The organism is Bacillus sp. AFS059628 (assembly GCF_002571225.1).
In the GTDB taxonomy this organism is placed as follows: domain Bacteria; phylum Bacillota; class Bacilli; order Bacillales; family Bacillaceae_G; genus Bacillus_A.
In genome coordinates, this window is record NZ_NVEC01000073.1 from 1 (window position 1) to 57,671 (window position 57,671).

Sequence of the window (57,671 nt, forward strand, 5' to 3'; positions counted from 1 at the left end):
CCCATTAAAGCGGGATAAATGAAAAAAATTATTATCATATATTTCTCACATTCTTTTCCTTTGAAATATTTCAGTAGTTAGGTAATTAAATTCCATTAACCTCTATAAATAACTAGTCCAAAAAAAATCTATATGCATATCATGTTATAGTAAAGAATCCAGGAAATCCTAAAAGGAGGCATTTTCATGTTTGAAGATAAATCTAAAATAAACTACCCATATGAATTTACTGAAACTACAACAATCCCCCTAAAAAACCCCATCAATAAAAATTTCAAAAACGGCTCTGGTACACATACTTTCCCAATTAAAAAACACTATAAAGAACAGGTGTTATATACGGAAAAAATTAATAATAATAAAAACAAATAACCTGATAGGCCTTATAACAATTAATCAAATAAGTATCTAATATTAGACCTTGCACAGTTATGGGTAATAAATAAATCTTTCTTATACAACTCATGTACTTTTAAAAAGTGCTGATATACAGCGCTTTTTTATACATAAATAATAGAAGAACAAAAAAGGCATGGATAGTTTCCATACCTTTTTTGTTCTTTACTATTTATAAATGGCATACGTCCATTTTTATTTCACCTAGTAGCAATTTAATGGCACTTCTAAAAAAATTAAAACTAGTTTAATTAAAAATAAGTTTCTTAGCCAATGCTCCTACTAGCATATTTTTACTCGTTGGAGTCATTGAAAAAAGGAGTAACTTTATGATAAATCACAAAGTTAAAGAAGCACCCAAGAATTATATATGTCATTTGCTCTATTATATATATTCAGAAATTCACCAAACATTGTTTCAAAGCTACTTAGTTTTCATAAAATATTTTTTGTTTTCGTTGGAACGGATAAGCTTTAATCTCATCTGTATCTAAATTTTCATGAAATAAATGAATAGCTATAATTTGTCTACAATCGTAGGTATGATAATAATATGTTCCGGACTCCATACACATTACGCTTGTATATATAGTATTATCTAATGCCCCTTCTTCTGTTATTACTCCGCCTTTAGGAACCTCACAATTTGATAAAATATGAAAAAGGGCCGTTACTCCCTCTTCTTCGCTATCTATACCTTGAATGTTTTGTTTGCCATATGCTGCTCGTACAAACCTTGATGGCGGGGTGAAATCTCCTGGAAGTCCCATTGAGCCCGATCCCTGACCAAAAGCACTTAATGATAAGTTACTCCACTCTGTTGGCGCGAATGGCTGCGATTTAAGGCCTATATATTGTCTTAAATTTTGTAAATGCCAATTAAACTCCGGACTATTCGTCATCACTCCTAGTGGGTTGTCATACATTTTTAATCCTTCATTTGTCGGCTCCAGTACAATGCAATCTCCCCATTTATCCGCTAAAATCCAATGTAGTGGTGGCGTAAGTCCTAAATCCGGTAATGGTATATCCAAAAAGGTAAGGCTATCTACAGATTCCTTTAACTCTTTGACAGAGTTGAATTGTGTCAGACTCCAAGTCACAAAATCAAATGGAGCCAAATTCGTTTTATTGTCATCTACGCTTTGACTATAAGTAGCGAATCCTGGAAAATAGAGTGTCGCACATGTCAAACCCGCTTCATTTACTCCGTCCGCCATAATGATCCTTCCTTGATGATTAATACCCATTCCGACCGTAGCATGTTTCGTATTAATGATTTCACCAGTTATATTATTCCACTGGTAATGTCGAGGAATGATTATTACTTCTTGATTCAAATCTAACGTGAAGTCCATCGTTCTTGCAAAAAGATGCTGACCGTTTTTTGTCTGTAATGTCAAACTCGTACACATAAAGAACACCCCGTTTTATGGTTTTATCTACACTTTACATAATTCTGATAAGTCTGTAAATTAAAACCTCTTTCTATGGATTCATATGATTTTTCTACACTTAGTATAAATAAAGAATTTATTAACAAAATGAAAAACTTTTAGACTAAATGCAAACAAAAAAGAAGCGATGTATTTCATCGCTTCTTTTTTGTTAACCCATTTCCAAAATGACAGTATCCCTACATAACCCTCTTAAACATCTTCTCCAGCTCATAAGTAGAATGATGCACAAGAATCGGTCTTCCGTGCGGGCATGTGTATGGGTTTGTTGTTGTACGTAGTTCTTCCAGTAAAGCAAATATTTGATCGTTCGTTAAATATTGATTCGCTTTAATGGACGCTTTACAGCTCATCATGATGGCTGCTTCTTCACGCAGTTTTTTAATATCCACTTTTTTTAGTTTGACGACTTGTTCCATCATTTCGTCGATAATTTCTGTTTCTTGACCTTTCGGGAACCACGTTGGATGGGAGCGGACGATAAAGGATTGATGGCCGAATTGCTCCAAAAATAGTCCAACTTTTTTTAGTTCTTCTAGCTGCTCTTCGACACGTAAAAATTCAGTAAGAGATAAGTCAATACGGTACGGTACAAGTAGCTCTTGTACTTCTTGCGCTACTCTTCCTACTTTATCACGGAAGTATTCATAATTAATACGTTCCTGCGCAGCATGTTGGTCAATCATATATAAGCCTTTATCATTTTGAGCGAAAATATATGTTCCATGCATTTGTCCAATTGGATAAAGTGGTGGTAAGTCATTACCGTTCATTTCGATCTCTTCTATTTCCTGAACGTCTTCTTCCAATTCCTCTAATTCAAAGTCTTCATCGTTACTGTTCCACGATTTCTCTTCTCGAATCGATTCTTCTATTATCGGTTTACTAGATGGTTGCCAACTTTGTTCTTCTCTTACGAGCGACTGTGGTGGTTGCCACTCTTGCTTCGGCGGTTGCCACAGTTGTGCTGGCTGTTTCACAGCCAGTGGTTCTTCTCGCTTTTCATCCATGCCTGTCGGTAAAATGATTTCCGGCATAGATGGCTCTTTCGGCTTCGCATGCTCAAACAGGAACTGTTCTTGCACACTTTCATCTTTTTCTTTTTTCTTCGTTGTTACACCTGCATCTGGGATGAGCTGTATTTTTTTAAATGCTGCTTGCAATGTTTCTTCGATAAGCTTTAGCAATTCTTGTTCTTTACTAAAACGAACTTCTAATTTTGCAGGATGTACGTTAACATCAACAAGCATTGGATCCATTTCAATCGATAAGAAGCCGATTGGATATCGTCCTACTGGCAATAATGTATGGTATCCTTGCTGAATAGCTTTCATTAATACGAAATTTCGAACGTAACGACCATTTACAATCGTTGACATATAATTTCGAGATGCTCTCGTTACTTCTGGTAATGTTACATAACCTTTAATTGTGAAATCTAAAGATTCAGCTTCAATTGGAACAAGCTTCTTCGCAACTTGAATGCTGTAAATCGATGCAAGTACTTGTCTTACATCACCATTTCCTGATGTGTGAAGCAATTTCTTTTCATTATGAAACAGTTTTAACGATACTTCTGGGTGTGACATTGCAATACGATATACGATATCTGTAATATTCCCAAGCTCTGTATGAATAGTTTTCATATATTTAAGACGCGCTGGTGTATTAAAGAATAGGTTTTGTACTGTAATATCCGTTCCTTTTCGGCTCGCTGTTTTTTCCTGCTTTATAATATCTCCACCTTTAATAATAAGGTGTGTACCAGGTGCATCACCTGTGCTAGTGATTAATTCTAACTCACTAACTGAGGCAATACTCGGCAATGCCTCACCGCGGAAACCGAGTGTTCTTATGCGAAACAGATCGTTTTCATCTTTAATTTTGCTCGTCGCATGTCGTTCAAAAGCGACGATACAATCTTCTTCTGCAATACCATCCCCATTATCAATGATGCGAATTTTCGATAAACCAGCTTCTTCTAAGTGGATTTCAATAGATGTACTATTCGCATCGATAGAATTTTCCACAAGTTCTTTTACGACTGAGGCAGGGCGCTCTACTACTTCCCCTGCCGCAATTAAGTTAGAGAGTTGGTCATCGAGTTTGCGAATTTTCCCCATCTACTTACTCATCCTTTCTTTAACTTTTTCTGTAAGCGATACAATTCATTCATCGCTTCTAAAGGTGTCATATCAAGTAAATCAATTTTTTTAATTTGCGTCAGTACTGCCGTTTCTTTTGCATCTAAAACTGGCTTGTCTTGTTTTTTCGAAGACTGTTCTCCACCAAAGAATGATAGTTGTGATTCTTCTTCAGTCTCTACTTTCGTCTCTTCGATTTCTACTGGTTCTTCTTTTACAACTACAGGCTCTGGAATAACTTCTTGCGCCTGCACTTTTACTTCTACACGCTTTGGAATAATAATTTCTTCCTGTCCTTCTAGCTGTGCTAACACTTCTTTCGCACGAGCGATCAAGCTATCTGGAAGCTCCGCAAGTTGCGCAACGTGAATTCCGTAACTTTTATCTGCTGCACCGTCTTGAATTTTATGAAGGAATACTACTTTTCCGTTCTCTTCAATAGCTGAAACATGTACATTCTTCAGTTGATCTAAACTTTCTTCTAGCACCGTCAATTCATGATAATGCGTAGAGAATAACGTTTTCGCACCAATTTGATCGTGAATATGTTCAATGATGGCTTGTGCAAGTGCCATACCATCATACGTAGATGTACCGCGTCCAATTTCATCGAATAAAATTAAACTTCTTTCTGATGCGTTTGCAATGGCATTTTTCGCTTCTAACATTTCGACCATAAATGTACTTTGACCTGAAATTAAATCATCCGCTGCACCAATTCTCGTAAAGATTTGATCAAATACAGGTAATACTGCTTCTGTTGCTGGTACGAAACAACCAATTTGCGACATAACAGTTACAAGTGCTAATTGTCTCATATACGTACTTTTACCAGACATGTTCGGTCCTGTAATTAAAAAGACATCCATATTCTCTGGCATAATGCAATCATTCGGTACATACAATTTCCCGTTCAATACTTTTTCTACGACAGGATGACGACCATCTTTAATAAAGATTTCGCGCTTTGTTGTTAGTACAGGTTTTACAAACTGTTCTTCTTCACTAACTGTCGCAAAACTTTGCAGTACGTCTAATTCACTAATTACTTTCGCTAAATGCTGTAATTTCGGAATAAATACTTTTACTTCTTCACGAAGTGCTGTAAATAAATCATATTCTAGTTGTACAATTTTTTCTTCTGCTTCTAAGATTAATGTTTCTTTTTCTTTTAGTTCATCTGTAATGAAACGCTCCGCATTAGCAAGCGTTTGTTTACGCTCATAGCGGCCTTCTGGTAATGCTGTGAGGTTCGCTTTCGTTACTTCAATGTAGTAACCGAAAATACGGTTGTATCCGATTTTTAACGATTTAATTCCTGTAATATCACGCTCTCGTTTTTCAAGCTCAGCAATCCACGTTTTTCCGTTTTTACTAACGTAACGATATTGATCAAGCTTGTCATTATAACCGTCTTTAATAATATCTCCATCTTTAATAGAAAGCGGTGGGTTTTCTTGAATACTTCTTCCTAGTAATTCTGTTAAGCTCTCACATGGATCTGCGCCTTGAATTAATCTCGCTGCATACGCGTTATCTAACAAACTAATTGCTTCTAAAATAGCTGGCACTTGAAGTAACGAGCGTCTTAACTGTAATAAGTCACGTGCATTGACATTACCAAATGCAACTTTCCCTGCTAAACGTTCTAAATCATATACTTCTTTTAATTTTTCTTTTAAATCTTCGCGTAAGAAGTAATCATTTACAAACGTTTCAACCATTTCCAAACGCTCTTCAATTCGCTCTTTCTGTATAAGCGGACGTTCCATCCACTGTTTTAACATACGACCACCCATAGCTGTTTTCGTCTTATCTAGTAGCCATAATAATGATCCTGTTTTTTCTTTCGTTCGAAGTGTTTCTGTCAGCTCTAAATTTCGCTTTGAATGCACATCAATTTTCATAAATTGATTCGTATAGTAAATTTCCACTGGTTGCAAATGATCTAATGAACGTTTTTGCGTTCTTATTACATAGTTAAATAAGCGTCCAACTGCTTTAATTAACTTTGCTTGTGAAACATTTTTCACAAGGTGTTCTAATCCTTCAGGGATTGCTGTTGCATCTTCATATGAAATCGTCATTTTTAACGTTTCAGTTAACTTGTTTAGTTCATCTTTAGAAAAGGAAGAATCTACAACAATTTCTTTCGAACCAGTTGCATACACTTCTAATAAAATATCTTCTACTGAACCAGTCAATAACGTTACTGTATTTTGTCCAGTCGTTAAATCATTACAAGCTAATGCATATGATCCATCTTCAAAATGTGTTAACGCGGCTAAGAAGTTATTTTCTTTCTCATCAATCGTACGCCCTTCCATCATCGTTCCTGGCGTAATTAATTGTACGACTTCACGGCGCACTACACCTTTAGCTGTTTTTGGGTCTTCTACTTGCTCACAAACCGCTACTTTATATCCTTTTTCAACAAGCTGTTCAATATAGTTTTTAGCCGCATGATACGGTACACCGCACATCGGTATACGTTCACTACTACCACCGTCTCGGCTCGTTAATGTAATTTCAAGTTCGTGGGCTGCTTTAACCGCATCCTCAAAGAACATTTCATAAAAATCACCTAAGCGGAAAAATAAAAAGGCATCTTGATAGTCTGCCTTAACTTTTAAATATTGCTGTATCATAGGCGTATATTGCGTCATACTTATCCTCCATAATTCTTACATAATAATCTATATTCATATATGTCACACTTCACGGACATCCATATCTCCTATTTCAGGAGTCTTTCTTCATTATAGCACATTTCATTAGGAATCATGTTCATTCAAGTACCACTTATGTAAAGTAAAAAGCTAGGAAGAACTTCTCCCTAGCTTTCTATTACTCTTCTTCTGCATCAACGATAAAGTTCGGATCTAATTCTTCAAACTCATCATCGTCAATTTGGAAGGCATCGTCTGACTCTACGCAACCTTCAGGATTTACACTTACACAAATTTTCGTTTCGCCAACTACTTCTGTTACGAATTCACGTTCTACAGTTACAACAATTTTATTACCATTTGGTGATACAAGAGCTTCTAAACAATTTGGTGGCTGAATGACACGAGCAATAATTTCTAAATCATCACCAGAAAAGTTTTTATCACGATACCCAATGCTCACTTCATCCGTGTAGTTTACACGCTCTGTTACAACTTCTGTCTTTGTATTACCATCAAATGAATACCAAGTGTTCACATCATAGAAACCTTCAATTTCCACATGTTTTCCACTCTTTCTTGCTTCGTACGAGTGGTTAATTACCCAGCACCCTAAAATACTCGTTGGCTCATTATTCGATTCACATGTATGCGTTGACTTTGTATACTTACGTCCTTTTCCAACCACTGCTTTTGTAATAATCTCTCTAAATTCGGACATTCGTAACCCTCCTCAATCACTATTCACTTAATCATATGCGTGACAATAGCGGAATGTGTCATTCTTTTTTTGAGAAGAATTTACGTTTAATCCACTAAAAAAAGAGATGTCAATTCGACATCTCTTTAACAACCACAATTTCCTTTTTTACTTTCTACCGCTGCGCCCGTTTCACCCTTCAATACATCGCCATTCGTTGAAATTAATATTTCATCTGTTACGTTGTTAGAAATCGTACTTGCAACTAGCTGTAGTAAATCATTTACATATGTTTGTGAAGATTTAAATTCTTGTACAACTGGGATACTATCTAACTTATCTTGCAATGCATCAATTTCAGCTTCTACTTTTTTCAAAGCTTCCCATTTCCCGTAATGCTGCAAGTTTACTGCTTGTTTTTGCAATGCTTTAATTTCATCAATTGCGCGCTTTACATTTTCATTTTTATGAATTTGCGCCTCTGCTTTCTTAAAGAAATCAACTTCTTCTGTTTCAGAGATCATTTTTGCTAATTCTTTCGCTTGCTCAACAATTTCATCTTTCGTATATGCTTTCATCTATTATTCCACCTCAATCGGCTCTTCAACTAATTCTCCGTTAAGAGACCAAGTTTTTGCGTCCGTTACTTTTACTTTCACAAGCTGACCAATTAAAGATTTTGGAGCAACGAAGTTTACAAGTTTATTCGTACGAGTATAACCTGCAAGTACTTCCGCGTTATTTTTACTTTCCCCATCAACTAACACTTCTACAATTTGACCTTTGTAAAGATTGTTCTTTTCAATTGCCAATTTATTTACTAATGCATTTAAGCGTTGCAGACGTTCTTTCTTCACTTCCATTGGTACATTGTCTTTCATTTTTGCAGCTGGTGTACCTTCACGCGGAGAATAAATAAAGGTAAAGGCAGTATCAAATCCTACTTCACGATATAACGACATCGTTTCTTCAAATTGCTCGTCTGTTTCATTTGGGAAACCGACGATAATATCAGTTGTTAATACCACGTTTGGAATTGCTTCTTTAATTTTTCTTACAAGCTCTAAATAATGCTCACGCGAATATTTACGCGCCATAATTTTTAACATCTCTGTGCTTCCAGATTGAACCGGTAAGTGAATGTGTTCTACTAAACTCCCACCTTTTCCAAGTACTTCAATTAAGTGGTCATCGAAATCGCGTGGATGGCTCGTTGTAAAACGGATACGGGCGATATCAACTTTACGGAGTTCGTCCATTAAATCGCCAAGACCGTATTCTATATCTTCAAAGTCTTTACCGTATGCATTTACGTTCTGCCCAAGTAACGTAATTTCTTTATAACCATTCGCAGCTAAATGACGAATCTCTTGGATAATATCTTCTGGACGTCTGCTTCGCTCTTTTCCGCGTGTATACGGTACGATACAATATGTACAGAACTTATCACAGCCATACATAATATTTACCCAAGCTTTAATATCGCCACGGCGTACTTTCGGAAGATTTTCAATTACGTCTCCCTCTTTTGACCAAACTTCAACTACCGTCTCCTTCGAGAACATTGCATCTTTTAGAATGTACGGTAATCTATGAATATTATGTGTTCCAAACACCATATCTACATGCTGATTTTTTTGCATAATTTTATTTACAACAGACTCTTCTTGAGACATACAACCACATACACCAATTAAAAGGTCCGGATTTCTTCGTTTTAGTGATTTTAAATGACCTAGTTCACCGAACACTTTATTTTCAGCATTTTCACGAATGGCACAAGTATTCAATAATACTACATCTGCATCTTCAGTTGAAAAAGTTGGTTCATATCCAAGTGCAGTGAAAATACCAGCCATCACTTCTGTATCATGCTCATTCATTTGACAACCATATGTACGAATATAAAACTTTCTTCCTGTACCAAAATTGCGAAACTCTTCAGGTAAGCCAAAATCCCGTTCAATTTTAACTTCTTCTTTCCCTCGTTTTTTCGCGTCCTTTAAGGAAGGTGGTTGGTATACACTTTCAAAGTATTTACTATAATCTTTCTCTTCTTTTTTCGCAGAGGAATTTGCTTGTTGACTTGCTAATCGTTGTTGCTCGTTCATCGGTAATCTCCTTTCACCCTTAACTATACACACTCTATAGTCCATTTTAATGCGCTTAGACCCACCTCAAAAATGGTTAGATAGCTTGAGAGATAACTTGTCCTTTGAAACTTTGAGTAACCAATCTAATCATCTATAAGAATGAAGTCTTCCCCACACAAATAGACATTCCCTTTTCGTATTTCTTTTTGTCCTACTAAAAAGCATATTGCTTTATCCCTATAAACATTACCATAGTATGAAGCGTTTCGCCAATTTTAACAAAAAATTTGCGCTGTCTTATCTTACATTTTATTAGCAATGAACTTGCCATTCTCATACAACGATTTATATATTATTTTACCATTCTGAATTTTCCAAGTAAATATAACTACCTTATATTTACTCATAAAAAAAAGGTTGCCACATGGCAACCTTCTCTTCTTACATTACATAAATTCAGCAACAAGTTCATCAAACATTTTCTGATCCATATTTAAATCAGATTGAACTAAAGGCTTCTCACTATAGCCTTTTACAAGTTCTTGGTATGAAGGTTGCGCTGTATTTTGATAAATTAAACCTGTTACTAATCCGTTATTTTCCATTAACGTTTGCATAGCCATCATGCGATTAGACGGATCATATCCCTCTACTGTACTTAGTTTTGTTAAATTCTCTTTAAACCAATCGTAAGTATTTACTTTATTGTAAGTAACACATGGGCTAAATACGTTAATTAATGAAAATCCTTTATGGTTAATACCAGCTTCAATAATTTGTGTTAATTCTTTTAAATCACTTGAAAAGCTTTGCGCCACAAATGTTGCACCAGCTGTTAAAGCCATTTCCATAACATTTAGTGACGGTTCAATTGAACCTTGTGGTGTACTTTTCGTTTTAAATCCAGCTTCGCTACGTGGTGAAGTTTGCCCTTTTGTTAATCCGTAAATTTGGTTATCCATTACGATGTACGTAATGTCGATGTTACGACGAATAGAATGGATTGTATGTCCCATACCGATCGCAAATCCATCACCGTCACCGCCTGATGCGATAACTGTTAAATCACGGTTTGCCATTTTTACACCTTGTGCAATTGGAAGGGCACGACCATGAATACTATGCACACCATATGAATTAATATAACCTGAAATACGACCTGAACAGCCGATACCAGAAATAACAGCAAGTTCATCTGGATTTAAGCCAACGTTAGCTGCCGCACGTTGAATTGCAGCTTGCACCGAGAAGTCTCCGCAACCTGGGCACCAGTTTGGTTTTACACTGTTACGAAAGTCCTTAAATGTTGCCATTTAATACAACCCCTTTTTTGCATTCGTTGTAAATCTCTTTCGGCAAGAATGGGTTCCCATCATATTTTAAAAGACTAGAAATTTTCTCGCCGTTACCAAGATTCATTTTCATAATGTTAGCAAGTTGACCTGTTGCATTGTTTTCTACCACTACAACACGCTTCGCATTTTTCACAAGTGGATCGATTTCAGCTGTTGGGAACGGGTGAATTAAACGCACATGAGCATGGTTTACTTTCATACCCTCTTGTTCTAAGCGCTCCATTGCTTCTTCGATCGCACCACGTGTTGAGTTAAATCCAACAAGCAATACGTCTGCTTCTTCCTGCTTAACATTTTTATAAACAGGGGTATTAAACTTCAAGTTCTCCATTTTACGGAAACGTTTGTCCATTTGATCTTTACGGTTTATTGCTGATTCAGATGGTTTACCAGTTTCATCATGTTCTACACCTGTAACATGGTGAACACCATTTTTCATACCAGGTAAAACACGTGGTGAAACGCCATCTTCTGTTACTTCATAACGCTTGAAGTATGCTTTATTTTCACGTTCTGGTAATTCCGCTTCTAAATCAAGTTTACCACGACGAATTTCCACTTTATCTAACTTAAGTGGTTCTACCGTTTGTTTCCCTAAAGAAAGCTGTAAATCTGTTAGGAAAATAACAGGTACTTGATATTCTTCAGATAAGTTAAACGCTTCTACAATATCATAGAAAGCTTCTTCTACTGTACTTGGCGCCATTACGATTTTCGGAATTTCACCGTGCGTACCGTAAATCATCGCCATTAAATCAGACTGCTCTTGTTTCGTAGGTAACCCTGTACTTGGACCACCGCGTTGTGTATCAACAATAACTAACGGCGTTTCTGTAATACCCGCTAAACCGATCGCTTCCATCATTAAAGATAGACCTGGACCAGCAGATGCAGTTAATGTACGAACACCAGCATAGTTTGCACCGATTGCCATTGTACAAGCTGCGATTTCATCCTCAGTTTGGATTACTGTTCCGCCGACTTTTGGCAATTTTTTAATTAAGTATTCCATAATTTCAGATGCAGGTGTAATTGGATATGCAGACATAAAGCGAGCACCACCAGCTACTGCACCAAATGCAATTGCATCGTTCCCAATCATAAACATGCGCTTCTGACCATCAGCTTTTTCAAGCTGCATCATGTTTACTTTCTCACCTAGTAACTCTTTCATATATTGAGAGCCGCGCTTAATTGCGTCCATATTCTTTTGAACAACTTGCTCTCCTTTACGACCAAAGATCTCTTCAACAACATCTAAATAAGCTGTTTCCTCTAATCCTAATACCGCACTTGAGGCTCCAACAGCAACCATGTTTTTCATTAATGATGTACCTAATTCTGAAGCAATATCTGTAAACGGTATCACATATAGATTTACATCTGTATTGTCAGGTATTGTCGGATTAAATTTCGCATCTGCAACTACAATCCCGCCCGGACGTAGTTCGTGGAAGTTAAAATCAATTGTTTCTTGATCAAAAGCAATTAAAATATCTAAATCATCTGAGATCGCGCGTACTTCTGTTGTACTTACACGAATTTTATTATTTGTATGGCCGCCTTTAATACGTGATGAGAAGTGGCGGTAACCGTATAGATAATAACCTAATCGGTTTAATGCAATACAGAAGATCTCTCCTGTACTTTCAATTCCTTCACCTTGTTGGCCTCCAACTTTCCATGAAAGTTGACTAATCATCTCCTACACCCCTTTTGGCTGCATTCATTGTAGTGTATTTTTTTACAGTAATAGTTTAGCATTTTTTATGCAAATAAACTACAATGGACGCAAATTATGCCTCTTCTGATTTCCCTGAATCTTTAGTATAAAGCTATTTTGTTTTTCATTCTAGTATTAGGTCTTAAAAAAAGCAATAATATCAAATGAATTAATTCTAATTTTTCTGGATTTTTAAAACAAAAATCTTAAAAGCCGATATGTTCAACAAAATTATCATATAAAAATCGCTCTACAGTAGATGCAGCATAGTGTTTACAAAGCTCATTCATTACATTTTCATAATCTCGATACGCTGATACATTTACAACTGTTTCTACTATCCCATCAAAATCCGAACCAAACCCTATATTGTTCTCTCCACCTAATGAACAAATATATTCGATATGTCTTACTATATCTGCTACATTCGCTTGTTTTTCATTTGTTAGAAACTGCGGTACAAAAGTGACACCGATCATGCCATTTCGCTTTATAAGAGCTTTAAGTTGTTCATCGTTTAAATTACGTGGGTGCTTACAAAGTTTCATACAATTTGAGTGGGAAGCAATAGGATTTTTTGCAATTTCTATAACATCCCAAAAACTTCTTTCATTCAAATGAGACACATCAGTCCATACATGTAACGCATTCAGTTCTTGTACAACATGTTTACCAGAAGTCGTTAAACCTGCCCCACGTGTCTCTAGCGCACCATCAGCTAATAGATTGGCATAATTCCATGTTAGTCCAAAAGAACGTACTCCTAGGCGATACAACAACCGTAATTTCATTGCATCTTTTCCAATTGCTTCGCATCCTTCTAGGGTTAATATCGCTCCAATTTCGTTCTGTTTTAACATGTTAATATCATCTTTTGTCTGAATAAACTTCACACCTGGTAGGGATAAAATTTCATTATAAAAAATATCTACCATTTGCAATGCTACTTCAAATCGGTTTTCATATGCCACTGTTTCTGGCACATATATAGCAAAACATTGTATACTTCCTTTTCTGTTCTTTAACTGTTCAAATGTAATATGTAATTGCGAATCATGTTTAAAATCCTTTTTCCCTTGTGCACTCCATAACTGAAGAAGCACATCACAATGAGCATCAAAAATTTTCATTTTCATTCCTCCATTATAAAAACAACCTGTTTGCATACTGCAAACAGGTTGTTTAAACTTAACGAGGTTCTACAATTAATTTTATTGCTGTACGTTCTTCCCCATCAATCATGATATCCGTAAACGCTGGGATACAAATCAGGTCCAAACCACTAGGCGCTACAAATCCTCTTGCAATTGCTACTGCCTTTACCGCTTGGTTCAATGCACCTGCACCAATGGCTTGAATTTCTGCTGTTCCGCGTTCGCGAATAACACCTGCAAGTGCACCAGCTACAGAATTAGGGACCGACGTTGCTTTAACTTTTAATATTTCCATTCCGCGTTTCCTCCTCGTTTCTATAAAAAGTATTAGCAATTATTTCACTTTAACTTATATTCACGAGGAATGACACGTATTCCTGCTAAATTTCTGTAATTTTTCTAAAAAATTAAAAAATAATAACTTATCTAAATTTTAACAGAGATTACTCAAAAAATGGTTGGTCATCATTAATTAAGATACGCTCAATTTTCTTAGCTTTTCCTGTATTAGGATCCACATCAATTAGCACTGCGCTTAATTGTGTTCTACCATTTGTCACTTCAAATCGCACTGGTAAGTTTGTTAAAAACTTCTTCAATACTGCTTCTCGGTCCATGCCTAAAATTCCATCGTACGGTCCTGTCATACCAACATCTGTAATATATGCCGTCCCGCTTGGTAAAATACGATTATCTGCTGTAGGAACATGCGTATGTGTACCTACTACCGCTGTAGCACGACCATCTACATACCAACCTAACGCTTGTTTTTCACTTGTAGTTTCCGCATGGAAATCAACAAAGATAATATTCGTACGTTTTTTCGCAATGTTAATTAATTCATCCACTTTACGGAATGGACAATCAATTGGAGGAAGGAATGTACGTCCTTGTAAGTTAATAACTGCAACTTCTGTTCCATTACAGTTCACAAAAATAAGCCCTTTTCCTGGAGTTCCTTCTGGGAAGTTAGCTGGTCTTGCAAGATATTTTGCATCATCGATGAATTCAAATACTTCACGGTTATCCCAAGCGTGGTTTCCAAGTGTAACTGCTTGCGCCCCACACTCTAAAAAGTTTCGATATATTTTTTCTGTAATTCCACGGCCACCTGCTGCGTTTTCTCCATTAATGATTGTTACTGTAGGTGTATATTTTTTCTTTAATGCCGGTACGTATTGTTGAATCATACCTCTACCAGGAGATCCTACTACATCCCCAACAAATAATATTCTCATATGTCTTACCCTTTCTATGTACTGCATTTTTTATTGCTATAGCATTAAGTAAATTCCTTATAATATGTTTATTATAAGTTTGTTTCACTTTTATGCTATATAACTAACTGTCTTTATTTTATCCAATTCCAACACAAAAAAATAAAGTGGTGTTTCACCACTTTATTTTGCATATTCCACTGCACGTGTTTCACGAATAACCGTTACTTTAATATGTCCTGGGTAATCCAGTTCATTTTCAATACGTTTTCGGATATCACGAGCTAAACGATGAGCTTCTAAATCATCGATTGTATCTGGTTTTACCAAAATACGAACTTCACGTCCTGCTTGAATTGCAAATGATTTTTCAACGCCTTCATAAGACTCTGAAATCTCTTCTAACTTTTCAAGACGACGAATATAGTTTTCAAGTGTTTCACTACGAGCTCCCGGTCTTGCAGCTGATAATGCATCTGCTGCTGCAACTAAAACTGCAATGATAGAAGTTGGCTCTGTGTCTCCGTGGTGAGATGCAATACTGTTTATAACTACAGGATGCTCTTTATATTTCGTTGCGAGTTCAACACCAATTTCAACGTGGCTACCTTCTACTTCATGGTCAATCGCTTTACCGATATCATGTAATAGACCAGCACGTCTTGCTAGTTTTTCATCCTCACCAAGCTCTGCTGCCATAAGTCCAGTTAAATATGCCACTTCCATAGAGTGTTTTAAGACGTTTTGCCCATAACTTGTACGGTATTTCAAACGACCTAAAATCTTAATTAAATCTGGATGTAATCCGTGAACACCCACTTCAAACGTTGTTTGCTCTCCGACTTCGCGAATATACTCGTCCACTTCACGTCTTGATTTTTCGACCATCTCTTCAATACGCGCTGGGTGAATACGTCCGTCCTGTACTAGTTTATCAAGAGCGATACGAGCTGTTTCACGACGAATTGGGTCGAATCCAGATAGGATAACCGCTTCTGGTGTATCATCGATAATTAGGTCAATACCTGTTAACGTTTCTAACGTACGAATATTTCGACCTTCACGTCCGATAATACGTCCCTTCATTTCGTCATTTGGAAGATTTACAACCGAAACGGTTGTTTCAGCAACATGATCAGCTGCACATCTCTGCATTGCAAGAGATAAAATCTCTTTTGCTTTCTTATCTGCTTCTTCTTTCGCACGAACTTCACTTTCTTTTACCATTACGGCAATTTCATGAGAAACTTCACTTTCTACTTTACCAAGAATAATTGCTTTCGCTTGTTCGCGTGTCAGATTGGAAATGCGCTCTAATTCTGTTTGTTGCTTTTGAACTAACTCTCCCACTTTGCTTTCCAACTCTTCAATCTGTTGTTGTCTCGCTACAAGAGAATCCTCTTTCTTTTCTAACTGTAGCTCGCGTTTATCGAGCGTTTCGTCTTTACGATCAAGGTTCTCTTCTTTTTGCATTAAACGATTTTCTTGTTTTTGTAATTCGCTTCTACGGTCACGAATTTCTAATTCAGCTTCTGTACGAAGTGTATGAATTTCATCCTTTGCTTCTAAAAGCGCTTCTTTCTTAAGTGCTTCAGCCTCACGATTCGCTTCGTCTAGAATACGTTTCGCTTCATTGGCTGCACCATTAATCTTCGCTTCAGCAATAGACTTTCGAACAAAAAAGCCAACAACTGCACCGACTGTTGCAAGCAAAATGGAGATGAGTATCCAAACTGTACTACTCATGATTTCACCTCCCCTTGCTATGAATGAAAAAAGACTGTCGGCATGTACATTGAATACCAACATACAGCAAAGACCGTCGTCCCGCTTTTTTAAGGGACTTTCTTCATTTCACAATTAAAATGTCATATTATTATTTCGGCAAGATTTAAGTCTTACTCCGAATATTACTTCTCTTCTTGAGAAGAGTGTTTCGTATATAAGAAAAAATATACATTCTCATTGTATCTATCGCAATTTTCATTGTCAAGCGTTGTCTACTTTTACTTTCTTTACCTTCAGCCCTAATTCATATATGAATTTAAAAAGCAGACAGCATATTATCCTGGAAAACCTTAGTAAATTCCAGTTTATTCATGTAAAACGTGCATATATCCCTCTTTATACATAATCTTTTAGGTGGATTAAATATTTTACCTCCAACGATATACAACGCTTTCATAATGATACAAAAATAAAAGACACGAAGCCGTGTCTTTTATTTTTAATCAAGAAGATTTGGATCTTCCATACCTTCAGCACCAGAATCTTCGCTAATTCCGTGATGCTCACGAATAAAGAAGGCAATTTCTTCTCTTAAATCCGTATTTTCTTTTAAGAACTGCTTTGAATTTTCACGACCTTGTCCTAAGCGTTCTTCATTATAAGAGTACCAAGCACCACTCTTTTGAACGATATCAAGTTCAGAAGCCATATCTAAGATTTCGCCTTCTCTTGAAATACCTTCTCCGTACATAATATCAACTTCAGCAACACGGAATGGTGGTGCCACTTTATTTTTAACTACTTTTACTTTTGTTTTATTACCAACGATGTCGTTACCTTGCTTTAATTGCTCCGCACGACGTACTTCAAGACGAACAGTTGAATAGAATTTCAACGCACGACCACCTGGAGTTGTTTCTGGCACTATCTATAGATTTTCCATCTCTATAGTCCGGACTATCTCTTCATCTCTTTACAGAGAGCCTTGCACTTCCAGCAGTAGCCTATCATCTGCCGTACCCTACTCAGTTAACTAAAAGTCCTTTTCGGTAGTCTCTACACCTTCCCCATATAAATATGGAGCTTGGCACGGTATTACCCTAAATAATGGTGGGCTTCACCGTTAGCAACTATATGAATAGTTACACCCTTAGGCAATAAGGTTCACAAGGTTTTTTAACATGCTATCACTAGCAAGGGAAACCCATGGTAAACTCCTTAATCTTTACGATTAAGCAACTTGTAGTTGATTTCCGAACATAACCCCAACTTTTTCACGAATTTGGTTAATAAAGATTGCGATTGTTTTTGATTTATTGATTGCACCTGAAAGTTTACGAAGTGCTTGAGACATTAAACGAGCTTGTAGACCTACGTGTGAGTCACCCATGTCTCCTTCGATCTCAGCTTTCGGTACAAGAGCTGCTACAGAGTCAATTACGATAATATCAACCGCACCACTTCGTACAAGTGCTTCTGCGATTTCTAAACCTTGCTCCCCTGTATCAGGTTGTGATAGTAGTAATTCATCGATGTTAACACCTAATTTTTGTGCATATACAGGATCCATTGCATGCTCTGCATCAATGAACGCTGCTTGTCCACCTTGACGTTGTACTTCTGCAATTGCATGTAATGAAACTGTTGTTTTACCTGAACTTTCAGGTCCGTAAATTTCGATAATACGGCCGCGTGGGTATCCGCCTACCCCTAGTGCCACATCAAGTGCTAAAGAACCACTAGAAACTGTAGAAACTCTACGCTCCGCTTGTTCTCCTAATTTCATAATTGAACCTTTACCGAATTGCTTCTCTATTTGTTTTAACGCCATATCTAACGCTGCTTGACGATCACTCATTCAAAATTCCTCCTTAACTGAATTGCTAATCTTATTATACCTATTTTCAATTCAATTTGCCAACAAAAATCGAACATTTATTCGATTTTTTTATTTTCCATTAAATAAAACTGCATTTAACCATAAAAAAAGCTAAAAGAGACTTATATCTCTTCTAGCTTTTTATACAAATGATAAAACCCATATTTTACTGAGCGTTCTCTAATTTGTTGACGACTTCCGCTTAAATTAAGAGGAAAGACTACAGTTGGTTCATCTTTAATTGCCAATCCAACAAATACTGTTCCTGGCTCTTTATGTTCTGAAGCACCTGGTCCTGCTACCCCAGTGAAACTAATTCCGATATCCGCTTTTAATAATTCTTTAACATTTTCAGCAAGATAACGAGCACACTCTTTACTAACAGCACCGTCAGTAGACAACACTTCCTCAGGTACATGTAAAACATGTTGCTTCACATCATTATGATAACAAATGACACCGCCTTTAAATATTGAAGACACACCAGCACTTTCTGTTACTTGATTACCGAAGAGACCACCTGTTAAACTTTCTGCACATGCTAAAGTTAATTCTTTTTTCTTCAATAACTCTATCGCCTTATCATGCAGAAACTCTTGGTCATATCCGTAGAAAAATTCTCCTACTCTTTCTAAAATCAAATCTTCTGTATGCTGAATGAGCTTCGCCGCTTCATCAGCCTTTTGATGCTTGGCAGTTAAACGTAATGTCACTTCTCCATCATTTGCAAGAGGGGCGATTGTCGGATTCGTTTGTCCATCAATTAAATCTTGAACTTTCACTTCTAATTGAGATTCCCCAATCCCGAAGAAGCGCAGCACACGAGAATAAATGTTTTCTCCTGTTGTAAAGTTACGTAAAAAAGGCTCTACATAACTTACATACATCGGCTTCATTTCTTTCGGTGGCCCTGGTAATAAAATATAAACTTTTCCGTTCTTATTTAACCCCATACCAGGTGCCATACCATGATCATTCGCAAATACAGTCGCTCCATCCAAAACGAGCGCCTGCTTTTTATTATTCTCCGTGAACTCGCGACCTGTACGCTTAAAGTAATCGCTTATTGATGCTAATGCCTGTTCATCATACACTAGCTCTCCACCCAAACTAGAAGATATCGTTTCTTTCGTCAAATCATCTTTTGTCGGGCCTAATCCACCTGTAAAAATAAGCATGTCCGCACGTTTTTCCGCAACTTCAATCGCCTGCTGTAATCGTGTGTTATTATCCCCAACTACAGTATGGCAGTATACATTAATGCCGATTGAAGCTAACTTTTCAGATAAAAACTGGGCATTTGTATTTGCAATTTGTCCAAGTAATAATTCCGTTCCAACCGCAATAATCTCCGCATTCATCCCAATTCCCCCATAAACTTCTATTTTGAGTTTACAAAAGCAGCTCTATTTTTCCAGAAATAATCCCATCCTGAAATAACAGTAAAAATTAATGCAATCCATATAAAGATGTCAGCTACCGGAATATGGATTAAATTTAAAGGTACATCGTGTAATAAATATGCTGCAATCGCGATAATTTGTGTCCATGTCTTAATCTTACCTAGCTGATTTGCTGCAACTACTTCTCCTGTTCCAGCAAGTACTAGACGTAAACCAGTTACCGCAAACTCACGGCTTATAATGATAATAACAATCCAAGCTGGTACGTATTGCATTTCCACTAACGTGATAAGTGCAGCTGAAACAAGTAATTTATCAGCTAATGGGTCAAGGAACTTCCCTAAATTCGTTACAAGATTATATTTTCTTGCGTAATGTCCATCAATCCAATCTGTAGCCGAAGCAACAATAAAGATAAGTGCTCCTACTAAATGTTGAATTGGTAAATCAACATCACCAATTGTGTATGAACCCCAATCAAAGGGTGCTAACATAATTACCATAAAAATTGGAATTAAGAAGATTCTAGATATTGTAATTTTATTTGGTAAATTCACAGCTATTCCTCCATCATATCAAAAACATTTGTTCATTGAAAAAAGTCATCGAAGCGATGACTGTTATTGTGCAGGTTGCTCTACCCCTTGGTTTTTTATCACCAATCTTTGGTGAAGTTCTTTTTCTGGATCCAATGGATAAGCAACCACTTGGCCATTCAGTTTAACTTCAACATTCGTTGCATTTCCAATATTAAGTCGTACTTCTTTTAATGTTGATACATTATGTTTTTCTATTTGACCCTCTTGTAATGTAGTGTTTAGAATCTCATTCCCCGCATCATCTTTAACATCTACATAACTCGTACCTTTACCCGATATTTCCAGTTCTAATGTTTTATTATTATGAATTTCCAAAGTAGATACTTTACCAGTTGTCCCAACTACTTTCACTTCTTCTTGTCCAGTTGGCTGTGATGGTTGTTCTTCTTTCTTTGGCTCTTCTTTTTTCGGTTCTTCTTTTTTCGGTTCTTCTTTTTTCGGCTCTTCCGCTTTCACTTCATCTTTCTTCGTATCTAACGGAGAGTTTTCCGCTTTTTTAACTTCAATTTTCTCACTTTGAGTATTCGGAACTTTCTCATCATCTTTTCCAGTTAACGCTTGGAAAACAAACCAAATTACCACTCCAACTGCGATTACTAACAGCGCAACTAAAATTTTCGGCATGTGATCTGCAATTGGCCATGATGAAGATTTTTGCATTGTTTCTTGCGTTTTTTGCCCTGTTGATACTTGTGGAACGTCACGTTTTTCAGATTGTGGTATCGTACTCTGATATTCTACAAGCAGTTCCTCTCCATTTAATCCAACCGCATCTGCGTATTGTTTAATGAATGCACGCGCATAAAAAGCTCCTGGCAATACATCATAATTGCCTTCTTCAATCGCTACTAAATGGCGTTTTTGAATTTTTGTAATCTCATGCAGCTGATCAATAGACAAGCCTTTCGTTCCTCTTGCTTCTTTCAGCTTTTGTCCTAATTCTGTCACTACTAACACCTCAATATTTCTTTAAAAGTCAAACATAGAGAAATTATTTTGCGTACCTTGCTCAATTTCATCTACTAAATTATATTGAATTTCTTCATCATAATCGTTACGCAACTCAATAATATAATCAAAATCATCCAATGTGTATTCTGACTGACTCACAAATACATCAGGATGTTCCACAACTTTCGTTGCAGGCAATCTCATAATTTCACGAACAAGCTGCCAATGCCTTTCGTTAGCACGCTTTGTTGACACGATTCCATCTAAGATGAAAATATTGTCGTCGCTATACTCGTCTTCAATTAATTGACTACGAACCGTTTGCTTAATAAGAGTAGATGATACAAATAACCATCTTTTATTTGCGCAAACACTTGCGGCAACAATGGATTCTGTTTTTCCGACACGAGGCATTCCTCGTATTCCGATTAGTTTATGACCTTCTTTTTTCATTATTTCAGCCATAAAGTCTACAAGTAACCCTAATTCATCACGCACAAACCGAAATGTCTTCTTATCATCTGCATCTCGTTGTATGTACCTACCATGTCTAACCGCTAGCTTGTCTCTTAGCTTTGGCGGACGATATTTCGTTACCGTTATATTATCCATCGTATTTAAAATTGATTCAAGTCTAGAGATTTGCTCTTGATTATCACACATAAGGAGTAATCCACGTCGTTCATTATCTACACCATTAATTGTGACAATATTAATGCCGAGCATACCGATTAACGAAGAAACGTCACCAAGCAAGCCAGGTCGGTTTTTATGTATTTCATATTCAAAATACCATTCAATCATCCAAGATCACTCCCCTTGCTTACTTTACACCTACGTACTATATTATATGATTTCACCTTAATAGGGAAGCTAAATGTATAATCTATCCTGCGTTATTATTATACAAAAAAAATAGAGAGGAGAATCTCCTCTCTATTTTTTACTTATGCTGTACAAACTTTACCATTAAGTTTGCGATTGTATGTTGCTCTTGTTCATCAGCAACTTTCCAAAGCTCAGCTAATAGTTTCTCTTGATCGTTGCGTGCTTCTACTTCATTTGCTAAATAGTCACCAACACGAAATGCCATATCTGATACAGCACCACCATCAAGACCTTTTCCTTGCGCCTGTTCTAAACGTTCTCCTAAAAAGCTCTTCCATTGATCAAAATTATCTAAAACTGACATGTGTAAGCACCTCACTACTTAGTAATAGAATCATGCTTAATTTGTACAGTTTTTCATTTTTTATGTAAGAAATTTTTAGCAATGCCAACCGCCGTTCACTCCGATAATTTGTCCCGTTATATAAGATGCTCCTGGTGATACGAGAAATGACACTGTTTTTGCTACTTCTTCTGGCAATCCCAGTCTACCTAACGGAATCTCTTCAGCAATTTCATTCTTATCCTCTTCTGAAAATACATTTAACATTTCCGTTTCAATTGCACCTGGCGCCACCGCGTTCACTCTTATTCCACTTAATGAAACTTCTTTCGCTAAAGCTTTCACATATGAATTTTGCGCACCTTTTACCATCGAGTACAGCACTTCACATGATGCACCAATTTGTCCCCATATAGATGAAACAAGTACAATATTACCGCTTCTCCGCTGAATCATTGAAGGCAGTGCCATTGATAATACTTTATATATACTCTTCACTTGAAGTTCTACCATGTAATTCAATTCATCGTTCGTTACATCTGTTACGAGTCCAAATATACTCTTCCCAGCTGCATATACGATAACATCAAGAGGATGTTCAATTTGGTCCCACAATTGCTCTGCTCCATCAGCAGAAGCTAAATTGGCTTGAACAGGAATCACTTCATCCCATTCTTTCTGCAACTCATTCACTTTTTCTACACTGTTATTATAATGAATATATACTGTATATCCATCTTGAATTAATTGTTTTGAAATAGCAGAGCCAATTCCTCCGCTTCCCCCAGTTACTAATGCATACTTTTTCATACAATTCCTCTCTTATCTCAATAAAATCTTTCTCCTACAAATAAATAATACCCTCATCTTACAATTTATCAATGATAAGATGAGGGTATTATTGTGAAACCTTTTATTTTTTCGGTAAAACTTGACAAACACTCATTTTCTCTTCTGATAATAATAATTTGGCTACTTCTTGTAAATCTTGAACCGTTAGACTTTCTAATACAGTCAATGCATCAAACAGACTAGATTCATTAAACGCATATCGTGTAAATTGATTTGCAATATATTCAGGTGAATTCAAGGAGCGTAAAAAGCCACCTATTTTCTTTTTCTTTACTCGTTCTAATACCGCCTCATCTAATTGATCATAATTTGTATTTAATAAAATCCCTTTCAAACGCTCTTCCAGCTCATCAGGTTGCTTCGTATCGCCGCCTACCATTGCAAAACCGAAGTTATTCTCTTCCGTATAATCATACGAGAACGAATCATCAATAAGCCCTTCATTATATAAAGATTCGTAATGAACGGAGCTCTTCCCAAATAAATAATCTAAAAGTAACGTAAGCGCAATTTCTTGTTTTAAAAGGGCTTTCCCTTTTTCTTTTAAGTTTGTCGCTTTAATACCAACTAAACATTTCGGTGTTTGTACAGGCATTGAAATAATCTTCTTCTTTTCATTTACCTCATCTGGTTCTTCTTCAAATGAACGTACAATTTCCGACTGATTTTTATAATCTTTTTTCGCTTGATTTTCACGTACTAAATCCATTGTTTCCTCTGGATCGATTGCACCCACAACAAATAGTAACATATTGCTCGGATGATAAAACGTTTCATAACATTCATATAATAAGTCTTTCGTAATTTTACTAATCGACTCAATTGTCCCTGCAATATCAATTTTAATTGGGTGCTTTACAAACAAGCTATCAATTAACCCAAAGTATAAGCGCCAATCCGGATTATCTTGATACATTTGAATTTCTTGCCCGATAATCCCCTTCTCTTTTTCAACTGTTTTTTCAGAAAAGTAAGGCTCTTGTACGAAGTTTAACAATGTATTTAAATTTTGTTCTACATTTGATGTACATGAAAAAAGGTAAGCTGTTCTTGTGAACGATGTGAAAGCATTTGCCGATGCTCCTTGTTTACTAAACAATTGGAAGGCATCGTGATCTTCTTTTTCAAATAATTTATGCTCAAGAAAATGAGCAATTCCATCAGGCACACGAATCATTTCTTCTTTGCCTAGTGGTACGAATGTATTATCCATAGAACCATATTTTGTCGTAAACGTTGCAAATGTTTTATTAAATCCTTGCTTCGGTAAAATATATACATCTAATCCATTAGGAAGTTTTTCATAATAGAGCGTCTCTTTTAATTGCTCATAAACAATTTTCTCCATTTATTCTCCCTCCGTTCCTTGTAAAAAGTAAATTGTATCTAGTTCAATATTTTTAGCAACTTTCACAATCTCTTCTTTCGTCACACTTTCAATACCTGTAAGCCATTCTTCAACCGGACGCGTACGATCTGAAATAATACCATGATACAGCATTTCCACAAATCCGCGTGGTGTATCAATCGCCTCTAATATTTGATTTTGAATAACACTTTTCGTTTGATGCATCTCTTCTTCAGAAAAATCACCATTTTGCATCGCTAGCATTTGTTCTTTAATAATCTCAACAGCTTTTTCATAATTTTTCGCTTCGATCCCTGACATGACAAACAATAAGCCTTTATGACTTTCAAAGCGGGATGCTGCATAGTACGCTAAACTATTTTTTTCACGAACGTTAACGAATAACTTCGAATGAGAAAATCCTCCAAATAATCCATTGAACAATTGCAGTGCAAAATAATCTTCATCTTTATACGTAATAAACGTACGATAACCGATGTGTAATTTACTTTGTTTTAATTCTTGTTGTTCAACAACTTCTTTTTCTTCATTATTTCTCTTATGAAGAAGTACATTTCTTTCTCTCGCAGGACGTGCTGAAATAGAAAAATACTTACTTACAAGATCCACTGCGTTTTCTGAAATATCACCAATAATGTATAGATCCATTTCATCTTCTGCTAACACTTTTTGATAATATTGATACAAACTTTCATTTGTAATAGAAGAAACACTCTCTTTTTTCCCATTTGCACTTAAACGATACGGTTCTACTTTGCACATTTCTTCAATTAAACGCTCGTTTGCATAGCGCATTTTATCATCGTACGTAGCTTCAATTCGTTGCAAGAGCGCTCTCTTTTCACTTTCTACGATAGAAGGTAGAAAACCATTCCCCTCTGTTGCTGGGTGCAAAACGATATCCGATAACATAGAAAGTGCTTTTTCAAATAGCGGTGGTGCATCATGTAAATAAACTTCATTTGCAATATCTACATAAATAGAGATAATATGGTCTTCTCCTTTTTTACTTACATCTACTGCTAAAGAAGATCCATATAATTCTTCTAAATATTGACGAAGACGAATTACAGAAGGAAGCTTTTCTGTCGCACTTTGCAATACGTATGGCAATAGGGCACGCTCTGTCACCGTCTCCTCATTTAAAGGTGCCTTAAAACGAAATACAAAAGTATTTGTTTTATATTTATCAGTTGGAATAATATGTACTCGCAAACCACCTAACTCATGTAACTGTTGTTCCATTAGTTTCATTTATAGCCCTCCTTTACGTATGTAGGAATATTCCTCTTCAATATACAGTTTTTAGAAATAAAAAATCAACTTTTCTTCCTCACTATACTTACATTAGTCTCTTTCTAAAAACTTGAATATGTAAGGAAAATAGTAAAATTCCGTATTAAATATAGTCTATGTAAAAAAGCCCGCACTAATGTGCGAGCTTTTTTTATACTTATCGTTTTCCTTTTTCATAAGGAGTTCCTAATGCTTTCGGAGCTTCAGAACGACCTACAAAACCAACAAGCGCTAATATTGTGAAGACATACGGTAATATCGTTAATAAAACACTCGGAATTTGATCTAATACAGGAATTGTTCCACCAGTTACACTTAACGATTGTGCAAAACCGAAGAATAGTGCTGCACCTAATGCACCTAGTGGATTCCACTTCCCAAAGATCATAGCAGCTAATGCTAAGAAACCTTGTCCAGTAATAGTTGCCCCTGAGAAGTTATTAGAAATTGACATTGCAAAAATTGCTCCACCAATCCCAGCAAACACCCCTGATATGCAAACGCCAATATAGCGCATTTTATATACGTTAATCCCCATCGTATCCGCTGCCATTGGATGCTCACCAACTGCACGAAGACGAAGACCGAACGGTGTTTTATAAATAACATACCAAACAACGAATGCTAAAATAATTGCAATATACGACGTTATTGGTACGTTAGAGAAGAATATTTTCCCTAAAACCGGAATATCTGAAAGGCCTGGAATGTCAATCTTTTCAATACGGTACTGAATAAAGTCAGTCTGTCCTTTATCAAAAATCTTCTTAATTGCAAATACCGTTAATCCAAGAGATAAGAAGTTAATCGCTACACCACTTACAACTTGATCCGCTCGGAATGTAATAGATGCTACCGCATGAAGTAATGCAAATAAACCACTACCAATTGCCGCAAATAATAACGCAATCCACGGAGTCATCGTGCCCCAAGTATCACCCATTAATAAGTTTGTAACAACTCCAATAAATGCACCAAATAGCATTAGTCCTTCTAATCCGATATTTACAACACCCGATCGTTCACTAAATACACCACCTAGTGCTGTAAAAATTATAGGTGCCGATGTATATAACGTACCCGTCACAAGAATGGCTAATATATCTAAAAAGCTCATTTATTTCCCCTCCTTGCTCATGCGTGTAAGCGCCCATCTTAACACATAACTACATGCAACAAAGAAGATGATACATGCAATAATTACATTAATAAGCTCTGATGGTACATCTGCCTCAAAGTTCATTTGAGGGGAAGCACTTTTCAAACCACCAAATAATAAAGCTGAAAGGATAATACCAAACGGATTGTTCCCTCCAAGTAAGGCTACGGCAATCCCATCAAATCCTACTCCTGTAAACGAAGACATTGCTGTCATACTTTGGAATGTTCCTAATCCTTCCATCGCGCCACCAATCCCCGCAAATGCACCAGCAATTGTCATAGAGAATACTACATTGCGAGAAACTTTCATACCAGCATATTTGGAAGCATGTTGATTAAATCCTACTGATTTTAATTCATAACCTAAAGTTGTTCGATCTAATAAGAACCACATTAAAATAGCGATTAAAATTGCCACAACAATTCCCCAGTGAAGGCGCGAACCGTCAGTAATACTAGCAAGCCAGTCTGAAGATAATGACGCACTCTCTTTAATGTCATACGTTTTATCATTACCCTCGTGTAAGAAACGCTTAATAATGTCATATGTTACGTATAACGCAATATAGTTCATCATAATTGTTACAATAACTTCATTAACTTGAAATTTCCCCTTTAAATATCCAGGGATGAAACCCCAAATTCCACCTACTAATGCTGCAAATAAAATTGATAACGGAATGTGAAGAACAGCTGGTAGCGAGACTGCATAACCGAACCAAACTGCTGCAAGCCAACCCACCAGCAATTGGCCCTCTACCCCAATATTAAATAAACCTGTTCGAAATGCAAACGCCACTGATAAACCAGCAAGAATAAGTGGTATCATTGTACGAAGCGTTTCACCAATCGCACTCGCGCTACCGAACATCCCTGTCCAAAGCGCACTATAACCAACAACTGGGTCATAACCACTAACTAGCATTACAATTCCTCCGACAAGTAAGCCGAAAATAACGGATAGTACTGGGACTAAAATATTTATCGTTCGTTCTGTTAAAAGTTTTTTAGCCATTTGTACCCACCTGCTCCTTCTTTGTTCCTCCAGCCATTAACAACCCAAGCTGTTGTTCATTCGTTTCTTTCGCATCAACAATTGCTACGATTTCCCCTTCATAAATAACAGCAATTCGGTCACTAACATTTAAGATTTCATCTAACTCTAGCGATAAAAGTAATACCCCTTTTCCTTTATCCCTTTGCTCTATTAATCTCTTATGAATAAATTCAATTGCTCCTACATCTAAACCACGTGTGGGCTGTGCCGCGATTAGTAAATCTGGATTTCGGTCTACTTCACGTGCAATAATTGCTTTTTGTTGATTCCCCCCAGATAAAGCGCGTGCTAACGTTTGCTCACTAGGTGTACGTACATCAAACTGTTCAATAAGCGCCTTTGCTTTTTCTGTAATTTTACTGAAATTCAAAATCCCTTTCTTTGAAAACGGGTTTTTATAGTACGTTTGCAGCACTATATTATCTCTAACAGAAAAGTCAAGAACAAGGCCGTGTTTATGACGATCTTCTGGAATATGACCAATTCCTTCTTCTGTTATTCTTCTAACAGGCCAATTTGTTATTTCTTTTCCTTTAATTGCAATAGAACCTGACTCAACTTTTCGTAAACCAGTAATTGCTTCTATTAATTCACTTTGTCCATTTCCATCAATCCCTGCAATTCCAACAATTTCTCCCGCACGAACAGTTAAGTCAAGGCCTTTTACAGCAGGTAGTTGACGTGCATCGTGAACAACAAGGTTTGCAATTGAAAGTACCTCTTCTTTTGGTTTCGCGTCTATTTTTTCTGTTTTAAAATTCACTTGACGTCCGACCATTAATTCTGCAAGTTTATTTTCATCCGTATTTGCAACGTCAACCGTTCCAATCCCTTTTCCTTTACGAATAATCGTACAACGATCGCAAACTTCCATAATTTCTTTCAACTTATGTGTAATAAGAACAATAGATTTTCCTTCTTGCACAAGCTTTTTCATAATTTGAATGAGCTCATGAATTTCTTGTGGTGTTAACACAGCTGTTGGCTCATCAAATATTAAAATTTCCGCACCACGATAAAGAGTTTTCAAAATCTCAACTCGCTGTTGCATACCAACTGAAATATCCTGTATTTTCGCATATGGATCTACAGCTAAACCGTATTGTTCAGACAGTTTTTGAATTTCTTTAGCAGCTTCGTCAACAGCAATTTTCCCTTTTTTCTTTGGTTCATTTCCGAGAATAATATTCTCTGTAACTGTAAAATTATGAACAAGCATAAAGTGCTGATGAACCATTCCAATACCAAGGTCATTTGCTATATTCGGATTTGTGATTTTTACAGGCTTTCCTTTAATTTTAATTTCACCTTGTTCTGGTTGGTACAAACCAAATAGTACATTCATCAATGTGGATTTCCCTGCACCATTTTCTCCAAGTAAAGCATGTATTTCTCCTTGCTTTACTTGCAGCGTAATATCATCATTCGCTACAATGCCTGGGAATACTTTCGTAATGTTATTCATCTCAATTACGTATTCCATTTCGTTCCTCCTTTTAACAGGGAACATTCCCTATTACACTATTAACTTATTAAGCAATTTGGAAGTTTTATACATACAAAGGTTAGTTCTATGAACTAACCTTTGCTATTTCTCTATTTATTTTTTTAGAGAAGCTTCATATTCTTTATACTCTTTATCTGTAGCCGGTACTTTAATTTCACCATCTGTAATTTTCTTTTCAAACTCTTCTACTTTTGTTAAAATTTCAGGGTTAACCTTTTTCACGTTATCAGTTGTTTTTGAAATACCAATACCGTCATCTTTTAAACCAAACGCTTCAATTTTTCCACCTTTTAATTTTCCATCTTTTGCTTCTTTAGCTACTTTTTCTACAGCTACATCCACACGTTTAATCATTGAAGTTAATGTTACATTTTCAGGCATACCTTCTTGATGTTGGTCACGGTCAACACCGATTACCCAAACATTTTCACCTTTTTTCTTACGGTTTTTCGCTTCAGTGAACACACCGTTACCTGTACCACCAGCAGCATGATAAATTACATCTACACCTTGACCATACATTGCTGATGCAAGAACTGTACCTTTTTCAGGTTTATCAAATGCTTCCGCATATTCAGATACGATTTCAATGTTTGGATTTACTGCCTTTGCACCAGCTTTAAATCCATTTTCGAATTTACTAATTAAATCACTTTTCATTCCACCAACAAATCCTACTTTATTCGATTTTGTTGACATAGCTGCTACCGCACCCACAAGGAATGATCCTTCATGATCTTTAAATGTAATACTTGTTACGTTCGGTGCATCTACAACAGTATCAACGATTGCGAATTGTTGTTTTGGAGATTCTTTTGCAACTTCTTTAATTGCACCTTCTAATTTATAACCGATTCCGAAAGATAAATCATACTTATCTTTTGAAAATTTCTTTAAGTTTGGAATATAATCTGCTTCTTTTTCAGACTGTAGGTAGCGATAATTTGTCTTTTCCTTTAATCCATTATCTTTACCAAACTTTTTCAAACCTTCCCAAGAAGATTGGTTGAATGATTTATCATCCACGCCCCCAACATCCGTTACCATACCAACTTTGAAGTCTTTATCTTCTTTCTTGTCACTGCTCGCCTTATCGGAGTTACCACATGCACCTAACACCGTGCTTGCTGCTAATGTTAATGATAATAAAAGACCTGTTTTTTTCTTCATACTAGAAACCCCTCCTGAAATGATTTGTCTATTTTTTTATACGCTGCTGTCCCTAACTTCTTGCTGTCACCTCCCTAAAAAGGAACTCACCTACATACGTTTTCTTAGTACGTGGAAGCTAAACTTATCAGCTCTAAAATAATTGATAGAATATAAGATTGGCTCATCATTTTGATCATAGTGCATTTGTTTTAATACTAGCAGTGCTGTCTCTGGTTCACATTCTAAAATCGGTGAGATTTTCGGATGATAGCCAATTGGCTCAATATGAGCAACTGCGTATGTGATACGTTTGTGCGTATTATTATGTATCACTGTAAGCAATGATTCTTCGTTGTATCCCGATAAATCCGGCAAGATTTCTTTTGCAAGTTTATCGATACAATATACAACAGGTTCCCCATCTGCTGTACGCACACGCTCGATCATCACTGCATTAAAACCATCTTCACTATTAAACTTCTCTTTTTCTTCTTCTGTTAGACTTGTTGTAGATGATGATAGAAAGATAGTTCCTGGTGTTTTCCCCACACTAGAAATCATATCTGTAATACTAGAAAGTTGTTCAATTCCAGAAGAGAATAACGGCTTAGCATTTACAAACGTCCCTACACCATGTCTACGAATGACAACATTTTCTTCTTCTAAAATACGTAGCGCTTCCCTTAAAGTCGCTCTACTTACGCCAAGTTCTTTCGCTAAATCAAACTCTGATGGTAACTTTTGTCTTTCTTTGTAAGCTCCATCTTTAATTTTTTCTTTGATGTGATCAATCACCCGTAAATATAGGTGACGACTATCGGATTTTACTGACATAAGACTCCCCCGCATTTCAATTATTCGACCTCTGATGTAAGACTTCTTTTCTCTTTTTTCAACTTACAACATAATAAAAATTACTAAACACTAAAAACAAGCGCAATTGTCGAATAAATATTAATAATTTTTCAAGATGAAATTTTCACTCTTTACTGCATAAAAAAAACTTTGCACCATAAACATTCCTCATTTCGAGAAAAAGTTCGGCACAAAGATCTCTTACATCCTTTGTTACACACTTTTCCCCTCATAGTCCAGCAATTCATGGTTGCCGGGTAGAAACTTATGGACCTTATCTCCAAGATTATATGAGGCAGTGATTCTTTTCGAAGTAATCTTACCACTTGCTCCCATACGTGTCAACAAAATTTAACATTTTTCTACATTGAATATCGAACATTTATAAAAAACTACACCAAAGTATTCGTATTCTAAAGAACCACTTTAAATGTAAGCCCTTTCTTTACCGGTGAATATAGTATATAACAAAACCAGCATATAAAAAAGCCTAATTGTAAAAACAATTAGGCTTTTTTTATGAACTTTTTTCTTGTACATCATTAATGAGCACTTCTCGTGGTTTACTACCTTCATACGGACCTACTACACCATTCATTTCCATTGCATCAATTAAACGGGCAGCTCGCGTATAACCAACTCTAAACCTACGTTGCAACATAGAAACAGATGCTGTTTGCATTTCCACTACGAGCTGAACTGCTTCATCATATAATTCATCTTCTACTTCCTGCTTCGTATCAGGAACATCTTGCGGAATCATATCTTCTTGATATTGCGCTTTTTGCTGACCAATAACATATTCTACAACTCTCTCAACTTCATCATCTGATAAAAACGCACCTTGTACACGTACAGGCTTCGATGCACCAATTGGTATAAACAGCATATCTCCACGACCTAGTAGTTTCTCTGCACCACCACCGTCAAGAATTGTACGAGAATCTGTTTGAGAAGATACAGCGAATGCAATACGCGATGGAATATTCGCTTTAATAACTCCCGTAATAACATCAACTGATGGACGCTGCGTTGCGATAATTAAATGAATACCAGCCGCACGAGCCATTTGCGCTAGACGCATAATCGCATCCTCTACATCCGATGAAGCAACCATCATTAAATCTGCTAACTCGTCCACAATTACGACAATATAAGGTAATTCCGGTTGTTTCGCTTCTGATTGATTATTATGCTCTTTTATATAGTCATTATATCCTTCAATATTTCGCGTACCACTATGAGCAAATAACTCATAACGGCGCTCCATTTCACTCACAACTTTTTTCAATGCTTGTGATGCCTTTTTCGGATCCGTTACAACTGGTGTTAATAAATGAGGCACACCGTTATATACGTTTAACTCTACCATTTTCGGATCAATCATCATTAATTTTACTTCATGTGGTTTTGCACGCATTAAAATACTAACGATAATACCGTTAATACATACACTTTTCCCGCTACCTGTCGCACCGGCCACTAGTAAATGGGGCATTTTATTTAAGCGGGCTAATACAGCTTCACCTGTAATATCTCGTCCAAGACCAATTAACAACTTCTCTTCTGGATGATTATTAGCTTTAGAATCAAGAACTTCTCTAAGCGTTACCATAGAGACTTCTGAGTTCGGAACTTCAATTCCTACAGCTGATTTCCCGGGAATAGGTGCTTCAATACGAATGTCTTTCGCAGCTAAAGCAAGCGCTAAATCATCACTTAAACCGACGATTTTGCTTACCTTTACTCCCATATCAGGATACACTTCATATTTTGTAACTGCAGGACCTCTATGTACTTTTGTTACTTTAGCTTTCACTCCAAAGCTTTGGAAAGTACGTTCTAATTTACGAGCATTCTCATAAATTTCCGCGTTTTCATTTGTAACTTGCTTATTCTTTGGAAATTTCAATATATCAAGTGCAGGTAGCTTATAATCTTTATTTTCTACATTTGAAAATTGCATAGGAGGAGCTTGTGTTTCTCCCTCTAGCGATTCAACGATTTTTTCTCCACGCTTTTTCTTCGGCTCTTCAATTGGCGGAGCTTCTTCGACAAATGGTGAAGTGATTAACTCTTCTTCCTCTACTTCAATTCGTTTATCCTCTTCTTCATTTGCCGGATAATTTTCAGTGAAATTTGAAATAATCGGAGGATCAATTGAGATTTCTTCCATCGGCTCCACAACTTCTTCTTGTTCTGCAGCACGTTTACTCCTTGTGCTTCTCGTGGTTTTTTTCTTTTCTGTTTGTTCAGCCGTTCTTTTCGCTCTCCAGTCTTTATAGTCCCCTTGCATCACTTGAAATTGACTTCTAAGGATTCTACCAACTGGAGCTAATACTTCTCCAATATGCTTATTTGTTATACAAAGTATACCGAGAATAACTAAAATAATACCAATAATATAAGCTCCTACTTCGTCAAATAAGAAGTAACAAGTCGCGAACATAAGCGCACCAAACATGCCACCACCTAAATGAACACTATCTGGTCCTTTTTTCATTTCAAGAAAGAAATTATCTTTTGTACTCACAATAACAGAAGTATTTTGCACTGCTCCATCTTTCGTAAGAAGGTTAAATAATGTAATATGACTAAACATTAATATCGCCAATACTATTAAATAAAAACCGATTAGCCGTTTATTTAAAAGGTTCGGCCATCCACGTTTTATAACGAATGAAACTGATAAAGCTATTACACCTAACACACCAATTATGTACCACTCACCAAAGAAGAAGCGAAAAAATAACACAAACGATTTTCCTACAACACCTAGCTGTAAAATCGTAATGATTGAAAGTGCAAAAAGAGTTAAACCGACGATTTCATAATACAAAGTTGGCTTTATCGTACGTCTTGCCTTTGCCTTCGTCCCTCTTTGCTTTTGTTTTGCCATTTCTTCACCTCGTGTTCTACATATATGTAAAGCCTCCTAAAAACTCTACTTATATGTCTGTTTTCTCTATTTTTTCAGGTCTCTATATCTTCTATTTTTACACTTCTTGTAAAATGTTAAATAAACAGAAGAAAGCAGCCCTCTCATGGCTGCTCAACCGTCTTGTTTTTTATATTATACCATAGCTTCTAAACAAAATCCTTCTTTTTGCTAAAAGGTTATTTTCTGTCCAGGCTCAAACTCTAAGTAGTGAAACGGATCCGTACTTAGTACACGCACAATCGAATAATACCCATGTTCTTCTTCTGAAACCATTAATTCAACACCATTTATATTTACGACTTTTTGACTTTCACATTGCGAATAATCGGCTGGATACACGAGTTGCTCTGGCATAATTGTATATAAAATCATTGTAACATTTTCCCTTCTGCACTATCACCCACGCGACCATCTATTAATTCGTTTAATTTTCGAATCGCATTTCCGATACCACCGACATCATCTATAAGGCCATACTTCACTGCATCTCCACCAATTACATTCGTACCAATATCTCGCGTTAAATTCCCTTTCGCAAACATAAGCTCTTTAAAACGATCTTCCGTTACTTTCGAATGCTTCGTCACAAATCGAATGACTCTTTCTTGCATTTTATCTAAATACTCAAATGTTTGTGGCACACCTATAACAAGACCTGTTAGACGAATCGGATGAATTGTCATCGTCGCAGTTTCCGCAATAAATGAATAGTCCGTAGAAACGGCAATCGGTACACCAATAGAATGCCCTCCGCCTAAAACTAAAGATACTGTCGGTTTTGAAAGTGAAGCGACCATCTCAGAAATTGCTAGCCCAGCTTCAACGTCACCTCCAACTGTATTTAACACTAAAAGCAAGCCTTCAATTTTCGGATTTTGTTCAATCGCAACAATTTGCGGAATTATATGCTCATATTTCGTTGTTTTATTTTGCGGTGGCAACTGAACATGACCTTCCACCTGTCCAACAATTGTTAAACAATGAATACGTGATTCATTCATTTGTGGTACATTCGTTTGTCCAAGCTGTTGAATTTTTTCCACTATTGAAGCTTCTTTTCCAGTTTCTTTCGGTTCAGCCTCTTTCTCTTCATTTGTATAACGATCACGTTCTGTCATATCGCATCCCCTTTCACTCGTATATCACTATTATTTCTTAAGTTATAAATTTCATTCGATAGAGTTTAAAAAGAAAAAAGATCACCCGTAAAGGTGATCTTTTTTATACTTCCATAATAATCGGTAAAATCATAGGTTTTCTCTTTGTCTCTTCGTACAAGAACTGTCCTAATAATTCACGAATATTTTGTTTTAACATAGACCATTCAATTGAATATTCTTTAATTGATTGCTCAACAATCATACGTACAATCTCTGTAGAGCGGTCAATTAACGCTTCTGATTCACGTACATATACAAATCCACGTGAAATGATTTCTGGACCAGAGATAATTTTCTTTTCATCTTTACCAAGTGTTACAACAACTACTAATATTCCATCTTGAGATAACATTTTTCTATCTCGAAGAACGATATTACCAACGTCACCTACACCTAATCCATCAATTAACACATTGCCAGCTTGTACTTTGCCAACTAAGTTCGCTTCATCGTCACCAAAACCAATTACATCGCCTTTTTCTACGATAAAGATATTTTCTCTTGCAATACCTACATCTTCAGCTAAGTATGCATGTGCTTTTTGCATACGGAACTCACCATGTACGGGTACAAAATATTTCGGTTTCATTAAATTTAACATTAATTTTAATTCTTCTTGGCTACCGTGACCTGAAACGTGAACTTTTCTTTCACCGTAATAAACAACTTCAGCTCCCGCTCTAAATAACAAATCAATAATTTTCGATACAGATATTTCATTACCTGGAATTGGAGATGCCGCGATAATAACCGTATCACCTTTACGAATTGAAATTTGTTTATGAGCTTGCTTCGCCATTCTAGAAAGGGCCGCCATCGGTTCACCTTGACTACCTGTCGTTAAAATAGCTACCTTTTTCTCTGGGAAATTGTCTACTTCTTGTAGTGAAATAACCATACCTTCTGGAACATCTAAATAACCAAGACGTCTTGCGATATCTACTACCTTCACCATACTACGTCCTACAACCGCTACTTTTCGTCCTGTTTCTGCAGCTGCATCAAATACTTGTTGAATGCGATGTACATTCGATGCAAATGAAGCAACGATAATACGTCCTTCTGCGCCGTAGAACACTTTAGAAATTTCTACACCAACTTCTTTTTCAGAACCTGTATAGCCTGGACGCTCAGCATTTGTACTATCAGATAATAAACATAATACGCCTTCATTTCCGATTTGAGCCATTTTCCCAAGGTCTGCCCCACTATTTCCAATTGGGGTTTGATCGAATTTAAAGTCTCCTGTATATACGATCGCACCTTTTGATGTATGGAAACAAACACCAACAGAATCTGGAATACTATGTGTCGTTCCAAAGAATGACACCGTTGTAGTATTAAACTCTACTGTTGAATTTGAATCGATTGTTTTTAAGTCTACACGGCCTAACATACCCGCTTCGCCAAGTTTTTCTTGTATAAGTCCTACTGTTAATTTCGTTGCATACACTGGAATAGATAATTTACGAAGTACGTAAACAATACCACCAATATGATCTTCATGACCGTGAGTAATAAATAAACCTTTAACTCGCTCTTGGTTTTCCACTAAATATGTAATATCAGGAATAACGATATCAATTCCAAACATCTCATCTCCTGGGAACATTAACCCTGCATCCACAATAAAGATTTCAGAATCAATTTCAACACAGTACATATTTTTCCCGATTTCACCTACTCCACCAAGAGCAAATACTTTAACAGACTCATTCTCTTTTCTCTTCATGTTGTTGCCTGGTTTAAAAATCTTTCAAACACTGATTTCACTAAAATTGCAGAGACACCAGGGGAAACTCTACAACCACCATATATTCACCGTCCAAGACGAATGTCCTTACCGTTATGCGATATCATGTCCTTGTTTATTTTTTAAACCAGGTTTCACCTCTCTTTCATTATATAAATCAAATATCTTATTCGATATGATATGAAAATGTAATCAAATTATAATTTTTACCAATTTTGCTAAGCATACCCGTACTAAGCTACTTAGCCATATTATACCTGATACAAGAAATAGAACACAAGTTAAATCGTGCGAAAGAATAGGTAAAAGAACGGAATTATAACAAAAGTATTGAACGTATTTCCTTTATATTTGCTTCGATTTTATACTCCATATTATTTTGAAGAAATAGCCATAATTACACTAAATTAATTTCATAATATGTGTTTTCAAGACTTATTTTCCTAGAATTGAACAAAAACACTTACAAAATGGAGTTTTTTTATGAATTACGTCACATTTGAGGGGATTTTTCTAAAAAAACAGAAGCGGTGGTTTATTACGTTTGTACAAATGTTTATTCTATAACCACTTTCGTTTTTGCTTCATTTCAAGAGGACGATTATTTTCTTATACATGTTGCAATTCATAATGAAGAAACAGTTAATGATCTAAATAAGAACACATATAGGTGAGAAAAGATTTTCATCCTATAAAAAAATGACCTAGTTCTACACTAGGTCATTTTTTATTAACGAGGGATAGATTGCATAACAGATTGTAACGTTACTCTTTCTTCTTCTGTTAATGGAAGAAGTGGTAAACGTACAGAACCTACATCTAATCCAACCATTTGTAATGCCGTCTTTACTGGTGTTGGGCTTGGCGCCATAAATAATGAATCCGTTACTCTTACAAGTAATTGATGTAATTTTTGCGCCTTCTTAAATTCACCTGCTTGGAATGCTGCAATCATTTCTTGCATTTCATTTCCGATAACATGAGATGCTACAGAAACGATACCTTTCGCTCCAACTGCCATAGCTGGTAACGTTAAACCGTCATCACCGCTGTATACTGCAAAGTCGTCCGCTGTTTTTTCAATGATTTCTGTCATTGTTAACACATCGCCGCCTGCATCTTTAATCGCAACAATGTTTTCTATTTCTGATAAACGAACAACTGTATCAACAGAGATTTGTACAATAGATCGTCCTGGAACGTTATATAGCATAACCGGAAGTGGCGTGCTTTCAGCAATTGCTTTAAAGTGCTGATACATTCCTTCTTGACTCGGTTTGTTATAATACGGTGCTACTAGCATTACTGCATCAACACCAGCTTCTGTCGCCTTTTTAGTTAAGTCAATAGAAGCATGCGTATTATTGCTACCTGTTCCAGCGATTACGGGCACCCCTTTATCGACAACAGATACGACATGGCGATATAACGCTACTTTTTCTTCTGAAGTTAATGTAGGAGATTCTCCTGTCGTTCCTCCTACCACGATTGCTGTTGTACCGTTATCTATTAAATAATTTACCAATTTCGTTGTCTTTGCAAAATCGATATTTCCGTTTTTATCAAACGGAGTTACCATCGCGGTTGCAATTGTCCCAAAATCTATCATGGTCTCACTCCTTATTGTTCCAGTTGCTTTTCTTTTGAAAGCTCAAACGCACTATGTAATGCATTTACAGCCTCCACTAAATCCGTTTCTTTTACAAGAACCCAAATTGTCGTATGACTATCTGCTGATTGCAGAATTTGAATACCTTTTTCAGCTAAAGCTGTAACGATTTTCGCAGTAACCCCTGGGTATCCTGCCATTCCAGCTCCTACAATAGATACTTTTGCACAATGTTCTGTCACAATTGGCTCGTATCCAAGGTTTTGTAATAATTCAACTGCACGATTTGCAACATTATCACTTACCGTATAAGCTACCCCAGTAGGTGAAATGTTAATTAAATCGACACTGATTCCTTCATTCGCCATTTCTTTAAACACATGCTGCTGCAAATCATATGCTGTTTCTTTTGCAAGCACTTTAATTTGCGTCACATTTGATACATGTGCGATACCTGTAACAGGACGTTCTTCTACATCACGACCTTTTGTCGCACCGTCAGATGCTGAAATAAGCGTACCTTCACTATCAGAATACGTAGAACGTACACGAAGTGGCACTTTCGCATGCATCGCAATTTCAACTGCACGTGGATGAACCACTTTTGCACCTTGGTAAGCCATGTTACAAATTTCGTTATACGTTACAGTTTGAAGATGACGTGCATCTTTTACAATGCGAGGATCCGCAGTCATAACACCTTCTACATCTGTGAAGATATCAATAAATTCAGCATGAAGCGCAACACCTAACGCTGAAGCTGAAGTATCGCTACCCCCGCGTCCAAGTGTTGTCGTATCACCTTTTTTCGTTTGCCCTTGGAATCCTGTAACAACGATTACATCTACATTTTCTAGCTCTTCATGTATACGATCGCAATTCATTTCAATAATCTTAGCATTTGTAAAATCATCATTTGTTACAAAACCAGCTTGTGCACCATTTAATGCCGCTGCTTTTATACCGTTCTCATTTAACATGTTAGAGAAAACGATTGCTGAGATTAATTCTCCGCATGATAATAACAAATCTTGCTCACGATTAGAAATGTGAGATTCCTCTTGATTTACAAGGCTCAACAAAGTATCCGTTGCATATGGTTCACCTTTACGACCCATAGCAGATACGACAGTAACTACTTTATAACCCACATCTAGCGATTTTTTTATATGATGAAGCGCATGCTTACGTCCATTTTCATCACGTACAGATGTGCCACCAAATTTTTGAACAATAATTTTCATATTTTGCACCTTCTCTTAGCCGTTTACACTAATTGTAATTTTACTAAGCGCTCTGCAATTTGAACAGAATTCCATGCAGCGCCTTTTAATAAGTTATCAGATACGACCCAAAGATGGAATCCTTTATCGTTATTTAAATCTTTACGGATTCTTCCAACAAATACTTCGTTTTTACCTACTGCAGTAGCTGGCATTGGATATAATTGCTCTTCTGGGTTATCTTGCAGAACGATACCTTCCGCATTTGCAAGTAAGTTCTTTAATTCTTCTACTGTTACGCCTTCTTTTTCTACTTCGATGTAAACAGACTCAGAGTGACCTGATACAACTGGTAAACGTACACATGTTGCTGCTACTTCTAATTCAGGCATATGCATAATTTTTTTCGTTTCATTAATCATTTTCATTTCTTCAAATGTAAATCCATTATCTTGGAACTTATCAATCTGTGGAATCGCGTTGAAAGCGATTGGGAAATGTTTCTTATCACCTGATACAGGTAAAACATTCGCCTTCACTTCTTCACCATTTAAGATTGCTTGTGATTGTTCATGAAGTTCTTCAATCGCTGCCGCACCAGCACCTGATACAGCTTGATATGTGGAAACGATTACTCGTTTTAAACCATATTGCTGACGAACTGGCTCAAGAGCTACTACCATTTGAATTGTAGAACAGTTTGGATTTGCGATAATACCATTATGTTCTTTTAAGTCATTTTCATTTACTTCAGGTACAACAAGTGGCACGTTTTCTGTCATACGGAATGCACTTGTATTATCAACAACAATCGCACCGCGCTTTGCTGCTTCTGGCGCTAATTGTTTTGATACAGATCCACCAGCACTAAATAGTGCGATATCTACTCCTTCAAAACTTTCAGGAGTTGCCTCTTGAACTGTAAATTCTTCGCCTTTAAATACAAGTTTCTTACCTGCAGATCGTTTAGATGAAAGTAACGTTAATTTCCCGATTGGAAATTCTCGTTTCTCTAAAGTATTTAACATTTGTTCACCAACTGCGCCGGTTGCTCCAACTACAGCGACATGAAAAGTTTTTTGCTTTTCCATCACTATGCCCCTTTCTAGATACCAATCCTTCTATAACTTAGAATCAGAAGGAGTATACAATACCCCTTCTAATCTTAATAACGTTAATTTTATCATATTCTACAGTAAGAATGATGGTTTCATCAAAAATTGTCCGTTTTTTTTCGTTTCTTAATTCATATATCTGAATTTTTCTACGACAACCGGTTGCAATTGCTTCCCTTGCAGCGCTTCTAACACTGTATCTTCCAGTAGCTCCATGCGAGCTACCATTGAGTTCGGTTTTTTCTCTGGTGCATCTTGACCGAATGGAACGAAGTAGATGTTTTTTGTTGCCATTAGGCGCATGAGGTTGACTCCAACAGGGTGATAACAAAAGAAGGAATTTTTTATTTCTTCTATTATATATAAATCATGCTTAGTTAAATTGTTATAACTTCATAATATGGAAGCAAAAATTCCAAAGTATATATTTTATTATTTCATAAACAACCCTAACATCTCTAAAGTTTGATATAATAATATCGTTATTATTTCATCTAGGAGGTTTTTTATTTGTTTAGTGCATTAACATTTTTATTTTTACTATTATCAGTGCTAGCAATAATTGCATTGATTATAGGTCTAATTAAACCAGGGAAAGTAATTCGTTTTGGCAACAAAAAAACAAGAGGTCTAGTTATATTAATTTTCTTACCGATATTATTCATTTCGTTTATTTTAACAGGTGTATTTGCTAATAAGTCAATAAATCCAGAAGAAAGAGCTGCAATTGATAAAAAAAGAACTGAAGAAAAAGTATTAAAAGAAAAACAAGAGCAAGAGAAGAGTGAAAAGGAAAAAGAAGAGCAGGAAATAAAAGCTAAAGAAGAGAAAAAGGCTGCTGAAGAAAAACGTAAACAAGAAGAAGCTCAAAAACAAGAGGAACAACGTAAACAAGAAGAAGCTCAAAAACAAGAGGAACAACGCAAACTTGAGGAAGCTCAAAAACAAGAGGAACAACGTAAACTTGAGGAAGCTCAAAAACAACAGGAATCTACTAGTAAATCTACCATTAATAACAGCGATGCTAGTGAAAGTTTCTCAAATTGTACAGAATTACGAAAAAAATACCCGAATGGAGTACCATCTTCTCATCCGGCATACAGCGCTAAGTTAGATCGTGATAAAGACGGATTTGCTTGCGAAAAAAAATAATCTAATACAATTGCATCGTTACAACAGATAGAGCAATTCAGGCAAGCTGAAGCTGATTCCGGAAACACATTGATCCTAAAAGGAACAGGTACTAAATTCTACAGAAAAAATATAACTAGTACATAAAAAGTAGGTGTTTAAAATAAAAAGAAATTCTACCTCTATGAAAGTCACTCGTTCAATATTTAACGCATTTCGTTTGTTGAGTAGAATAATAAATCCAATATTAAAAGCATTATCCAAAAGTAAATTTTAAATCTCATAAATATTAAAATCCCCTTCTGCATATAGGTGCAAAAGGGGATTTTTTCAAATTATTCTATTCGTTCTACAGACAGTACTCATAGATAAATAAGAAACGGTGTATATTTACACTAACATTTATAAAGATGAAAATCAATATATAATTATCTACATATAGAACCAGATAATAATTTTGTTCATAAAACTATTCTTTTGTAAGAAAATATTTAACATATATAGACTTCATTTACAATTAAGCAGATTCTATTTCACGCGAATATTATTATATTAATCTAAAGTTTCCGTATTTACATTTTTTTCTTTTTATCTCATAATTTTAATTGGGGAAAGGGAGGAAAAAAATGGTCCAAATCAAAGTAACACCTGAAATGCTAGAAGAAGTTGCTAATCGTGCAAATAATACCAGAATCGCATTAGAATCTATACATAATAATTTATGTAATGAAATTGATCAATTGTGTTTTCAATGGATTGGTGCCTCTAATCAACAATTCGTTCAAATGTTCAATGATGCGAGACCAAAAGCTTTTACATCTATCAATTCAATTATACAAGTGGAAGAAGATTTAAAACGAATTGCTGAAAAATTCCGTAACACAGATAATCAAGATGTTACAATGGAAGAAGGGGCAATGTGTGGTAAGCCTTCTTCTGAAGAAAAAGGCTTTGATAGCGGTAAACTAGCTCGAGATATTACTGGTGAATTAACTGGTGAGTATGATATTCGACGTGCTTGGGATGGTGTCGATCCATCTACTGGCGAAAAACTTTCAACCTGGGATAGAATTTTTGCAGGCGGAATGGCAGTAGCTGGAATCACACCTCTTGGAAAACTCGCTAAAGTTGGAAAAGGTGTAAAAATGACTGCGGATGCAGCTCAAGCTACTAAAGCTGCTAAAACTGCTAGAGCTACTGAAAATTATAAAGCTCATCTTGAGAGACAAGACAAATTATTAACTAGTAATGGCGCATATCGTAAAGCTAGACGTAACGCCGGAATCCCAAACTCTACTCCACGCCAAAAACCTACTCAAATCTTTGATGGAACTAGCGAACATAGGTGGGTAGAAGAATATTCTAATATTAAGAATGAAAAAGTATATATAATTGAGCATAGAGAAGATAAAATGGGAAGGGGTTCCCATTTCCATACTGCAGACGATGAAAAAGGAAGCCCCCTGGAAAAAGGAAGATATAATCAACACCCTGGACATTACCCGGAAGATTTTGAAGGATACAAGAAAAAAGGAAAAAAATAAGAAACTAAAGGTGTGAAAAGCTTTGAGTAATATGAATAAAAGCCGAATCGAAATTCTAAAAATGAAGGCAAAAAGAAACGCTAGTAGAAAAGAACTGATAGATGAACTTTCTAATATTGTTACGATTTCTATGGACTCATTTATGGATGCAGAATCTAATGATTTATTTTGTAAAGAATTATTTAATACGCTAGAACAAAATTCAAACATAAAAAAATTTGGTAGCACTGATTATGAAGAAAACGGAAGACTATCAATAGCGCTGTTAAAAGAAACAGCTAAAACCATTAAATTTCCAGTTAACCAAGGGAGACTCTTTTTCTCTAAGGGTGGTAAAATTGAAGCAGTTAAGCTAAACATTGCTGAAGTATTTGATAATTTAGAAGAGTTATCAACCATATCAAGATTTCTAACTGGGTATGCGGATTTTGTATTAGTTGGTGATGATTTAGAATTCGGCGTATGTATCGAAAGAACGGAATATCATTATGAATTCAGTATGTGGGGAATAACGAAAATCTAAATTATGAAAATAATCCACCTTCAGATGATGTAAATCCAATCCTATTGGATGAAAACAATTGGCTTGTATCTAAAAATAATCAATTAGAAGGAATTAGGGTACCTGCTGCTACTTTGATTCAGATGATATAGAATGGCGTTGAAGATAGATAAAAAGGTTCTCTTAACTGAGAGCCTTTTTTCACTTTACCTCACATACACATAGGCTTTATTTGCTGTTACATAGTTAGAGTACCCTATAAAAAATAATACAGGAGTAATAAACAATGAATGTAAAAATAGTAGATATATCAGAAAAGTTATTAGATGGATATAAAGTATTAGTTCAAGTTGATAGCAGTCAATTTATCGCTGAGTGGGATGGCGATAAACCAGAAAAAAATGAAAACTATAATGTCGAAATAGATATAGATGATGAATTTATATGGAATACAAATATAGCCTTTTCAGATGAAAATGCAAATGCAATAATTCAGAATGAGGAAGGCTTTAAAGTCATCGCTAAGCTAGATTATAACAGTGAGGATAACTTAGCAACACTAAATGTCTATGATAGTATAGTACTAATTGATATAGAAGGAATCGAGCAAGATATAGCAAATGAATGGGTAGAAATGCAATGCACTTCAATTAAATTATTTAATACCAATTTATAATAGAAACCAAATACAATAACTATGTCATAGTCGTTATAATGTAGTAAGATATAGCAAAAGTAAACGTGTATAAAAAAGCCGTTCAATTAGGGCGACTTTTTTATACACCAAACTATTCTTTTGTTTTATTTTTTAATGTACTCGTACCACCAGTTTCTTTCATCCATCCAAGCTGTAATCTTATCAAGCTCGCCATTAGGTAGTATTTCAGTTTGTAAGTACGCTAAACCAGTTAATGGATCAGAGACGACCTTCCCTTTTGTTCCACGCTCATTCATAGCATTTACGACTTCCTGAACCAATGAAATACCAAAACCACCAGATTTAACATATTGATAGCCACCATTGGCAATAGCTTGTTCTGGTTGTTTCTCTCCTGTAAACCAAGATAATGATTTACTACCAATTAATTTGTTCAAATCACACTTTCCGATACCTGGTACATTTCCTGTCTCGGTGTATTGCCAAATATCGCATGGATAAGCTGGCTTGTTACCGCCATAACGAGGAATCCAAACAAAGTCAGATTTTACATTTGCCATACCAAACGGAGCATACATATGATGACCAACGTATAAACCAACTTTCTGAGCACCTAATCGGCGTAATTCATCAATAAATGCTTGTGTGCCCGCTCTCATATCATTCATTGTTTTTACTTCCACATCCGCAACCCATACTGTCGCGCTCTTGTCTCCACGATTCCAAAAGTCACGAGCTTCTATTCGTGCATCATTTTCAGAAACGAAGCGACAGAATGCATAGTTACCAAAAGGAATACCATGTTGCTTCATGGCTTGTACATATCCTTTATACAATGGATCTACATAATTTGAACCATCTTGTACACGAGCGATGATGAAATCAATATATTGCTTTGCTACATCCCAATTAATGTTTCCATTCCATTTTGAAATATCTATAATGTGTCCCATTACTTATCCTCTCCTTCGTTATGATTATCAGCAAACCATTTACCAGCTGACGGGTTAGAAATAACACCCGCAGCAGCTAAAATGAATAAGATTATATCTACATATTCCTGATATCTTCCTAAATTAAAATGAGGGATAGTATCCATTAATACCATCCCTAACAAAGCAAATAGAGCAACCCATAACCCTCGATTTTTAAGTTTTTCTTTCATGTTTAATTAGCCTCCTTTTCTAAATTATCAAGACGTTTATGCGCTTGTTTAGAACTTTCTTCTACTCGTGTTACACGCTCTCCAAGAGCGATCATTTGTTTCTCACTAGCTTTTAAATCGATACGGATATCATCAACACCTTTACGGATATATCCTAATTCCGCTTTCATTTCCGCACTTTGTTGACCATCAGATTTGATGGACTTTGTTTTGTTTAAAGAATACGCCAAGTAACTAATCGCAAGGGATAACACCGCAATTAGCACACCAATTTCAATCGTCATTGGTTCAACTCCTTTTCTAAAAATAAAAAAGCCTGCTTCTGCACGCTTTGGTTTGTTGTAAAAGCCGTATTTTGTTCAAAACAAAAAACAACTTATAGCTGCTCCTTCTCTATTTGTATTGTATTTTCATTAGTTGGTGGTTTTTGTGATGGATAATTCCCCGTAAGCGATGTATAACATTCTATACAAATGTGCTTTTTCGCAAATCCCATATCTAGTTCATATACACGTGCACCACGTTTACATATTTCGCATTTTGTTGCAATTCTCAGGCAAACAGTTCCATCCCATTCCCTCCATACTTCAACCGTATTCATGCCATTTGCAAGTCCCGCGTTATCCAATATATTGATTGGAATATTTACGAAGACTCCATTATCTGATCTTTCTAAGTCTACTAGATAGCCCATAAACTGCGTTACATCCCCAGGTTGAGGAGGTGCAACAGGTGAATTTTGATTCTGATTCATGTACTATTACTCCTTTCTATCCGAGAGCATTGAAATGCCATCCATTAGAGTTGCAGACATAGAACCCTAACCCTCGATTTCCTTCTACAAAACGAATATGCCCCCATTGTTGGAATCCACCGCCACCTAAATTAATTCCTTGCATTGCTCTTATATTAGAATAAACCTTTACATCCTTTTCTGTACTTATATCAAATGTTTGGCCGTCTGCTGATGGAGCTATATTATTATTTACACCACCTATAGCAAGTGCGTTAAACGGCTGAATGCCATCTGCTCTTTCTGCTGCAGCACGATCCCAATTATACATAGATGCATATTTGCCACTGTATAGCGTTACACCACTTACACAAATTGCTGTCCCTTTACTTATATCAGCACTTCCAGAATAAACTTTAATAATCAATGCGTGTTCTTGCGGTATATAGTTTGTTGGTACTTTGAAAGTGAATGAATATCTCCTAATTTCACCATAGAAAGTACTTGGTTCGGGGAAGTCCATTTTCTGTTCATTCCATATATCATAGGAAACATTATCTCTAAACTTCACACAGCATACATGTAAACGTGGTTTCCCTGTTTTACGTACACCATTTATCATAGATGTTCTAAAGTGAGCAGAAACTGTATATTCGTTACCAGGATGAATTCCATTGTTTACAATAGCTTCTGGATAGTTATACATATCTACCCTTGCAGCATTCACCATTTGCTCGTAATCAAATATAGATGTATTCTTTTCTATTACGACATTACCCCACGACTTCCAAGTAAGACCATATCCACCTTCAAACCCATAATAATCGGGATGATTAATGTTTTTCTTTTTAACACTAGAAAAGTCTGGATCTGCTATTAAGTTTCGTCTTGATACTGCGGTTGTTTTCGTTCCCCATTCATCTTGGAATAGGAAATCTAGCATTTTAACAGTTACACCGTTTTTATCGATGGTTATTTTATCACCATTAATTCTAATAAGATTCGTATCAATACCTTTTGCAGTTAGCCACTTCACCATTGTATCGGCATTAATATTCAGCTTATCGGCATCAATTGTAATCTTACCAGGTGACATATTGATAGAAGTAATGATACCATCCTTTAAAATCTGCGCTAGAATCCCTTCATCTAAAACTTCTAACCTAGATTCTGTTTTCGTTACATAAGCTTTATAAGTCTCATTTATAAACGTTTCTTGTTTTCCAGAGATAATTGAAACGCCATCTTTATTTGCACTGATACTTCTTTCTAATTCTGTTACTTTTTTAGTATAATCTTCAGTTGCTATCTTGTCGGCCAATTCTTCCATGATTTTATCTTTATCCACAATATCAACAGGATTCTCCATAAATGAAGAAGGTTTATCGCCTGATTGAAACAGCGGTTGAGCCCCCCATAAACGACCGTTTCGTCTAAGCCAATGTTTTGCTTGTATTGATTTTGTACCCGCCACAACTTGTCCTGTTACAAACGAACGAGCCCATACACCTTGCACCAAAGTTATTTCTTGTTGATAGGTTTTCAATCTATTTCCGTTTCCATCCAGACAAATAACTTCGATCATTGCTCCTTTATCAACGCTAGCTTTGTTATCTGTATAAAAATAGGCAGAATAAACGAAGTCCCAGTTATCTCCGTTATTTATGATTGTTTGAGTTGCACCTTTATACGAATCAACTGTAAGACCAGAAGCAATCGTTCTAAATGAAACAGCACCTTTATAAAGAACTGAAACGTCTCTGATTGTTTCTGTTGGTACATACCAGTGTTTTATATTTTCTTTTAATACAGAGTTAAGAATTAAGTTTATATAATTAAGACCACCTACATATTCCTCCACATCTTTCATTTCCAGCTGAAATTTCAACGCTTCAGAATGTTGTTCTATTGTTGAAGTAGCTTCGCTCAGCTGCTTTCCTTGTTGCGTTTGTGTTTCCTGTAATTTTTTCACACTTGCAGTTGTTCCTTCAGCATTCTTTTCTACAGTGTTAACACGTTCATCAAAAAAGGTTTGTGTTTTTTCTACCGTTTTAATGCTTTCTTTAATACCATCCACACTTTTTTCAATCTCGGTTGTTTTAGATTGAAAAGTACCTTGTGTTACTCCATCCTCAGGAGCAAGATTCCAAGATTCAAGTAAGTCTCCGAATGTAACCATTATTCCTGTAAACGTTGCATCTACAGTTGTTGTATTGGCAGTCGCTATATTTACACGTACCTCTTTCAAAGTACCTGTATATTTAGTCGTATCAAATTTAACTGAAATTCGTTTCCAACCATTTGTTACCTCTTTTTGTGGAAAAATAGAATAATAGTTTTGCTCTTTTCCATTTTGGTCATAAGTAAACCGCATGTACAAACGCGGATACTCAGATGTAGAGGTTACTGTTTTTACATCCACATAGCAGGAAGCAACCCCTTTTTTATTTATAAAAGGCTCTGTCTGTAAAATCTGAGTGACAAAAGCGCCATTACTTGTTAACTGCAAACCTTTCTTGATTTCTGGAACACCTGGTACTGTAACATCGACAATTTTAGTAGTAACCGCATTTGTGATTCCGTTCCATCCGTTTTTATCATTCGAAAAATCCGAGTTAATTGCATAGTTTCGGACTTTAACTTCTCTTGTCTCTAAACTTGTAAGTTTTTCGGTGATTTTTCCAGCCTTCTCTTCTATTTCAGTTGTTGTTTTCTTAAGCTCACTTGTTGTTTGCTGCACCTCAGAGATTTTCTTTATTGTACCTTCGGAAGTCTCTACTACTGTATTTAATTTCTCAGTGATCTCACCATCTTTTTTTGTTAATGCTTCAATAGATTTATTGAAACCTTCGTTAGTTTGCTGCAAGCTAGTAACTTTTTTATCTATTTCACCTTGAGAGTTTTGTACATTTTTAATAGTTAGAGAAACTTCCTGAAGATTTTCTGTTACTTCCTTGAATTGTCCATTTGTCTCTTTTTGAGCTTCTTCTACTTTTTTATCTAATTCTTCTTTTGTAGATTGAATATCCTTATTAACCTGCTCCAGTGTTTCTTTTTTTATTGATTCCACATCAGGAATAAGAAGCTCCCAACCTTCTCCGTTCCATACTTTTAAAATACCAGGTTTACCGTTACTAATATCTCGCCATAATGTCTTACCTACTATAAGGTTATCGGTTGGTGGATTTTTAGATTCAATAATATTTACCGTATTATTTTTTAAATTTTCCTGGACTTTTTCAGCTAACTCTTTAACTGCTTTAGACTCTTCTCGGATGGTCTCAATCGTTTTTTCATTCTCTTCCACCAATTTTTCTAGTTGTTCTAACAGTTCCTTATTAGCCTTATTTCCTAAAGAACCAAGAATTTTATTGTATAACTTCCTTAATTCTTCATTCGAATCAACAATTTCACGATAATCACCAAATACGTATTTATCCTGTTTAGGGTCAGTAAAGGATTCATCACCGGCGATAGTCCGTGCTTCAAGGTATAGCTTAGGTGTAAAATCCGTATCTTTAATTCGAATTGTGTCGCCCTCATTAATCAATTCATGCGCCAATCCAAATACACGCCCTATAGATTCAGCTTCTACTTCATAAGAAACAGATGTATTTACACGCTTTTTAAACTCTGTTTTCATCAAAGTCATAAGTCGCTCAGGAGACATATTCTGGTCTTCTGTTTCCGGTGTGTAGAATCCGAATTTATGTTTCCCACTTTCATTCCAACGCTGGAATGCATCACTATCTGTAATATAAGGAAGGCCGTTATTAATTTTCTCTATCGTAATAATGTTATCGCCTTCTCCTTTAACAAAACCTACTAGAGCTGTACAAACGTCTCGTGAATGTTCGATTCGTCTCACACCAACTAAGTCCTTGCCTAAAACTACTTCCTTACCGTTTTCCCTACCACGTTTCTTTATCATATCAACGTACCAACCAGTAATCCTAGAACTAACTACCTCTACACGATATTGAATTTCCAAATTAAATAATGCGGAAATTTTCTTCAAAAATGTAAGCGGATCTATAATTTCGTCAATTGTCATCGTGTGGAATCCAGCGTACTCTGTTATTCCGCGCTCCCATTTCATCCCTACGAGAGCCATATCGATAAACTCATTAACGGTTTTACCTTCTATACGTTGCGGCATAATATAACCGTCTTTCGCTATTTGTACCCACGCACCAGATGCATGAACTGTAATCGACCGATCGTTAGAGTCTTTTTCCACTTCATTGTTGATCACGTATGGAACCATTCGACCATCACGGACCTCTTTTACAATTAAATTCTGTTGTTGCAAAGCAATGGCGTGAGGCGTTCCGTCAAATACTTTAAATTCTAATGTGTCTATATTATTTTTAAGTTCCCAATGACGAATATCATCCCAATAGTCTTTCGGTTGAATAGCTGATATGATTTGATCTGTTTTAAAATCTACGACATGCAAAATTCCGCTTGGTGTTCTCATCTATATCTCTCCCTATAACTAACTGTTGCATTTACATCTGGTGGTACGATATCGATACGATTCTCACCTCGTATTACTGTCGGAAAATTACTAAAAAAATCTTTTAAGTTAATCGCGTCTATTCCATTGATCGTAACTAAGCTTCTTTCTGTATCGATAACAATTTTATCTCCGGCTTCGAAAATATAAGGTTTCGTATTAGATGGTACTTTATTAACTTTCCATATCTTTAAATCATCTATTTGCATTGTATAAACGGGCGTATTTCTGTCCCATCGACAAATAGCAATCATAACTTGTGCAACTTTACGGCCTGTCATTGGGTTTCCTACTTCATCAATCCAACGTTCAACTAGTGATGCATCATCAATTTCTGTTCCATCTCGAAATCTCGCAACATAAACCGACCATTCATTTCCTCTTCGTGCAATACGTAACCTTCCATAAAAATTATTAAATGTATTTGGATGCGCACCACTTGTCTCGACTAATAGGCGTCTACTTCCTGGAACTGCATTATCACCAATTGTTGCATGCGCTTTAGTAATTTCGGCATCCCAATATAAATCGCTCATATTAATCTGCGCTACCATATTGCTCGTTTCATCAAGCAAAATGATTTCCACACGTCCCATTTGATCTGCATTTTTAGATTGTAAATGCACCCAGGCTTCTAACTCAAAATCTTGCAGTGGACCACCAGGGATATTTTTTTTAGCAAGGCCACCATGAAACCCTGCTGTTCCTTCCGGCCCATAATATGGACAGTAAAGTGCTGTTCCATCTTTTACTTTAAGTTCACCTGTTCCTTTCATATCATCGAATTGTCCAGTAACAGGAGTCCATCCTATAGTTGTTGACATATCGTCCCACATTACACGTTCCCGCTCTTGTACTGGTGTTTCATTAATTGTTTGAGGATAACCAATGCGGAAATAATCCCGTTCATTTGGATATGGACCATACCATACATCTAAAAATGTGCTCGGTTCCAATGCTTCAATTTCAATTAAAGCAGGTGCATCTACGCTCCCTTTATTTACGAAATAAGAAGTAACCTCTGTAGTTGCTTCTCTTTTAAATGCATGAATCTGTACTTTTCCTAATTTATAAGGCATAGGACAAATGAATTTTAAAGTCCCTTGTCCAATATCTACAAATTTATCAATATCAAAATCTTCGTCTATAATTGCCATATATGTTCTATCTGGTGTTACATCAAAAATCAGTTCTGCTGGATTTTCAGTAATAAGCCACTCCGTTATTTCTTCTTTTAATGTTTCTAGATTTGTCCCATTTGGAACAATAATTCCCACAGGTACAGGAAGAGGACGAGGTTCAGTATCTGTACTTAATAGCCTTGCACCTGGATACCCAGGGGTCTTCAGAAAATTCCTCCTTAAAGGCGCCCATGTCGGTGGACTCCATCCTCTTTTGATGTGAATATAACTTTTTCGTTCCCCATTAAATACAAAAGAACTCATTGTTTGCCTCCTTTTACAAAAAGAAAAGAAACCCAAATCTAAAAGACTGAGTTTCTTGCTTGTGCCCTATTTTGATATTCAGTTACATACGGATGACTTACACGCGCTATTTCCCTACCTTCTAGTATGACGGGAATTTCAATATAAGTAGGTTCTGATTTTGTATATGGCTGTTTATCAGGATTATCATTGTCAGGTCTATATTGAATAACATTAGGATTGTCAGATAACACTTCTCTCCATCTAGAAAGGTTGCCAACATCATGAATTGAAAGTCCTTCAAATCGTTCCATTTGACGCCCGATTTCTCTCACCGCATCACGCATACTTTCAGGGATATGTGTAATCCAATCGTTTAGATAATCACCATCCACAAAGATAGCATTAAAATACTTTGTTAATGGATCATCACCTTGGAAACTAAATATTTCTTCTGGTTTTATAGAACGAATACTATCAATAGCTCCAGATACTGTATTTTGTAATGCATCCCGTACAACAGAATATTGCGTTTTAATCCCTTCTGCAATTCCGCTTGCCATTTGAACGCCTGTAAATAGCATTTTATTTGAACTGCTACCTAACGCTAATTCATTTACTAAAGCATTATTTGCCCTTGAACCAAGCGTACGACTCTCACGTTCAGCCATATAAGATCCTTTTTGAATCCCTAGAGCAAACCCTTCACTAAAAGGTTTACCTCCTTGATCCCTAGTTAACTTTGATGGAGAGTTCACATTTAATGTAGCTTTTAACGCTTCAAATGCCCCTCGTGCTAAACTAGACGCTACAGTTTGTACATTCCATTCACCATTAGAAATACCTTTAGCAAATCCACTCGCAAACGCTTCACCAGGACTAACCGAACTAACGCTTTTCAGACCAGAATTACCGCTTTCTGCTACATTAGAACCACTTGATCTCGCTTGCCCTTTTGTATTTTCCATACCTTGTGCAAACTGGCTACCACCTTTTTGACCTTGTGGAGTACCATTGACTGTATTAAAACCAGCATGAGCCGAAGCTACAGCTTCTAGAGCACTTCCTCTGATATATCCTTTTTGATTAACAATGCCACTTCCCACACCTTGTCCACCTTGATTACCTGCTGGGTTACCATTGATTGTGTTAAAACCGGTATGAGCACTAGCAACCACTTGCAAAGCGCTCCCCCTGATATAACCATCTTGACTTATAATACCTTGCCCTAGTTCGCTTCCACTCTTACTTCCACCACCACCATCTGTAGTACTTCCCATGATACCCTCTACGGCTTGTTTCTTTCCTGTTGCCGCATTTTCAGGAGCTGTATTACCAGCAATACCATTAGCCTGCGTTTGACTGATATCAAATCCAACTTGCGTTAAATCTAACTTCGCTCCATTTTCAACTAGTAAAGCAATTGCTTTCGCTGCTAATTCAGCGTTGATGGAACCGTTTTGCATACCTTGAACAAGTGTCTGTACATTAAATTGTCCAGCTTCACCAAGATCCACTTGAACATTACTTTTAATATCTAGCCCCATAGTCTGTGCGACTTGTGGTAAAGATAATGCCCTAATTTGCATTCCATTAATTAAAGTTTGAATGTTATTCTGACCTTCTTGAGTAGCATCAACATTCATTCCATTTTTAACGTTTTGTTGAAAGAATTGGAATACAGTATCAAAAGATAAAGTCCCTGTTTGAAGTCCTGTAATCCACGAGTCCATTGTCATTTTCCCGTAGATTCCTAAATCGATTGTGGTATTACCTTGCATATTTTTACTTAGGAATTCTCTTACTTCACCAGTATCTTTTGTTTTAATACCATCAATCCATTTTTGCATGGATTCAATACCACTTTGTGATAAATCCACTTTATAAACTTCTTTTAATTTATTAGCATTTGCGGTTGCTACAGCTGAAGAATCCAGTTCACCCTTTTGAAGCTTCTGTAAAAATGTATCAATTGTGAATTGTCCAGCTGGTCCCAAATCAATTTTCATTTTGCCATCAATTTCTTTTGCCATTGATTCGGCTAACAATCTAGATGACTCTGTACCCTTTTTTAATTCAGAAAGATACATTCCTATGCTTTCAATTTTAGATTTACCATATTGCAACTCATACTGAAGTAATTTATCTTGATAATCTTTTTCTGCCTTTTCTTGATCACTTCTAAATCTTTGCTCTATATCAGCTGCTTTTTCTCGAAATCCATATGCTGCTTTAAATCGTGCGCTCCACCCTTTATCCTCCGCTTCAATCCTTTTGGCTTGTGACGCTAAGACTTCAGCATCTTCTTCCTTCATATGTTGCTGCAACACTTTAAATCCATCATTTCTAATAGTCTGCAAGTCATTTACATGTTTTGATTCATAAAGTGCAATAGCATCTAATGTCGCTTTTCTTTCTTCCGGTTTAATTTCACCTAATTTAAACGCTTTTTCTACATTTTCGCGCCAACCTTTGGTTTGCTTTTCTAAAGATTTAACACCATCTTCATATACCTTTATGATGCTTTCAAACCGTTTTTTTCCAGCATCTAAAGAAAGCATACCGCCAGCTTCGATTTCTTTCGAAATAGACGTGATTTCCTTTGCTTTTGTGTAAAATTGTTGAACGTTTTTATCAGCAACCTGTAAGGCTTGTTCGAATTTTTGAGCGAAATCTTTCGGCATTTTCATGGTATCACCTTGATACCTTTTAATACCCTCTTCTAAAATCTTTTCCGCTTGTGTAGCAACTTCAATCTCTTTATTAATGGACTCAATGACATTATTTTTCACCTGTTCTAAGGTTTGTTTTGCGCTCTCAGGGACAGTCCCCATTAACTGACTAAACATTTTATTAAATTCGCTTTTCTTTCCTTCTAATTCTTTAATGACTTCATTAGTCATTCTTTGAAAAGCTTTAATGGTTTCGTCCGCTGCTTTATTCGCTTCTTCACCTGTTTTAAGTTTTAAATCCATCATGTTATTGATAGCTTTATCCTTTAAATCCACATAGGCACCAGCTGCTTTACTCGTTGCGTCACTTACTCTTTGACCAAACTTATCCATATCATTTTGTGCCTGTTTGGATTTTTCGTTCAGATCAACTATTGCTATACCTAGCGCCCCCACAGCAAGAACAGCTCCAGTAATAGCTAAAGCAATCGGGTTTGCTAATAAAGCACCTATCCCCATTGCTAAAAACCCTACAGCTGTTGTTACCCCTGCTATCCCAAAAGCCAATAAAGCACTTTTTGCAATCATTTGTTGTGTTGATTCGTCTAAATTATTAAACCAATCTACGACCCCCTGAACACCAGATACTACATCAACCAAAATAGGCAATAACGCATCACCAAATGACTTTTTAAGAGTATCTACAGCACCACTTAATTCTTCGATTTTTCCTTTTGTTGTATTCATCTTTGTCTCAGCAACTTCTAATGCTGTTACCTTAGACATTTCTGTATACATGTTTTTAACGCCATTTGCACCCTCTTTATAAAGAATATTTGCTGCACGAATAGCATCTGATCCAAACAATGTATACATATATGATTGTCTTTGCTCAGCCGTTAATCCTTGCATCGCCATTTGAAGAATTTCAGCAATATCGGACATTTCTTTCAAATTACCATTTGAATCGAAAAAGGCATTTGTCATAATACCAGTTTCAAAAGTCAACTTTTGGAACGCCTTCTCTGCTTTTTCAGATCCAACCTTCACACCGGCTTGTTTTGCAGCGTATTCAGATAAAGCACCAGTTACATCTTTAAATGAATTTGAAGTTGGTTTAATACCTTTTTCTCCAAGAAACTGCATTGCTTTTCCAGTATCAATTGTTATTAATCCCAAATCACTAAACATATCGTATGCTTCGTTAGATTTAGGAATTAAGTTTGCTAGCATGGTTTTTAATGAAGTACCTGCATCAGAACCTTTTACATTCGTTATATATGAGCTCTTTATCTCATATTCTCCAACTTTCATTGGAGTATCGGACTATATCATCATCCTCGCCTTTTACGTTAGGATGGAACGCGCTCGTGGAGGTTTCGACGGTTCTCGTTTACTCCCTCTAGTCTCTACACCTTCTGAATATTCCTATCCAGCTTGGCTCGGTATTAGCATAGCTTTCGCCTTAGCTTCCACCGAATTCACGTCCTTTACGCTGCGAATCTCTCCACAACGGGGCTATATGTTAACCCGTTCTGTGCAAATAAGGCTAATGCTGTTGTTGTATCTTTAAAACTAAGTCCCACACCAGCTGCAACCGCTGAAACCATTGATAACCCAAACTTCATTTCTCC

At 36.2% G+C, this 57,671-nt stretch carries 43 protein-coding genes, 5 pseudogenes and 1 riboswitch (1 of these 49 running past the window's edge); of the genes and pseudogenes, 5 read left to right on the plus strand and 43 right to left on the minus strand.

The window, feature by feature from the left end; all coding sequences use genetic code 11:
- Nucleotides 1-186 precede the first annotated feature (186 nt).
- Nucleotides 187-372 (plus strand): hypothetical protein, encoded by a 186-nt coding sequence (locus COL05_RS23150; RefSeq protein WP_000461128.1) that lies wholly within the window; start codon nt 187-189, stop codon nt 370-372.
- 452 nt (nt 373-824) lie between these two features.
- On the opposite strand, the gene COL05_RS23155 is transcribed toward COL05_RS23150, so the two are convergent.
- The 35 genes and pseudogenes from COL05_RS23155 to spoVFB all read right to left on the minus strand — a co-directional run.
- Nucleotides 825-1,811 carry a choloylglycine hydrolase family protein gene (locus COL05_RS23155; protein WP_098670295.1) on the minus strand — a complete coding sequence of 329 codons (987 nt, stop codon included), beginning with the start codon at nt 1,809-1,811 and terminating at the stop codon, nt 825-827.
- A gap of 221 nt (nt 1,812-2,032) precedes the next feature.
- On the minus strand, nt 2,033-3,976 hold the full coding sequence (gene mutL / locus COL05_RS23160) for a DNA mismatch repair endonuclease MutL (protein ID WP_098670296.1): 1,944 nt from the start codon (nt 3,974-3,976) through the stop codon (nt 2,033-2,035).
- Between the two features lie 8 nt (nt 3,977-3,984).
- Complete coding sequence (mutS, locus tag COL05_RS23165; protein ID WP_098670297.1) at nt 3,985-6,663, minus strand: DNA mismatch repair protein MutS; 2,679 nt, start codon at nt 6,661-6,663, stop codon at nt 3,985-3,987.
- Between the two features lie 181 nt (nt 6,664-6,844).
- Nucleotides 6,845-7,387 (minus strand): outer spore coat protein CotE, encoded by a 543-nt coding sequence (gene cotE / locus COL05_RS23170; RefSeq protein ID WP_098670298.1) that lies wholly within the window; start codon nt 7,385-7,387, stop codon nt 6,845-6,847.
- A gap of 125 nt (nt 7,388-7,512) precedes the next feature.
- Nucleotides 7,513-7,944 carry a YlbF/YmcA family competence regulator gene (locus tag COL05_RS23175; RefSeq protein ID WP_060631942.1) on the minus strand — a complete coding sequence of 144 codons (432 nt, stop codon included), beginning with the start codon at nt 7,942-7,944 and terminating at the stop codon, nt 7,513-7,515.
- Nucleotides 7,945-7,947: 3 nt separating this feature from the next.
- Complete coding sequence (gene miaB / locus COL05_RS23180; protein WP_098670299.1) at nt 7,948-9,477, minus strand: tRNA (N6-isopentenyl adenosine(37)-C2)-methylthiotransferase MiaB; 1,530 nt, start codon at nt 9,475-9,477, stop codon at nt 7,948-7,950.
- Nucleotides 9,478-9,905: 428 nt separating this feature from the next.
- Nucleotides 9,906-10,772 carry a 2-oxoacid:ferredoxin oxidoreductase subunit beta gene (locus COL05_RS23185; protein WP_000190154.1) on the minus strand — a complete coding sequence of 289 codons (867 nt, stop codon included), beginning with the start codon at nt 10,770-10,772 and terminating at the stop codon, nt 9,906-9,908.
- A complete protein-coding gene (locus COL05_RS23190; protein WP_098670300.1) occupies nt 10,759-12,516 on the minus strand; it encodes a 2-oxoacid:acceptor oxidoreductase subunit alpha in 1,758 nt (585 codons plus the stop codon). Before COL05_RS23190 ends, COL05_RS23185 begins: the two co-directional genes overlap by 14 nt.
- Nucleotides 12,517-12,743: 227 nt before the next feature.
- Nucleotides 12,744-13,667: a dipeptidase gene (locus COL05_RS23195; protein ID WP_098670301.1), complete on the minus strand. Its 924-nt coding sequence runs from the start codon at nt 13,665-13,667 to the stop codon at nt 12,744-12,746.
- A 58-nt stretch (nt 13,668-13,725) separates the two neighbouring features.
- Complete coding sequence (gene spoVS, locus COL05_RS23200) at nt 13,726-13,986, minus strand: stage V sporulation protein SpoVS (protein WP_000404341.1); 261 nt, start codon at nt 13,984-13,986, stop codon at nt 13,726-13,728.
- 148 nt (nt 13,987-14,134) lie between these two features.
- Complete coding sequence (locus COL05_RS23205) at nt 14,135-14,929, minus strand: TIGR00282 family metallophosphoesterase (protein ID WP_001221095.1); 795 nt, start codon at nt 14,927-14,929, stop codon at nt 14,135-14,137.
- A 162-nt stretch (nt 14,930-15,091) separates the two neighbouring features.
- Nucleotides 15,092-16,654: a ribonuclease Y gene (rny, locus tag COL05_RS23210; RefSeq protein ID WP_000099773.1), complete on the minus strand. Its 1,563-nt coding sequence runs from the start codon at nt 16,652-16,654 to the stop codon at nt 15,092-15,094.
- Nucleotides 16,655-17,135: 481 nt separating this feature from the next.
- Nucleotides 17,136-17,558 (minus strand): annotated as a pseudogene (locus tag COL05_RS23215) (recombinase RecA family protein); the annotation flags it as partial.
- A 327-nt stretch (nt 17,559-17,885) separates the two neighbouring features.
- Nucleotides 17,886-18,494 (minus strand): annotated as a pseudogene (gene recA, locus COL05_RS23220) (recombinase RecA); the annotation flags it as partial.
- 143 nt (nt 18,495-18,637) lie between these two features.
- The gene (gene cinA / locus COL05_RS23225; protein WP_098670302.1) at nt 18,638-19,876 is read right to left on the minus strand and encodes a competence/damage-inducible protein CinA; all 1,239 of its coding nucleotides are present in this window, start codon (nt 19,874-19,876) and stop codon (nt 18,638-18,640) included.
- Nucleotides 19,877-19,896: 20 nt separating this feature from the next.
- Nucleotides 19,897-20,475 (minus strand): CDP-diacylglycerol--glycerol-3-phosphate 3-phosphatidyltransferase, encoded by a 579-nt coding sequence (pgsA, locus tag COL05_RS23230; RefSeq protein WP_001052973.1) that lies wholly within the window; start codon nt 20,473-20,475, stop codon nt 19,897-19,899.
- A gap of 63 nt (nt 20,476-20,538) precedes the next feature.
- The gene (locus COL05_RS23235; RefSeq protein WP_098670303.1) at nt 20,539-21,465 is read right to left on the minus strand and encodes a helix-turn-helix domain-containing protein; all 927 of its coding nucleotides are present in this window, start codon (nt 21,463-21,465) and stop codon (nt 20,539-20,541) included.
- Nucleotides 21,466-21,486: 21 nt separating this feature from the next.
- Nucleotides 21,487-22,272 carry a DUF3388 domain-containing protein gene (locus COL05_RS23240; RefSeq protein ID WP_098670304.1) on the minus strand — a complete coding sequence of 262 codons (786 nt, stop codon included), beginning with the start codon at nt 22,270-22,272 and terminating at the stop codon, nt 21,487-21,489.
- A gap of 139 nt (nt 22,273-22,411) precedes the next feature.
- A complete protein-coding gene (locus tag COL05_RS23245) occupies nt 22,412-22,660 on the minus strand; it encodes a DUF3243 domain-containing protein (protein WP_000114454.1) in 249 nt (82 codons plus the stop codon).
- Nucleotides 22,661-22,735: 75 nt separating this feature from the next.
- Entirely contained in the window at nt 22,736-23,449 is a 714-nt protein-coding gene (gene ymfI / locus COL05_RS23250) for an elongation factor P 5-aminopentanone reductase (protein WP_098670305.1), read from the minus strand.
- Nucleotides 23,450-23,552: 103 nt separating this feature from the next.
- Nucleotides 23,553-24,839, minus strand: a complete 1,287-nt coding sequence (gene yfmH, locus COL05_RS23255; protein WP_098670306.1) for an EF-P 5-aminopentanol modification-associated protein YfmH — start codon at nt 24,837-24,839, stop codon at nt 23,553-23,555.
- Nucleotides 24,840-26,114, minus strand: coding sequence for an EF-P 5-aminopentanol modification-associated protein YfmF (yfmF, locus tag COL05_RS23260; RefSeq protein ID WP_098670307.1), 1,275 nt, complete (start codon nt 26,112-26,114; stop codon nt 24,840-24,842).
- Between the two features lie 199 nt (nt 26,115-26,313).
- Nucleotides 26,314-27,273 (minus strand): ABC transporter permease, encoded by a 960-nt coding sequence (locus COL05_RS23265; RefSeq protein ID WP_000008857.1) that lies wholly within the window; start codon nt 27,271-27,273, stop codon nt 26,314-26,316.
- On the minus strand, nt 27,274-28,332 hold the full coding sequence (locus COL05_RS23270) for an ABC transporter permease (protein WP_098670308.1): 1,059 nt from the start codon (nt 28,330-28,332) through the stop codon (nt 27,274-27,276).
- A complete protein-coding gene (locus tag COL05_RS23275; protein ID WP_098670309.1) occupies nt 28,325-29,857 on the minus strand; it encodes an ABC transporter ATP-binding protein in 1,533 nt (510 codons plus the stop codon). Before COL05_RS23275 ends, COL05_RS23270 begins: the two co-directional genes overlap by 8 nt.
- A gap of 117 nt (nt 29,858-29,974) precedes the next feature.
- Nucleotides 29,975-31,051, minus strand: coding sequence for a BMP family lipoprotein (locus COL05_RS23280; RefSeq protein ID WP_000730604.1), 1,077 nt, complete (start codon nt 31,049-31,051; stop codon nt 29,975-29,977).
- 90 nt (nt 31,052-31,141) lie between these two features.
- Entirely contained in the window at nt 31,142-31,867 is a 726-nt protein-coding gene (locus tag COL05_RS23285; protein ID WP_000114176.1) for a GntR family transcriptional regulator, read from the minus strand.
- Nucleotides 31,868-32,100: 233 nt separating this feature from the next.
- Nucleotides 32,101-32,202: riboswitch (purine riboswitch) on the minus strand.
- A 203-nt stretch (nt 32,203-32,405) separates the two neighbouring features.
- Complete coding sequence (locus COL05_RS23295) at nt 32,406-34,787, minus strand: DNA translocase FtsK (protein ID WP_098670311.1); 2,382 nt, start codon at nt 34,785-34,787, stop codon at nt 32,406-32,408.
- A 210-nt stretch (nt 34,788-34,997) separates the two neighbouring features.
- The gene (locus COL05_RS23300; protein WP_000605026.1) at nt 34,998-35,201 is read right to left on the minus strand and encodes a YlzJ-like family protein; all 204 of its coding nucleotides are present in this window, start codon (nt 35,199-35,201) and stop codon (nt 34,998-35,000) included.
- On the minus strand, nt 35,198-35,947 hold the full coding sequence (gene tepA / locus COL05_RS23305) for a translocation-enhancing protein TepA (RefSeq protein ID WP_098670312.1): 750 nt from the start codon (nt 35,945-35,947) through the stop codon (nt 35,198-35,200). The genes COL05_RS23300 and tepA overlap by 4 nt, the downstream gene beginning before the upstream one ends.
- Before the next feature lie 103 nt (nt 35,948-36,050).
- Complete coding sequence (locus COL05_RS23310; protein ID WP_000823085.1) at nt 36,051-37,721, minus strand: ribonuclease J; 1,671 nt, start codon at nt 37,719-37,721, stop codon at nt 36,051-36,053.
- A 751-nt stretch (nt 37,722-38,472) separates the two neighbouring features.
- Entirely contained in the window at nt 38,473-39,351 is an 879-nt protein-coding gene (gene dapA, locus COL05_RS23315) for a 4-hydroxy-tetrahydrodipicolinate synthase (RefSeq protein WP_098670313.1), read from the minus strand.
- Nucleotides 39,352-39,362: 11 nt separating this feature from the next.
- Nucleotides 39,363-40,595: an aspartate kinase gene (gene dapG, locus COL05_RS23320; protein ID WP_098670314.1), complete on the minus strand. Its 1,233-nt coding sequence runs from the start codon at nt 40,593-40,595 to the stop codon at nt 39,363-39,365.
- A gap of 23 nt (nt 40,596-40,618) precedes the next feature.
- Nucleotides 40,619-41,665: an aspartate-semialdehyde dehydrogenase gene (gene asd, locus COL05_RS23325; protein ID WP_000414848.1), complete on the minus strand. Its 1,047-nt coding sequence runs from the start codon at nt 41,663-41,665 to the stop codon at nt 40,619-40,621.
- 150 nt (nt 41,666-41,815) lie between these two features.
- Nucleotides 41,816-42,004, minus strand: a pseudogene (gene spoVFB / locus COL05_RS23330) (dipicolinate synthase subunit B); the annotation flags it as partial.
- A gap of 714 nt (nt 42,005-42,718) precedes the next feature.
- Between spoVFB and COL05_RS32370 the strand changes: the two are divergent.
- The 4 genes and pseudogenes from COL05_RS32370 to COL05_RS23350 all read left to right on the plus strand — a co-directional run.
- Nucleotides 42,719-42,841: pseudogene (locus COL05_RS32370) on the plus strand (excalibur calcium-binding domain-containing protein); the annotation flags it as partial.
- Between the two features lie 605 nt (nt 42,842-43,446).
- A complete protein-coding gene (locus COL05_RS23340; protein ID WP_098670334.1) occupies nt 43,447-44,364 on the plus strand; it encodes a WXG100 family type VII secretion target in 918 nt (305 codons plus the stop codon).
- A gap of 22 nt (nt 44,365-44,386) precedes the next feature.
- Nucleotides 44,387-44,887, plus strand: coding sequence for a YxiF family protein (locus COL05_RS23345; protein ID WP_098200689.1), 501 nt, complete (start codon nt 44,387-44,389; stop codon nt 44,885-44,887).
- Nucleotides 44,888-45,152: 265 nt separating this feature from the next.
- Nucleotides 45,153-45,542 carry a hypothetical protein gene (locus COL05_RS23350; RefSeq protein WP_098670316.1) on the plus strand — a complete coding sequence of 130 codons (390 nt, stop codon included), beginning with the start codon at nt 45,153-45,155 and terminating at the stop codon, nt 45,540-45,542.
- 125 nt (nt 45,543-45,667) lie between these two features.
- Here COL05_RS23350 and COL05_RS23355 read toward each other — a convergent pair whose 3' ends face one another.
- The 8 genes and pseudogenes from COL05_RS23355 to COL05_RS23390 all read right to left on the minus strand — a co-directional run.
- Nucleotides 45,668-46,477 (minus strand): GH25 family lysozyme, encoded by an 810-nt coding sequence (locus tag COL05_RS23355; RefSeq protein WP_098670317.1) that lies wholly within the window; start codon nt 46,475-46,477, stop codon nt 45,668-45,670.
- Entirely contained in the window at nt 46,477-46,689 is a 213-nt protein-coding gene (locus COL05_RS23360) for a hypothetical protein (RefSeq protein ID WP_098670318.1), read from the minus strand. Before COL05_RS23360 ends, COL05_RS23355 begins: the two co-directional genes overlap by 1 nt.
- A gap of 2 nt (nt 46,690-46,691) precedes the next feature.
- A complete protein-coding gene (locus COL05_RS23365; protein WP_098670319.1) occupies nt 46,692-46,973 on the minus strand; it encodes a hypothetical protein in 282 nt (93 codons plus the stop codon).
- 92 nt (nt 46,974-47,065) lie between these two features.
- Nucleotides 47,066-47,443, minus strand: coding sequence for a hypothetical protein (locus tag COL05_RS23370; protein WP_098670320.1), 378 nt, complete (start codon nt 47,441-47,443; stop codon nt 47,066-47,068).
- Nucleotides 47,444-47,459: 16 nt separating this feature from the next.
- Entirely contained in the window at nt 47,460-51,902 is a 4,443-nt protein-coding gene (locus COL05_RS23375) for a phage tail spike protein (protein WP_098670321.1), read from the minus strand.
- The gene (locus COL05_RS23380; RefSeq protein ID WP_098670322.1) at nt 51,899-53,386 is read right to left on the minus strand and encodes a distal tail protein Dit; all 1,488 of its coding nucleotides are present in this window, start codon (nt 53,384-53,386) and stop codon (nt 51,899-51,901) included. The genes COL05_RS23375 and COL05_RS23380 overlap by 4 nt, the downstream gene beginning before the upstream one ends.
- Nucleotides 53,387-53,424: 38 nt before the next feature.
- Nucleotides 53,425-57,228 carry a phage tail tape measure protein gene (locus tag COL05_RS23385; RefSeq protein ID WP_373605328.1) on the minus strand — a complete coding sequence of 1,268 codons (3,804 nt, stop codon included), beginning with the start codon at nt 57,226-57,228 and terminating at the stop codon, nt 53,425-53,427.
- 335 nt (nt 57,229-57,563) lie between these two features.
- Nucleotides 57,564-57,671, minus strand: a pseudogene (locus COL05_RS23390) (phage tail tape measure protein); its annotated part runs 1,029 nt beyond the window's last position; the annotation flags it as partial.

Bases quoted from the DNA above. Each gene is read 5' to 3' on its own strand.
- COL05_RS23150 (WP_000461128.1), top strand. From the start codon at position 187: ATGTTTGAAGATAAATCTAAAATAAACTACCCATATGAATTTACTGAA.
- COL05_RS23155 (WP_098670295.1), bottom strand. From the start codon at position 1,811: ATGTGTACGAGTTTGACATTACAGACAAAAAACGGTCAGCATCTTTTT.
- mutL (WP_098670296.1), bottom strand. From the start codon at position 3,976: ATGGGGAAAATTCGCAAACTCGATGACCAACTCTCTAACTTAATTGCG.
- mutS (WP_098670297.1), bottom strand. From the start codon at position 6,663: ATGACGCAATATACGCCTATGATACAGCAATATTTAAAAGTTAAGGCA.
- cotE (WP_098670298.1), bottom strand. From the start codon at position 7,387: ATGTCCGAATTTAGAGAGATTATTACAAAAGCAGTGGTTGGAAAAGGA.
- COL05_RS23175 (WP_060631942.1), bottom strand. From the start codon at position 7,944: ATGAAAGCATATACGAAAGATGAAATTGTTGAGCAAGCGAAAGAATTA.
- miaB (WP_098670299.1), bottom strand. From the start codon at position 9,477: ATGAACGAGCAACAACGATTAGCAAGTCAACAAGCAAATTCCTCTGCG.
- COL05_RS23185 (WP_000190154.1), bottom strand. From the start codon at position 10,772: ATGGCAACATTTAAGGACTTTCGTAACAGTGTAAAACCAAACTGGTGC.
- COL05_RS23190 (WP_098670300.1), bottom strand. From the start codon at position 12,516: ATGATTAGTCAACTTTCATGGAAAGTTGGAGGCCAACAAGGTGAAGGA.
- COL05_RS23195 (WP_098670301.1), bottom strand. From the start codon at position 13,667: ATGAAAATTTTTGATGCTCATTGTGATGTGCTTCTTCAGTTATGGAGT.
- spoVS (WP_000404341.1), bottom strand. From the start codon at position 13,986: ATGGAAATATTAAAAGTTAAAGCAACGTCGGTCCCTAATTCTGTAGCT.
- COL05_RS23205 (WP_001221095.1), bottom strand. From the start codon at position 14,929: ATGAGAATATTATTTGTTGGGGATGTAGTAGGATCTCCTGGTAGAGGT.
- rny (WP_000099773.1), bottom strand. From the start codon at position 16,654: ATGAGTAGTACAGTTTGGATACTCATCTCCATTTTGCTTGCAACAGTC.
- cinA (WP_098670302.1), bottom strand. From the start codon at position 19,876: ATGAATGCGGAGATTATTGCGGTTGGAACGGAATTATTACTTGGACAA.
- COL05_RS23240 (WP_098670304.1), bottom strand. From the start codon at position 22,272: ATGATTGAATGGTATTTTGAATATGAAATACATAAAAACCGACCTGGC.
- COL05_RS23245 (WP_000114454.1), bottom strand. From the start codon at position 22,660: ATGTCAGTTTTAGATAATTTTGATCAATGGAAGAGCTTTTTAGGAGAA.
- ymfI (WP_098670305.1), bottom strand. From the start codon at position 23,449: ATGAAAAAGTATGCATTAGTAACTGGGGGAAGCGGAGGAATTGGCTCT.
- yfmH (WP_098670306.1), bottom strand. From the start codon at position 24,839: ATGGAGAAAATTGTTTATGAGCAATTAAAAGAGACGCTCTATTATGAA.
- yfmF (WP_098670307.1), bottom strand. From the start codon at position 26,114: ATGAAACTAATGGAACAACAGTTACATGAGTTAGGTGGTTTGCGAGTA.
- COL05_RS23265 (WP_000008857.1), bottom strand. From the start codon at position 27,273: ATGAGCTTTTTAGATATATTAGCCATTCTTGTGACGGGTACGTTATAT.
- COL05_RS23270 (WP_098670308.1), bottom strand. From the start codon at position 28,332: ATGGCTAAAAAACTTTTAACAGAACGAACGATAAATATTTTAGTCCCA.
- COL05_RS23275 (WP_098670309.1), bottom strand. From the start codon at position 29,857: ATGGAATACGTAATTGAGATGAATAACATTACGAAAGTATTCCCAGGC.
- COL05_RS23280 (WP_000730604.1), bottom strand. From the start codon at position 31,051: ATGAAGAAAAAAACAGGTCTTTTATTATCATTAACATTAGCAGCAAGC.
- COL05_RS23285 (WP_000114176.1), bottom strand. From the start codon at position 31,867: ATGTCAGTAAAATCCGATAGTCGTCACCTATATTTACGGGTGATTGAT.
- COL05_RS23295 (WP_098670311.1), bottom strand. From the start codon at position 34,787: ATGGCAAAACAAAAGCAAAGAGGGACGAAGGCAAAGGCAAGACGTACG.
- COL05_RS23300 (WP_000605026.1), bottom strand. From the start codon at position 35,201: ATGATTTTATATACAATTATGCCAGAGCAACTCGTGTATCCAGCCGAT.
- tepA (WP_098670312.1), bottom strand. From the start codon at position 35,947: ATGACAGAACGTGATCGTTATACAAATGAAGAGAAAGAGGCTGAACCG.
- COL05_RS23310 (WP_000823085.1), bottom strand. From the start codon at position 37,721: ATGAAGAGAAAAGAGAATGAGTCTGTTAAAGTATTTGCTCTTGGTGGA.
- dapA (WP_098670313.1), bottom strand. From the start codon at position 39,351: ATGATAGATTTTGGGACAATTGCAACCGCGATGGTAACTCCGTTTGAT.
- dapG (WP_098670314.1), bottom strand. From the start codon at position 40,595: ATGAAAATTATTGTTCAAAAATTTGGTGGCACATCTGTACGTGATGAA.
- asd (WP_000414848.1), bottom strand. From the start codon at position 41,665: ATGGAAAAGCAAAAAACTTTTCATGTCGCTGTAGTTGGAGCAACCGGC.
- COL05_RS23340 (WP_098670334.1), top strand. From the start codon at position 43,447: ATGGTCCAAATCAAAGTAACACCTGAAATGCTAGAAGAAGTTGCTAAT.
- COL05_RS23350 (WP_098670316.1), top strand. From the start codon at position 45,153: ATGAATGTAAAAATAGTAGATATATCAGAAAAGTTATTAGATGGATAT.
- COL05_RS23355 (WP_098670317.1), bottom strand. From the start codon at position 46,477: ATGGGACACATTATAGATATTTCAAAATGGAATGGAAACATTAATTGG.
- COL05_RS23360 (WP_098670318.1), bottom strand. From the start codon at position 46,689: ATGAAAGAAAAACTTAAAAATCGAGGGTTATGGGTTGCTCTATTTGCT.
- COL05_RS23365 (WP_098670319.1), bottom strand. From the start codon at position 46,973: ATGACGATTGAAATTGGTGTGCTAATTGCGGTGTTATCCCTTGCGATT.
- COL05_RS23370 (WP_098670320.1), bottom strand. From the start codon at position 47,443: ATGAATCAGAATCAAAATTCACCTGTTGCACCTCCTCAACCTGGGGAT.
- COL05_RS23375 (WP_098670321.1), bottom strand. From the start codon at position 51,902: ATGAGAACACCAAGCGGAATTTTGCATGTCGTAGATTTTAAAACAGAT.
- COL05_RS23380 (WP_098670322.1), bottom strand. From the start codon at position 53,386: ATGAGTTCTTTTGTATTTAATGGGGAACGAAAAAGTTATATTCACATC.
- COL05_RS23385 (WP_373605328.1), bottom strand. From the start codon at position 57,228: ATGTTTAGTGATTTGGGATTAATAACAATTGATACTGGAAAAGCAATG.